The organism is Hallella seregens ATCC 51272 (assembly GCF_000518545.1).
Classification (GTDB): domain Bacteria; phylum Bacteroidota; class Bacteroidia; order Bacteroidales; family Bacteroidaceae; genus Prevotella; species Prevotella seregens.
Window position 1 is genome coordinate 1 of the sequence record NZ_JADU01000021.1, and the last position, 57,671, is coordinate 57,671.

31 protein-coding genes (1 of these 31 running past the window's edge) are annotated in these 57,671 nt (G+C 58.9%); 8 read left to right on the forward strand and 23 right to left on the reverse strand.

Annotated elements, in window-relative coordinates:
- Positions 1 to 272: 272 nt before the first annotated feature.
- Genes L888_RS14480 through L888_RS0108070 form a run of 4 tightly spaced genes read left to right on the forward strand, consistent with a single transcriptional unit; the run spans position 273 to position 2,215 of the window.
- Entirely contained in the window at positions 273 to 584 is a 312-nt protein-coding gene (locus L888_RS14480; RefSeq protein ID WP_052323293.1) for a hypothetical protein, read from the forward strand.
- Between the two features lie 7 nt (positions 585 to 591).
- Entirely contained in the window at positions 592 to 1,152 is a 561-nt protein-coding gene (locus L888_RS0108060) for an NAD(P)H-dependent oxidoreductase (RefSeq protein WP_027952523.1), read from the forward strand.
- 12 nt (positions 1,153 to 1,164) lie between these two features.
- The gene (locus L888_RS0108065; RefSeq protein ID WP_027952524.1) at positions 1,165 to 1,911 is read left to right on the forward strand and encodes an SDR family NAD(P)-dependent oxidoreductase; all 747 of its coding nucleotides are present in this window, start codon (positions 1,165 to 1,167) and stop codon (positions 1,909 to 1,911) included.
- Between the two features lie 25 nt (positions 1,912 to 1,936).
- Positions 1,937 to 2,215 carry a YciI family protein gene (locus L888_RS0108070; protein ID WP_005845593.1) on the forward strand — a complete coding sequence of 93 codons (279 nt, stop codon included), beginning with the start codon at positions 1,937 to 1,939 and terminating at the stop codon, positions 2,213 to 2,215.
- Between the two features lie 26 nt (positions 2,216 to 2,241).
- Here the strand turns inward: L888_RS0108070 and L888_RS0108075 are convergent, their stop codons facing one another.
- The 5 genes from L888_RS0108075 to topA form a co-directional block, all read right to left on the reverse strand.
- Positions 2,242 to 2,757, reverse strand: coding sequence for an RNA polymerase sigma factor (locus tag L888_RS0108075; protein WP_005845595.1), 516 nt, complete (start codon positions 2,755 to 2,757; stop codon positions 2,242 to 2,244).
- Positions 2,754 to 3,575, reverse strand: coding sequence for an acetylglutamate kinase (gene argB, locus L888_RS0108080; RefSeq protein ID WP_027952526.1), 822 nt, complete (start codon positions 3,573 to 3,575; stop codon positions 2,754 to 2,756). The genes L888_RS0108075 and argB overlap by 4 nt, the downstream gene beginning before the upstream one ends.
- A gap of 153 nt (positions 3,576 to 3,728) precedes the next feature.
- Positions 3,729 to 5,621 (reverse strand): biosynthetic arginine decarboxylase, encoded by a 1,893-nt coding sequence (gene speA, locus L888_RS0108085; protein WP_005845599.1) that lies wholly within the window; start codon positions 5,619 to 5,621, stop codon positions 3,729 to 3,731.
- 88 nt (positions 5,622 to 5,709) lie between these two features.
- Positions 5,710 to 6,318 (reverse strand): shikimate kinase, encoded by a 609-nt coding sequence (locus L888_RS0108090; protein ID WP_005845600.1) that lies wholly within the window; start codon positions 6,316 to 6,318, stop codon positions 5,710 to 5,712.
- Positions 6,319 to 6,408: 90 nt separating this feature from the next.
- Positions 6,409 to 8,748 (reverse strand): type I DNA topoisomerase, encoded by a 2,340-nt coding sequence (topA, locus tag L888_RS0108095; protein ID WP_027952528.1) that lies wholly within the window; start codon positions 8,746 to 8,748, stop codon positions 6,409 to 6,411.
- 906 nt (positions 8,749 to 9,654) lie between these two features.
- On the opposite strand from topA, the gene L888_RS0108100 reads away from it, so the two are divergent.
- The gene (locus L888_RS0108100) at positions 9,655 to 10,248 is read left to right on the forward strand and encodes a DUF417 family protein (protein ID WP_044248988.1); all 594 of its coding nucleotides are present in this window, start codon (positions 9,655 to 9,657) and stop codon (positions 10,246 to 10,248) included.
- An 18-nt stretch (positions 10,249 to 10,266) separates the two neighbouring features.
- Here L888_RS0108100 and L888_RS0108105 read toward each other — a convergent pair whose 3' ends face one another.
- Positions 10,267 to 10,821: an NUDIX hydrolase gene (locus tag L888_RS0108105; RefSeq protein WP_027952530.1), complete on the reverse strand. Its 555-nt coding sequence runs from the start codon at positions 10,819 to 10,821 to the stop codon at positions 10,267 to 10,269.
- Between the two features lie 12 nt (positions 10,822 to 10,833).
- Positions 10,834 to 12,003: a TlpA disulfide reductase family protein gene (locus L888_RS0108110; protein WP_015298313.1), complete on the reverse strand. Its 1,170-nt coding sequence runs from the start codon at positions 12,001 to 12,003 to the stop codon at positions 10,834 to 10,836.
- A gap of 192 nt (positions 12,004 to 12,195) precedes the next feature.
- On the opposite strand from L888_RS0108110, the gene pnp reads away from it, so the two are divergent.
- The gene (gene pnp / locus L888_RS0108115; protein WP_027952531.1) at positions 12,196 to 14,439 is read left to right on the forward strand and encodes a polyribonucleotide nucleotidyltransferase; all 2,244 of its coding nucleotides are present in this window, start codon (positions 12,196 to 12,198) and stop codon (positions 14,437 to 14,439) included.
- Positions 14,440 to 14,661: 222 nt separating this feature from the next.
- Here the strand turns inward: pnp and L888_RS0108120 are convergent, their stop codons facing one another.
- Positions 14,662 to 15,555, reverse strand: coding sequence for a DMT family transporter (locus L888_RS0108120; RefSeq protein WP_005845612.1), 894 nt, complete (start codon positions 15,553 to 15,555; stop codon positions 14,662 to 14,664).
- A 207-nt stretch (positions 15,556 to 15,762) separates the two neighbouring features.
- Here L888_RS0108120 and L888_RS0108125 point away from each other — a divergent pair, with 207 nt between their 5' ends.
- Both L888_RS0108125 and pncB read left to right on the forward strand, forming a co-directional pair.
- Positions 15,763 to 18,720 carry a carbohydrate binding domain-containing protein gene (locus L888_RS0108125; protein ID WP_027952532.1) on the forward strand — a complete coding sequence of 986 codons (2,958 nt, stop codon included), beginning with the start codon at positions 15,763 to 15,765 and terminating at the stop codon, positions 18,718 to 18,720.
- Between the two features lie 357 nt (positions 18,721 to 19,077).
- The gene (gene pncB / locus L888_RS0108130; RefSeq protein ID WP_027952533.1) at positions 19,078 to 20,289 is read left to right on the forward strand and encodes a nicotinate phosphoribosyltransferase; all 1,212 of its coding nucleotides are present in this window, start codon (positions 19,078 to 19,080) and stop codon (positions 20,287 to 20,289) included.
- Between the two features lie 241 nt (positions 20,290 to 20,530).
- Here pncB and L888_RS0108135 read toward each other — a convergent pair whose 3' ends face one another.
- From L888_RS0108135 to L888_RS0108215, 15 genes are all read right to left on the reverse strand, one after another.
- A complete protein-coding gene (locus L888_RS0108135; protein ID WP_027952534.1) occupies positions 20,531 to 22,600 on the reverse strand; it encodes a hypothetical protein in 2,070 nt (689 codons plus the stop codon).
- A gap of 556 nt (positions 22,601 to 23,156) precedes the next feature.
- Entirely contained in the window at positions 23,157 to 23,816 is a 660-nt protein-coding gene (locus L888_RS0108145; RefSeq protein ID WP_005845620.1) for an Ig-like domain-containing protein, read from the reverse strand.
- A 62-nt stretch (positions 23,817 to 23,878) separates the two neighbouring features.
- Positions 23,879 to 26,224 carry a fibronectin type III domain-containing protein gene (locus tag L888_RS0108150; RefSeq protein ID WP_027952536.1) on the reverse strand — a complete coding sequence of 782 codons (2,346 nt, stop codon included), beginning with the start codon at positions 26,222 to 26,224 and terminating at the stop codon, positions 23,879 to 23,881.
- 46 nt (positions 26,225 to 26,270) lie between these two features.
- Positions 26,271 to 34,505: a hypothetical protein gene (locus L888_RS0108155; RefSeq protein WP_156924991.1), complete on the reverse strand. Its 8,235-nt coding sequence runs from the start codon at positions 34,503 to 34,505 to the stop codon at positions 26,271 to 26,273.
- A 16-nt stretch (positions 34,506 to 34,521) separates the two neighbouring features.
- A complete protein-coding gene (locus tag L888_RS0108160; protein WP_027952538.1) occupies positions 34,522 to 36,246 on the reverse strand; it encodes a hypothetical protein in 1,725 nt (574 codons plus the stop codon).
- A gap of 109 nt (positions 36,247 to 36,355) precedes the next feature.
- The gene (locus tag L888_RS0108165; RefSeq protein WP_027952539.1) at positions 36,356 to 39,340 is read right to left on the reverse strand and encodes an Ig-like domain-containing protein; all 2,985 of its coding nucleotides are present in this window, start codon (positions 39,338 to 39,340) and stop codon (positions 36,356 to 36,358) included.
- Positions 39,341 to 39,954: 614 nt separating this feature from the next.
- Entirely contained in the window at positions 39,955 to 42,786 is a 2,832-nt protein-coding gene (locus L888_RS0108175; RefSeq protein ID WP_027952540.1) for an ATP-binding protein, read from the reverse strand.
- Positions 42,787 to 43,028: 242 nt separating this feature from the next.
- Positions 43,029 to 43,910: a carbohydrate kinase family protein gene (locus tag L888_RS0108180; protein WP_005845630.1), complete on the reverse strand. Its 882-nt coding sequence runs from the start codon at positions 43,908 to 43,910 to the stop codon at positions 43,029 to 43,031.
- 101 nt (positions 43,911 to 44,011) lie between these two features.
- Complete coding sequence (locus L888_RS0108185; RefSeq protein ID WP_005845632.1) at positions 44,012 to 45,205, reverse strand: MFS transporter; 1,194 nt, start codon at positions 45,203 to 45,205, stop codon at positions 44,012 to 44,014.
- A 10-nt stretch (positions 45,206 to 45,215) separates the two neighbouring features.
- Positions 45,216 to 46,988 carry a DUF4980 domain-containing protein gene (locus L888_RS0108190; RefSeq protein ID WP_027952541.1) on the reverse strand — a complete coding sequence of 591 codons (1,773 nt, stop codon included), beginning with the start codon at positions 46,986 to 46,988 and terminating at the stop codon, positions 45,216 to 45,218.
- Positions 46,989 to 47,123: 135 nt separating this feature from the next.
- The gene (locus L888_RS0108195; protein WP_027952542.1) at positions 47,124 to 48,656 is read right to left on the reverse strand and encodes a glycoside hydrolase family 32 protein; all 1,533 of its coding nucleotides are present in this window, start codon (positions 48,654 to 48,656) and stop codon (positions 47,124 to 47,126) included.
- A gap of 12 nt (positions 48,657 to 48,668) precedes the next feature.
- A complete protein-coding gene (locus L888_RS0108200) occupies positions 48,669 to 50,171 on the reverse strand; it encodes a DUF4960 domain-containing protein (protein ID WP_027952543.1) in 1,503 nt (500 codons plus the stop codon).
- A 33-nt stretch (positions 50,172 to 50,204) separates the two neighbouring features.
- Entirely contained in the window at positions 50,205 to 51,941 is a 1,737-nt protein-coding gene (locus L888_RS0108205) for a RagB/SusD family nutrient uptake outer membrane protein (RefSeq protein WP_027952544.1), read from the reverse strand.
- A 22-nt stretch (positions 51,942 to 51,963) separates the two neighbouring features.
- Positions 51,964 to 55,080, reverse strand: a complete 3,117-nt coding sequence (locus tag L888_RS0108210) for a SusC/RagA family TonB-linked outer membrane protein (RefSeq protein WP_027952545.1) — start codon at positions 55,078 to 55,080, stop codon at positions 51,964 to 51,966.
- A gap of 211 nt (positions 55,081 to 55,291) precedes the next feature.
- Positions 55,292 to 57,671, reverse strand: the 3' portion of a protein-coding gene (locus tag L888_RS0108215) for a substrate-binding domain-containing protein (RefSeq protein ID WP_084567354.1). It continues 437 nt past the right edge of the window; the window shows 2,380 of its 2,817 coding nt (coding positions 438-2,817); its start codon lies off the right edge, out of view — the gene reads right to left on this strand; the stop codon is at positions 55,292 to 55,294.

Genomic DNA, 57,671 nt, shown 5'->3' on the forward strand with positions numbered 1-57,671 from the left:
GTAGGTGTCTTGCTACTCTGACACCTTAAATTGAAGTTTACACTGATCTTCTTAGCACTCTGTTGATCACCAAAATTGTCCATAATTATTCACCTTTAAAGTGGTTCTTAAAAGTGGTGATTATTTCACATATTTCTTTACATACAGTTTTGCTAACTAATTGAATATCAGAATGTTTTAATATTTACAACTATTCCATAGAATTATATGGCGAAAGCATGCGTAAGTTAAGGGCTAAGAAAAGCCAGAGTATCTAAAAGGGTAAAATAAAATTGACCCCTGCACCAGAACTTTACAAGGGGCAATCATGTTGTGGCCAACAGGAGCAAATTCTACTTGGCCAAAGGGGGCAAAGCAGAGTGGCCTTTCCAACATACGAGGCCGATGGTTTTATCAACTTTTTCTGTACTATCAAAAATACATACATCGAAGAAAAACTGCTTGACGACAAAGAAAGAATAGACTACAATCGCCTGAAGCCTGTACTATTTGAAATGCCCACACACAAATACTTGGCAACAGGAAAAATCTTAGGAGACAACGTAAAGATGGGCAAGGCCTATCAGTCACAAATGGAAAAATAAATAGAATATGAATGTTTTAGTCATCTCAGGTCACAACGACTTAAAAAACTCAGTGGCAAATGCTGCCATCATCAAAGAAATCGAACGGCAACTGCCCGAAGTGGAAATGCGAAAGCTGGACGAGCTCTATCCTGACTATCGGATAGACGTACCTGCAGAGCAAGCGGCTCTTCTCAAAGCCGACCTCATTGTATGGCAATTTCCATTCTATTGGTACACCATGCCGGCACTGATGAAAAAATGGCTCGATGAGGTCTTCCTGCATGGTTTTTCCCACGGCTCCAAAGGGGTACTGGGAGGCAAGAAGTTTCTCGTGTCTTTCACTACAGGCGTACCAGCTGTGGCCTATACCGGAGAGGCTGATGCCATTGCTGACATCAATCGTCTGACAGAACTCTACTCGGCCACGGCCAAACTATGTCGGCTCGACTATCAAGGCGCTATGTGGATCAACGGTGTGAGCTACACCTCCCGGCAGACACCCGAGGGCATAGAGCAGCAGCGACAGGAGGCTGTGGCATACGCCGGCAGACTGGTAGAGAGAATCAAGGAAATAATGAACCAATAAAACATGAAGACTATGTATAATTTAGAGAACAAAGTGGCCATCGTGACTGGTGGCGGATCGGGTATCGGACAGACTATTGCCTTGCGTCTTGCCGACGAAGGTGCCCACGTGGTGATTATCGGCAGAACGGAAAAATCGTTGAAGGAGACGGCGGAGAAACATGAAAACATCAGCTATGTAGTGGCCGACATCACCAAGACTGCCGACCTTGAAAGGCTCTTCTCTGAGGTAAAAGTTAAGTTTGGCCGTCTGGACATACTTGTCAACAATGCCGGCGTGGCTCCCGTCACACCGCTTGAAAGCCTGAAAATGGAGGAATACGACAATACTTTCAACATCAATGTGCGCGGCATCGTAGATGCAGGCAGACAGGCTCTCCCCTTGTTGAAAGCAAGCCACGGAACAATCATCAACATATCCTCGTCGGTCAGTCTGCGTCCCATGGCCAACATGTCGGTCTACTCGGCAAGCAAGGCCGCTGTCTCAGTCATCACGAAAGCGTGGGCCCGTGAGTTTTCCAAAGAGGGTATTCGCGTCAATGCCATCAACGTAGGCCCCATTTGGACACCTATCTACGAGAAAACAGATTTGGATCCCGAAGCAGCCAAGAAGCACATCGAAACCGTACAGGCACTTATTCCGATGGGGCGTTTCGGCAAACCGGAGAAGATTGCCGCAGCCGTTGCATTTCTTGCATCCGATGAGGCCAGCTTCGTGAGCGGTTCTGAATTTGCCGTAGACGGCGGATTCACAGCCTGATGTTTAACCGTTAAACGAAGAAACAATGTTTATTGTAGATGCAAAAGTAACACCGGGTGAGCAGACGCGGTCGCTCATCAGCGTGCATGAAGAGTTTCTCAACAAGAAGTTTGATGAAGGAATATTCGTGATGTTCGGCTTGAACAAGACCTTGGAGTGGCATGGCACCATCATCGCCAAAGCCGAAAGTCTGGAAACGCTTCAGGAGCATCTCGCCGAAGACCCGTTATTGAAAGCTGGTTGCGTAGAATATTCCATACAGGAGTTTCATGCGGCAAGAATCGCAGAACACATTACGGAATAGCCCGGAGCACATGGGCGTTTCAAATATTATATGCCATATTGGTCCAAACCTTGAAACTTCTGCTTGATGGTTTGCCGTCCGCGGAAGATGTTCACTTTCACCTGCTCCTCGGTAATACCCAGAATGATGGCAATGTCTTTGTAGCTTTTTCCCTCGAAGTCGCGTAGCTGAATGCAGCTGCGCTGCTTCTCGGGCAGGGCGTCCACGAGTTGCCGCACAATGGCCAGCTGGTCGTGTTCTATGGTGTGTTCCGAGGGAGTGGGCATGTTGGAGGGCTGTTCGGCCTGCCCTTCGTCCAGCGTGGCGTTGCGGTTGCCGTGCCGTTTGATGCTGTCCAGCGAGAGATTGCGGCACACCGTGAAGCAAAACGCCTCCATGTTGTCTATCTTGTCCCAGCTTTCGCGTCGGTTCCACACCTTGATGAGCGTTTCCTGCACGATGTCTTCGGCCTCGGCACTGTTGAGCGTGATACGCAGCGCGAGGCGATAGAGCTGATTTTTCAGCGGCAGGATGTCGGTGTGGAAACGATTTTGATACATCATGGTTGTGGCATTCGGGTACGGATCACCGTGCCGTGCCGTCCGTCTATGGCTGTGGCGAGGGTGATGATGACACGCCCCACACCGGCCTCTACGGCCTGCAGCGCATTCTCTATCTTGGGAATCATGCCACCCGAAATGGTGCCGTCGGCCCGATAGCGTACAAAGTCGGTCCGGGTAATCACGGGGATAACGCTGCCGTCGTCCTCGGGATTGGCCAGCACGCCAGGCTTCTCGAAGCTGTATATCAGCGTCACGTCATACTGGCCAGCCAAGGCCTTGGCCGTCTCTGCGGCAATGGTGTCGGCGTTGGTGTTGAGCATGTGTCCTTGTCCGTCGTGTGTCAGCGGGGCCATCACGGGCGTCACCCCGCGCCCGATAAGGGTTGCAAGGGCAGGCCCGTCCACATGGTCTACGTCGCCTACGAAGCCATAGTCAACCACAATCGGTGTGCCACCATCAGTAGCAGGGGTGGAGACAGGTGCCCGCTTGTGGCTGCGTATCACACCCATGTCTGCCCCTGTGAGGCCCAGGGCGTTGATGCCGTTGGCCTGGAGTCTGGCCACGAGGTTCTTGTTCACCAGTCCGCCGTACACCATGGTTACCACCTCGAGCATTTGCCGGTCGGTGATGCGTCGGCCGCCCACCATCCGGCTCTCGATGCCCAGTGCGGCTGCAACCTTGGTGGCGCGTCTGCCCCCGCCGTGCACCAGCAGCTTGTTGCCGGATATGGCGGCGAAGTCCTGCAACAGTTGGTTCAGGCGTTCCTCATCTTCTACAATGGCTCCGCCCACTTTCACGATAGTCAGTTGTTCTTTCATTCTTTTCGTCAGGAGTTATGGAGTTAAGGAATTATGGCTTACCTTGCTCGCCGGAGTAAAGACAAATGCCTGTTGGAGTCACATTCTTTCTTCTTTACTGCTATATTCCAGGGTGGCGTTGTACCCCTCCTGTTGGGGTGGCGGGGGAGAACTCTATTCCAAATACGTATATCCGTACAGCCCCGAACGATAGTTGTTCAGGAACTCCTTGCCCTCTTCAAGCGAGATTTTGCCTTGCTTCACACTTTTCGTCACCCACTGCTCCAGCTGGCGCACCAGCTTCTTGGGATTGTACTGCACGTACTCCAGCACCTCCTCTACGGTCTCGCCGTCGAAAATCTGGTCTATGTTGTACTTGCCGTCTTTCACACTGATGTGGGCTGCCGTGGTGTCGCCGAAGAGATTGTGCATGTCGCCCAGAATCTCCTGATAGGCTCCCACGAGGAACACGCCCAGGTAATAGGGCTCATTTTTCTTGAGCGGGTGGAGCGGAAGCACGTGCGAAACATGGCCGTCCGACACGAAGTTGGCTATCTTGCCGTCCGAGTCGCAGGTGATGTCCTGCAGCGTAGCCTTGCGTGTGGGCCGTTCGCCCAACCGCTGTATCGGCATGATGGGGAAGAGCTGGTCTATGGCCCAAGAGTCGGGAAGGCTCTGGAAAAGCGAGAAGTTGCAGAAATATTTGTCGGCCAGCAGCTTATCAAGGCCGCGCAGCTCGTCGGGCACGTGCTTCATTCCCTTGGCCAGCGTGTTGATTTCGTGGCACACGCTCCAGTACATGGCCTCTATCTCGGCCCGTGTGCGCAGGTCCACAATGCCGTGCGAGAAAAGCTCCAGCGCCTCGTCGCGTATCTGTTCCGCGTCGTGCCAGTCCTCGAGCATGCTCTTGGGATTCAGGTTGTCCCATATCTCGTACAGGTCCTTGGCCAGCTGGTGGTCGGTGTCCTTGGCCTCAAACTCCTCTGGCATTTCGGGCAGCGAGGCCGTTTCCAGCACGTCGATGACCAGCACCGAGTGATGGGCTGCCAGCGAACGCCCGCTCTCTGTGATGATGTTGGGATGGCTGATGTCGTTCTTGTTGGCTGCATCGACAAAGGTATAGACGCAGTCGTTCACGTATTCCTGGATGGAATAGTTCACCGAACTCTCACTGTTCGACGACCGCGTGCCGTCGTAGTCCACGCCCAGGCCGCCGCCGCAGTCCACAAAATCCACGTCGTAACCCATCTTGTGCAGGTTGATGTAGTACTGCGCCGCCTCGCGCAGGGCCGTCTGTATGCGGCGTATCTTGGTGATTTGGCTGCCGATGTGGAAGTGAATGAGTTTCAGGCAGTCGTGCATTCCCATGCTGTCCAGCTTCTCCAAGGCCTTGAGCAGCTCTGACGAGTTCAGTCCGAACTTCGAGGCGTCGCCGCCGCTCTCCTCCCATTTGCCCGACCCCGACGAGGCCAGTTTGATGCGGATGCCCAGGTTGGGCTTCACCTTCAGGCTCTTGGCCACGCGGGCAATGATGTCCAGTTCGTTCAGTTTCTCCACCACGATGAAGATGCGTTTGCCCATCTTCTGGGCCAGCAGGGCCAGTTCGATGTAGCTCTGGTCCTTGTAGCCGTTGCAGATGATGAGCGAGTCGCTTTGGCACTGCACGGCAATCACGGCGTGCAGTTCGGGCTTGGATCCGGCCTCCAGCCCTAAATTGAACTTGCGGCCGTGCGAGATAATCTCTTCCACCACGGGTTGCATCTGGTTCACCTTGACGGGGTAGATGATGAAGTTCTCGCCCTGAAAGCCATATTCCTTCTTGGCTTTTTCAAAGCATGAGGAGGTCTTCTCGATGCGGTTGTCCAAAATGTCGGGGAAGCGCAGCAGCACGGGCGGCGTGACATCGCGTAGAGCCAGCTCGTCCATCACGTCGCGCAGGTCTATTTGAGTGTTGTCCTTGCAGGGCGTCACATAGACGTCGCCCTTGTCGTTGATGCCAAAGTAGGAAGTGCCCCAGCCATTAATGTTGTAGAGCTCCTTCGAATCTTCAATCGTCCACTTCTTCATTGTTGCGTGTAAAAGAGAATAAGCGTAAAAAAGTAAAAGGGTAAAAGAGAAACTGCGGGGGAAGCACTCGGGAAGACATAGGGGAGCATTAGCGCAGCCCCAGCGTCTCTTTCAGCTTGTCCACCGTGATTTTGATTTTGTCGTAGTTGTCCATCAGGGTCACGTCGAGGGTATGCCGGGCCTGTACATAGTAGGCTTCGCGTTGCCCGAGCTGCTCATGGATGAAAGTCTGCACCTCTTCGGGTGTCTTGTTGAGCAGCAGGGGGCGCACGGTCTTTCCCATTTTCAGATGGCGGTAAAGCACTTCCGGCGTACACTTCAGGTAGACCGACTCGCCCTGGCGGTTGATGTAGTCCATGTTGTCGAAGAAACACGGTGTGCCGCCCCCGCAGCTGATGACCACGTTCTCGAACTCGGCCACCTCGTGCAGCATGTTGTGTTCTATCTGTCGGAACCTTTCCTCGCCCTGCTCGTCAAAGATTTGCCTCACGCTCTTGCGCATGCGGCTCTCGATGTACCAGTCCAAGTCGTAGAAAGGCATGCGCAGGTCGGCGGCCAAGGCCTTGCCCACGGTGGTCTTTCCCGACCCCATGTAGCCGATGAGAATGATGCGAAAGCCTCTCTCCACCCCTCCGGGCGAGGGTGTTCCGGCACTGGTGGATGGCGGGTCGGCCGCGTCTTTCGTTAACTTTTCCATGGTTTAAAGCGGATGTGCAAGGCCTTTCGGCCGAGTTTGACGCTCCCGGGCGGGCTACCCGCCCCTCTTGAGGCGAGGCCTGGGGAGCGTCTACTTCCTTGTCCTCCTCGTCTTGGCCTTGGGCTCCGGGGCATTTTTCACGATGTCCATGCACTCCTCGAAGCTCAGGTCGGCGGCCAAGGCGCGTTCGTGCAGCTTCTTGTCTATGCGGTAGTTCTTGCCGTCGTAGGCGATGTAGGGGCCGAAGCGGCCTTTCAGCAGTTCCAGTTTCGGGTCTTCCTCATAGGTCTTGATGTGCCGTTCTTTCTCCTGTTTGCGCTTCTCCTCGATGAGGGCCACAGCCGTGTCGAGGGTGATGGTCATGGGGTCTTCGGTCTTGGGCAGCGACACATACTTCTTGTTGTGCAGCACGTAGGGGCCGAAGCGTCCGGCACCGATGGTCACGGCGCCCCCCTCGAACTCGCCAATCTTCCGGGGCAGCTTGAACAGTTCCAGGGCCTCGTCCAGCGAAATGGTCTCGATGCTCTTGTCTTTGGGCATCTGGGCAAAGAGGGGTTTCTCCTCGTCGTCGGCCGAACCTATCTGCACCACGGGGCCGAAGCGCCCTATCTTCACAAACACAGGCCTGCCCGTCTTGGGGTCCCGGCCCAGTTCGCGCTCGCCGGCCTTGTGCTCCGAACGGGCTTTCATCACCGAGTCTACCGTGGGCTCGAAGTCCCGATCGAACTTGCTCATCATCTTTCCCCACTCTTCCTTGCCCTCGGCAATGCGGTCAAACTGGCTCTCCACCTTGGCCGTGAAGTTGTAATCCATGATGTCGGGGAAGTTTTGCAGCAGGAAATCGTTCACCACGATACCGATGTCGGTGGGCAGCAACTTGCCTTTTTCCGAGCCGGCCATCTCTTTTCTCTTGCGTGGCGTTATGAGATTGCCCTGCAGGGTGTCGATGACATAGTAGCGTTCGGTGCCGCTCTTGTCGCCTTTCTGCACGTACTCGCGCTGCTGGATGGTAGAGATGGTGGGGGCGTAGGTCGACGGGCGGCCGATGCCCAGCTCCTCGAGCTTGCGCACGAGGCTGGCCTCCGTGTAGCGCAGCGGGCCCTGCGAGAAACGTTCGGTCGAGCTAATCTCCCGACGTTCCAGCCGGTCGTTGGTTTTCAAGGCCGGCAGCAGGTGGGTCTCCTCCTGGTTGTTGTCCTCGTCGTCGGTCGATTCGCGGTACACTTTCAGGAATCCATCGAAGACCACCACCTCACCGTTGGCCACGAATTTCTCGTCAGTGCCGTTCACGTCGATGGTCACCGTGGTCTTCTCTATCTGTGCATCGGCCATCTGCGAGGCGATGGTGCGCTTCCAGATGAGGTCGTAGAGCCGGCGTTCCTGGGCAGTCCACTCCTGCCCGGCCTCGTGCATGAAGGTGGGGCGGATGGCTTCGTGTGCCTCCTGTGCGCCTTTGGAGTGGGTCTGGTAGTTGCGGGGCTTGCTGTAGTTTTCGCCGTAGGTCTTCACAATCTCCTCCTTGCTGGCGTTGATGGCCAGCCCCGAGAGGTTCACACTGTCGGTACGCATGTAGGTGATGCGGCCGCTCTCGTACAGGCGCTGGGCAACCATCATGGTCTGGCTCACGGTGAAGCCCAACTTGCGGGCGGCCTCCTGCTGCAGGGTCGAGGTGGTGAAAGGGGGTGCGGGGGTGCGTTTCAGCGGCTTCTTCACGATGTTGCCCACCACGAAGGTGGCGTCCTTGCACTTCTCCAGAAAGGCCAGAGCCTCCTCGTGGGTGTTGAAGCGCTTGTCCAGTTCAGCCTTCACCTCGCTCTTGCTGCCGTCGGCATTGGTCACGGCGAAGATGCCGTTCACGCGGTAGTAGGGCTCGGTCTGGAAAGCTTGTATCTCGCGTTCGCGCTCCACGATGAGCCTCACGGCCACGCTCTGCACGCGTCCGGCCGAGAGGGCGGGCTTCACCTTGCGCCAGAGCACCGGCGAGAGCTTGAAGCCCACGAGCCGGTCGAGTACGCGGCGGGCCTGCTGGGCGTTCACCAGGTTCATGTCCAGGTGGCGCGGATGTTGTATGGCCTCCAGGATGGCAGGCTTGGTAATCTCGTGGAAGACGATGCGCGAGGTCTTGGTCTCGTCCAGTCCGAGCACCTCGCAAAGGTGCCAACTGATGGCCTCTCCCTCGCGGTCTTCATCGGATGCGAGCCAAATCTTGCTGGCAGCCTTGGCATTTTTCTTCAGTTCGCTGACGATTTTCTTCTTCTCTTCCGGAATCTCATAGTCGGGTTCCAGTGTGTTTTCATCTATGCTGAGCTCCTTCTTCTTCAAGTCGCGGATGTGTCCATACGAGGACATTACCTTGAAATCCTTGCCGAGAAACTTCTCAATGGTCTTGGCTTTTGCGGGGCTCTCTACGATCACCAGATTGTCTTGCATATCTCCTGTTTGTGATTTAACGGTTGGCAAAAGTAATTAAAACTTTCGCTTGCACCTTATTATATAGAGATTAATTTAGTTTTTTTAATAGATGGGGTGGCGGAGGCGGAGGACAGAACAACGGCTGGTTTTAGACATAACAACGGTTATTTTTAGACATAACAACATATTAAACATATGGCTGGCGCGGTGGGTTTAAAGACATAGTAACAAAATAACATGTGGCTGACGCGGTGAATTTTTAACCTAAAAACAGGGCAGCCGGAGGACCATGCCACGGGAAAGGATATTGGCATAGGGGGCGGCCGGTGCAGAGGCTGGCCCGTTTGGAATAAGCGTTTAGGGTGGCTGGAAACGCCGGCACGGGAGCATCGTCATGTCATGACACCGTTTTCGCGATGCGTTTACGGTGAAATCACGACGCGTTTACGCCGTTGCCGCAATGCGTTTGCGACGTAATCACAACGCATGTACACCGTGGTTGCGACGCATGTACATCGTATTCCAAACATGATTCGTGTTGAACGTTTGTTCCAAACGTAGGGGCCGGCGCAGAGGTCGGGCCCTATGTCAAACCCCTTTCCTGCGGCATGGTCCTCCGGCTGCCCTGTTTTTAGGTTAAAATTCACCGCGTCAGCCACATGTTATTTTGTTACTATGTCTTTAAACCCACCGCGCCAGCCATATGTTTAATATGTTGTTATGTCTAAAAATAACCGTTGTTCTGTCTAAAGCCAGCCGGTGTTCCGTCCGTCACGGGTAGTATGTCTACCACGAACGGGGTATATTTTGAAATAATTACAGGGAAGCTTTGTCGTTGAAAGAAAAACTGTTTACCTTTGCATCCGCAAGACCTGGCGAGTGGATGCCGGGTTCTGTCAAGTTTCATTTCTTTAAACTCAAACGATGATTAAGCAAATAACAGCACTGGTGGATGGGCTGTTGCACCTCTCCGCCTCTTTGAAAGGTTTCGGCGTTCACCTGATTCGTGTCGCCATTTTCATTATTTTCGTATGGATTGGAGGCCTCAAGTTCTTCAACTACGAGGCCGAGGGCATCGTGCCTTTTGTGGCCAACAGCCCTTTCATGAGCTTCTTTTATGCCAAGGAGGCGCCCGAATACAAGGACTACAAGCTCAAGGAGGGCGAGTTTGACGCCCGTAAACACCAGTGGCATGAGGAGAACAACACCTACGTCTTTTCCAAGGGCCTCGGCATTCTTATCATGACTTTCGGTGTGCTTACGCTGTTGGGCATCGTGTGGCCCAAGGTGGGCTTCGTGGGAGCAGGGCTTGTCTTTCTCATGACCATCGGCACCCTCTCGTTCCTGGTCACTACGCCCGAGGTCTGGGTGCCCGATTTAGGCAGTGGCGAGCACGGCTTCCCCCTGCTCACCGGAGCCGGCCGTCTGGTCATCAAAGACGTGTGCATCCTGGCGGGTGCCGTGGTAGTGGCTGCCGATTGCGCCCAGCGCATCCTGGCCCGCCGCCGTGAAGACTGATTCAGAGAAGACTTTTGGTTACCGCCCCTTGCCGTTTCCGCTCTGCCAAGTGGCTGGGTACGACTCGATGAAGTCGCGTAGCCCTTGGCGCACGGAGCGCAGTCCGAACAGCTCCGTGCGGATGTCGGCCAGCGGAATCCACTGGCAGTCGGCCGCGTCGTCACGGGCTTCCGGCCGGCTGCAGTCGTCCACTTGGCAGAGAAAGAAGCTGTCAAGTGTCTTCACTTCAAAGTTGGAGTAGAGGTAAACGTTGGGATAACTGAAGAGATAGCGCAGGCGCGATACCGTGAGTCCTGTCTCTTCCAGCACCTCGCGCCGCACGCCTTGCTCGGCCGTTTCGCCGATGTCGGCAAAGCCGCCGGGCAGGTCGAGTGTGCCTTTGGCCGGTTCTTTCTTGCGCGTGATGACGAGCAGCTCGTCGCGTTCGTTCAGGATGAACGCCACGTTGGCCGCGCTGGGATTCAGGTAATACTCGAATCCGCAGTGGCGGCAACGCTTGCTTTTCTCGTCCTGCTCCTCAAAGTGGCTGCTTCCGCACGCAGGACAGTAGATGAATTTGCTGAGTGGATGCATCGGCGGTTTCCTTTACAGCATGGCTTTGATTTCGGCGTCGAGGTCCTTAATCTGGACGTCGCGCTTTTGCAGCACGTTGTTCTTGTCGATGAGGAAGTAGGTGGGCACGCTCTGCACATTGTATTGGGCGGCGGCCGGCGAAGCCGTTCCGGCCTCGTCGTGCACGCTGATCCAGGGCAGGGCGGCCACGCTCTCTTTCCAGAAATGCTCGTCGGGGTCGAGGCTCACCTGGTAAATCTCCAGGCCTTGGGCGTGGTATTTGTTGTAAAGGTCGCGCAGGTGCATGATGCGGGCCGTGCTCGTCTTGGTGGCAAAGACGTGGAAATCGAGCAGCACCACCTTGCCCCGCAGGCCGGTGAGCCGCCGGATATGCCCCCGGTTGTCGGGGAGGGCAATCTCAATGACCCCGCTGGCCGACACCTTGCTGGCGTCGATGGTCTGGCTCTGCTCGGCCTGAATGATGCGCACGTTCTTCATTCCCTCGATGGCAATGTTGTGCAAATTCTTGCCGCGCTCGGTGTTGGGGTAGTAGGTGTCCCAGCTGGTGGCCACGGCGGCAAACACTTGCACGTCTTCTTTCTTGCTGCGCGGGTCGAAGATGAGGGCCGTCTGCCCGCCCACGTTCACCGTCTGGAACAGGGCAAAATAGGCGTAGGCCTTCATCGGCTCCTTGAAGATGTAGTTGCGTTTCACCCGGTCTTTGTAGGCCGCCACAATCTGGCGGATGCTGTCGGCCTCGCTGTCGTAGGACACATTGGGGTTTTGGGTGATGGCGTTGATCTGTGCCTGGAGACTCATTTGCATCACGGCCAGCTCCTTGATTTTGGAGCATTCTTCCGAGCCTTTCACGTCGTACTGCCCCGACATGGTGGGGTAGGAGGCTTTCACGGCGATGTTTTCCGTGGAGTCCACGGCTATGTTGATGATCTGTCGGGCTATGCGCAGCCGGTAAAATTCGGGGTGGTCGGCTGCCGTGCCGTCGAAGCTGAACGAGCCGTCTTCGCCCAGTTTCACCGAGTCTACGGTGACGGCGCCGTTGAGACTCATGTTTTCAAAATAGAGAAGAGAGTCGCGGGCTTCGGTGATGGTGCCTGAAATGTGGAATTTCTTGCCCGTGCATGAGGTGGCAGCCAGCGCGGCCAGCACGATGGCGGCGGCTGCCAGACGATGGAATATCTTCATAATCAGCGGTTGATGTGTTCGTTGCGACCTGTCCGTGATGGTTTGTGGAATAGTCGTTTGCAAAGTTAATGCAAATCGACAAAAAAACAAAAAATAATGCTCTTTTCTTCTTCTTTCTCGCTTTTAATGGGTATCTTTGCCCCCGTTATATTTTTAGATGTAAGTCAAAACAATAAAGTTTTTTAGATTTTAATGAACGTAATTACGAAAACCGTTCAGTTGCCAGATGGCAGAACCATCTCAATTGAAACCGGAAAGGTTGCGAAACAGGCCGACGGCGCCGCTGTCCTTCGTTTGGGGAACACCGTATTGCTGGCCACTGTTTGTGCAGCCAAAGAGGCAGTTCCGGGTACAGATTTCATGCCTTTGCAGGTAGATTATCGTGAGCAGTACAGTGCTGCAGGCCGCTTCCCCGGCGGATTCACCAAGCGCGAAGGCAAACCCAGCGACGAAGAGATTCTTACTTCACGTCTCGTAGACCGTGCCCTTCGTCCGCTTTTCCCATCAGACTACCATTGTGAAGTTTATGTGCAGGTGATGTTGCTCTCTGCCGACGGCGTGGATCAACCCGACGCCCTGGCCGGTTTTGCAGCATCTGCCGCTATGGCTTGCTCCGATATTCCATTCGACTATACGATTTCCGAGGTTCGCGTGGCCCGTGTCAACGGTGAGTACGTGGTGAATCCCACTTTCCAGCAGATGGCCGAGGCCGACATGGACCTCATGGTTGGCGCCACCAAAGACAACATCATGATGGTGGAAGGCGAGATGAAGGAGGTGACCGAGCAGGATCTCATCGCAGCCCTCAAGGTGGCCCACGAGGCCATCAAGCCGATGTGTGAGCTGCAGGACGAGCTGGCCCGCGAGCTTGGAACCGACAAGAAGCGCGAGTACGACGACGAGGTGAACGACGAGGAACTGCGCACACAGGTGAAAGGCCTCTACCAACAGGTCTACGATGTGAACCGTCAAGCCCTCGAAAAGCACGCCCGTCACGATGCTTTCGACAAGATTCTGGCCGATTTCCTCGAGGCCTATGATGCCGCCCATGCCGATCTCGCCGCCGAAGAGCTGGACGAGAAACACGCTGAGGCCGCCCGTTATTACGACGACGTGATGCGCGATGCCATGCGCCGCTGCATCCTCGACGAGGGTTTGCGCCTTGACGGCCGCGCCACGACCGAGATTCGCCCCATCTGGTGCGAGGTGTCGCCGCTGCCCATGCCCCACGGAAGCGCCCTCTTCCAGCGCGGCGAGACGATGAGTCTCTCCACTTGCACGCTGGGCACCAAGCTCGACGAGAAGCTCGTCGACGGCGTGCTCAACCGCAGTTACCAGCGTTTCCTGCTCCACTACAACTTCCCCCCGTTCTCCACGGGCGAGGCCAAGGCCCAGCGTGGCGTAGGCCGTCGTGAGGTGGGCCACGGCCATCTGGCCTGGCGTGGACTGAAAGATCAGATTCCTGCCGACTTCCCTTACACTGTGCGTCTGGTGAGCCAGATCCTCGAGAGCAACGGCTCTTCGTCGATGGCGACCGTTTGTGCCGGTACGTTGGCCCTGATGGATGCCGGTGTGCCCATGAAGAAACCGGTGGCCGGCATCGCCATGGGACTCATCAAGAATCCCGGCGAGGACAAGTATGCCATCCTGAGCGACATCCTCGGTGACGAGGACCACTTGGGCGACATGGACTTCAAGACCACCGGCACCAAGGACGGTCTCACCGCCACGCAGATGGACATCAAGTGCGACGGACTGTCGTTCGAGATTCTGGAAAAGGCTCTCATGCAGGCGAAGGCCGGCCGCGAGCACATCATGGGCGAGATGATGAAGACCATGAGCGAGCCGCGTGCCGAGATGAAGCCGCAGGTGCCGCGCATCGTGGCCATCGAGATTCCCAAGGAGTTCATCGGTGCCGTGATTGGCCCGGGCGGAAAAATCATCCAGCAGATGCAGGAAGACAGCGGTGCCACCATCACCATCGACGAGGTCGACGGCGTGGGCAAGGTACAGGTTTCCGCACCCAACAAGGACAGTATCGATATTGCCCTGGGCAAGATCAAGGCCATCGTGGCCATGCCCGAGGTCGGCGAGGTGTACGATGGCACCGTCAAGAGCGTGATGCCCTACGGCTGCTTCGTCGAGATTCTGCCGGGCAAGGAGGGACTGCTCCACATCTCCGAGATTGAGTGGAAACGCCTGGAGTCGGTCGAGGAGGCCGGCATCAAGGAGGGCGACAAGATCAAGGTGAAGCTCCTGGAGGTCGATCCCAAGACGGGCAAGTACAAGCTCTCCCACCGTGTGCTCATCGAGAAGCCCGAAGGCTATGTGGAACGTGAGCGTCGTCCGCGTGGCGACCGTCGTCCGCGCCGCGACGGCGACCATCGTCCCCACCGTTTCGAGCACCGCGACAACGATTTTTCGGGCGAGGAGTAACCGCTCCTTGCGCTTCAGGGCTGCCGGCGGGCTCTGAATATCAATCATCAAAGGGATGGGAACAAGAGGCTTGGCCTCGTTCCCATCCCTTTTTCTTTTTCCTGCACCCGGCGTTTGCCGGGCCGCGTCGCAAGCCTCTTTCTCCTCCTTTCCTCTGCGTTTCTGCGTGAAAGGAATTCCCCTCTCGCGTGAGCAGGAAACGCCTCCTCCCGGGGCTGGCTCCTATTTGGAGGCAGTCGTGACGATGTATGCGCTCAGCAATACAAGGGCCAAGGCCACTGGTTTGTCCCAGGTAAGCACGTCCTGCTCCAGCCCGATGGCCACCAGCGAGGCCACGATGGGTTGCAGGTTGGTATAGATGCTCACCGTGGTGGCACGCAGATGGCGCATGGCAAAGGGGATGGCGAAAAAGCCGGCCACCGTGGCAAACACCACGATGAACGCCATTTCCAGCACCCCGCTCCACTGCCAGCCGCCGCTGTAGAGCGTGGCCCCCTGCAGGTCGCCCCACGAGAAAGGCAGCACCGCCACCGTGGAGACCAGAAACACCCACTTCATTTGCGTCACGGCACTGTACTTGGCCGAGACCGACCGCGTGACGATGAGGTACAGGGCCCACGTGAGCAGGCTCAGCAAGGCCAGTCCGATGCCCATCAAATCGTTGCTGCCGCTGCCGCCTTGCCAGCCCGTCAGCACCATGAGCAGCGCGCCGCCCACGCCAATCGCCACGCCTGTCACGCCGCGGCCCGTCAGTCGTTCGCCGATGAGTAGCGCGGCACACACCATCGTCGCCACCGGTGTGAGCGTGGCGATGAGGCTGAAATACACGGGACTGGTGAAGTTGAGCGCCCAGGCGGTGAGCGTCTGCGAGACGACGAAGCCCAGCAGCCCGCCTCCCATGATGACCATGAGGTCGCGCCGTTCCACCCGCTCGCGCGGCATGAACAGCGAGATGAGCCAGAAAATCACGGCCGCCCCGATGCACCGTGTGGCCATGTAGGCCATGGGTGACACCCAGTCGTCGAGCAGCAGTTTGGTCACGGGCACGCCGAGCCCGAAGATTGTATTGGCCAGCAGCACGGCGGCGTGGCCCTCGAGTTTCTTTTTTTCCATCATGCGGGCAAAGGTAGTGATAATTCCGCATTCCCGTTGCCTTTCGATTTTGTCAATCGTCTTTGATTTTTGACAGAAAGGCCCTTTTCGGCGTTTTTGGCCGGATTTTCCTTTGCAAGAGATACAATTAATGTGTATTTTTGCCACTGGCTTAAAGACAAAGAACCTATCCAAGCGTATAGTTTTACATCATTAAATAACAAAACATCTATGAACAAACGATTACTTCTATCGTTGGCTGCGGGTGTGATGGCCGTCTCTGCGTTGGCCTACAACGTGAACGACTACATCTTTACCTCCGATGCCAAGTACAAGGTTGTGGGAGAGAACCTGATTGCCAACGGCAATTTTGCCGGCAATTACAGCTCCTGGACCAATCTGGCCGGTGCCGCTGTGGCCCCCGACTTCTGGTCGGTGGAGACCGGTGCTGGCCCCAACGGGCAAAATGCACTCCAGAGTCTGAACAACGCCGACGGGGCAGAGGGTGCCTATATCTTCCAGTCGGTGCCTTTCGAGGCCAGCAAAACCTACGTGGTTTCCATGAAGGTTTACATGCCGGCGGCCGTCACCACCAGCGTGACGAGCACTGCACAGAACTATATCGACGTGTTTGCCAATGCCGACTTCTCGTCGAGCAAGACCGCTGCACGCTTCCAGCAGGTGGCCACCACGACGGGTATCCCCGCCAATCAGTGGACAGACGTGTCGTTTGCTTTCACCGACACCGTGACCGGCGGCTCTGTAGGCGGCATCCAGATTGCCATCGGACGGCTCGACGTCGGGGCGCAGGTCACCGACATTGAGGTTCACGAGGTGGCCCAGGTCTACGACACGCGCATCCTCGAGCGCAAGCTGGCCTACGACAAGAAGCTCCTCGCCCTGGCCGAACTGCCCGAGGGCAAGGAGGAGTTGCAGGGACTCGTCGAGGGGCTTGAGGCCTGTCTGGCTGCCAACAGCGGCGACCCGCTGGGCATCAACTTCGACGACATGCAGGTCATGACCGACTTTGTGGCTTCCATGGTGGGCGCGGAGCAGAACTATCTCGACGCCAACTCCTATGACTTGGTGGCTGGCGGCGACATCTCCTCGCGCGCCTTGTGGGGCACCAAGATTCAGAAAGGCGGCGGCAACTACGGCGACTGGTACGTGGGCGGCTCGGGCCGCTGGTTCCATCAGCCCGAGGATGCCGACTACATCAACTCCTCCTTCCCCGGCAACTATGCGCTGCCCGCAGGCTATGCCGGCATTCACAAGACACTGCCCGCCGGCAAATACCTCTTCCAGATCGACGCCCAGGGCTATGCTTACTTCAAGACCAAGGTCAACAATTCCTACTACACCGTCAACTACGACCAGCCCGTGACCAGCCGCATCTTTGCCGGCACCGACACGCTGGCCGCCGAGACGCTGAGCGCCCGCGACTACCAGACCTACTTTATCGTCAAGGACTTCGACGCGCCCGTCACGCCCAACGAGCTGAATGTCAACGTGGGCGTCATCCATCAGGCCATGGACAACGGCGGTCAGTTCAACTACAAGAACCCCGTGCTCCGTCTCATCAGTCCCACGGCCAAGGCCGACATCGCCAAGTTCGTGCAGGACAATGCCAAGGCCATCCAGCTGGAGGCCGCCAAGCGCATGATTGATTCTGCCCGTGTGGTGGTTTCCCTGTCCGACTATCCTTGGGGCAAGGCAGCCCTGCGGGCGGGCATCGAGGCTTGTGCTGCCGACTACACCACGCTGGAGGGCACCGAGTCCACCACCGAGCTGCCGTCGGCCGCGGGCGACGGCACCATGGTGACCGTGGCCGACTCGCTGCTGGAGGTGATGCGCAACATGCGTGGTTTCATCGACGGTTACCATGCCGCAAACAAGGCCTACACCACCCTCGTCTCTGCCACGGCCGTGGCTCAGGCCAGCTTCGACGACCCCAAGAATGCCAAGGCATCGGCCGCCACGCGCGCTGCCCTGAAGAATGAGCTCGCCGAGGCCAACGCTCTCATCGCCGTCTTCGCCGCACAGGCCGACTCTTTGGAGGGCGACCCCGCCAAGTCGGCCGCCCAAGTGGCTGCGCTCAACACCGCCGTGTCCAACTTTGAGGCCACTACGGCCAGCTATGCCAACCCCTCTGAGGTGACCGTTAAGAACGCCAGCTTCGAGTCGGGCAACGCTTCCGGCTGGGACACTTCCGGCTCGCAGACCGACAACGGCCGCTGGAAGTTCGGCAAGAACGACCACTTCGACGCCGTGCGCAACATTCAGATGTGGCGTGGTTACACGGCTTACAGCAAGAACAAGGTGGTGCAGAACGTCACTTTGACCCATGCCGGTGCCTATGTCTTCGCTTGTCAGTGGTTCGGCTACAACGAAAATGGCAGCCGCGACGGCGACGAGACCACCGATTCACGCGCATACTATTTCGTGAAGGCTGCCGAGTCGGCCGACTCCATCGCCGTCATCTCCCTGCACACCAACCGTAACTTCGTCGACTCGCTGGGCTATGGCGGCAACACGCCGCAGTATTTCACGGTGGTGTACAACAAGATCGACGACACGCCCACCGACGTACAGTTTGGTTTCGACGGTCTGCAGAACGCCTCTGCGGTCGGCGGTCTCAACACCTATCAGTTTGGCAGCAACAGCATCCGCTACTGCGGCGATTTCGCTGTCTACGCTGCCGACCTGGAGACGGCCTTGAAAGACGAGATGGCTACCGCCAAGGCCTCGCTCGATGCCCACGCCGCACTGACCAGCGACACGGTGAAGGCCCTGCGCAATGCCGTGCTGGCCGCACAGAGCGCCGTGGACGGCCAGACGCCGGCCTACGCCCTGAGCTCCACGGTGAAGGCTCCGTTCCTCCAGACCTACGTGGGCTATCAGCCCGCCGACGAGACGGCCGGCACCGCCGAGCACCGCTACATCACCAACAAGGATGCCGCTGCCGAGAAAGCCGCCTTGCAGGTCAAGGCCCTGCTCACGCTGAAGCGCGCCGAGTCCTGCTTCGACGGTCTTGTGACGGCTGTCCGGGGCGTGTCGGTGAACGAGGCCGCGAAGCCCGCCGTGCAGGGTGTCTACAACCTCGCCGGCCAGCGGGTTTCCGACCGCGCCGAGGGCCTGCCCCGTGGCATCTACATCATCAACGGCAAGAAAGTGATTGTGAACAAGTAGCCGCCCGAGGGCGGGCAAGCTGTTGCCTGACGGTGGACAAGCAGCCATTCTGCAGGGGGATATGTCTCCCGGAAAGCAGGATGAAGCCGAAAAAAGAGCCCCACACCCAAACGGTGTGGGGCTTTTTTCGTACCTTTGCACGGAGGGGGAGGCAGTGATAGGCCTTGATAGGCACCGATAGGCCTTGATAGGAGAGGAGGGGATAGGCTCTTATAAGTGCCTATTAAAGCCTATCACTGGCCTATAAGAGCCTATCAAAGCCTATAAGAACCCATCCAGGCCTATGCCTGTCCCTGGTCATCAGGCCCTGCCAAGAGCCTCTCACCCCCTCTTTCCCCGCTAATCATCAAAGAAGATATGAGACAGATTATCAATCATTTCACGGACGACGACCTCTACAAGTTCTCGATGTGCTGCGCCGTCATCGACAATTACCCGCGGGCGCAGGTGCGTTACACCTTTGTGGACCGCAACAACACCGTCTATCCCCCGGGCTTTGCCGAGCTCGTGAGGGAGCAGGTCAGGATGCTGGAGCAGGTGGTGATGACCGATGAGGAGATTGCTTTCATGCGCAGCAAGTGCTACTACATTCCCAATTGGTTCTACACCTACATGAAAGGATTCCGTTATCGCTCCGAGTGGGTCGACGTGAGGCAGGACGACGAGGGACACCTGCACATCGGTTTCGAGGGCAATTGGTCCGACACCATCCTGCTCGAGGTGAAGGTGCTGGCCATCGTCTCCGAGCTCTACTACATCGTGACCGGGCAGGACCGGCAGTTCGACTACGCCGACTACTACCGCCGGGCCTACCGTAAGGCCGAGCGGTTGCTCGACGCCGGCTGCGTGTTCTCCGACTTCGGCACACGCCGCCGCGCCTCGTTCGAGGCCGAGGACACCGTGGTGCGCGCCCTGCGCGACTGCGCCGCCGCCCGCGGACACAAGGGCAAGCTGGTGGGCACGAGCAACGTCTACTTGGCCATGAAGCACAACATCATGCCCGTGGGCACCATGGCCCATGAGTTCGTGTGCGCCATCGGCGGCATGTTCGGCCCCCAGATGGCCAACCACCTGGCCATGAACGCCTGGCGCAACACTTTCCGCGGGGCCCTCGGCACCTATCTTTACGACAGTTTCGGCTGGGACATCTTTGCCCTGAACTTCTCCGAGGACTTTGCCAACCTCTTCAAGGGACTCCGCATCGACAGCGGCGACAACCGCCAGCAGCTGCAAAAAATCGCAGACAAATACCGCTCGCTGGGCATTGATCCCCTCACCAAGCAGGTCATCTTCTCCAACGCCCTCACCACCGACGATGCCATCGCCATCCAGCAATATGCCAGCCGGCTGTGCCAGCCCTCCTACGGCATAGGCACCCATTTCACCAACGACTTCCCGGGCGTTGTCCCGATGAACACCGTCATCAAGCTCGTGGCCGTGAAGATTACCGAGGCGTGGCCTTTCTACAACGACACCTGCAAGCTCTCCGAGGACGACGGCAAGCACACCGGCCGCCCCGAGGTGATACGCCGTTTCATGGACGCGCTGCACTGGGACGCCGGCCGCTGACGCCGGCCGCTGCGGCCCATACCCGCACAAGCCCCAAAAGAAGACGGCGTAACGGCCCCGCGTTTGCGCCGTCATCACCGCGCGATGACGGCATAAACGCCTTGCGATTGCGCCGCGACGGCCGCGCGATGGCGCCGCCATCGTCACACGAAAAGGCCGCAACAGATTCCCCATGGGTCTGTTGCGGCCTTTGCCGTGCCTTGTCGCGGCCCGCGGCCCACGGCCCGGAGCGGCGCCGAGGCTACTCTGCGCCCAGCGTCACGTCGGCGTCCTTGCCCTCGCCCAGGCGGTTCTCGGCCGGGTTGTCAAGGGTGAATTCGTATTCGCAGAACCGCAGCTCCTTGTCGTCCGTGGTCTTGGCGTAGGGCTGCAGGCGCACCGTGCACGTGGGGTCGGCGCTGGCAAAGAGCGTGAAGCGCACGGTGTACGTGCCCGAACTGTTCTTGCTCACGTCGTAGTCCTTCGTGCCGATGGTCTTGCCCTTGCGGTTGAGCATCTTCACGGCGATGCCCCAGCTGGCCAGCTTCGCCCCGCCCAGCACCTTGGCGTCGATGTTGAAGATGTATTCATGGGCAAAGCTGTTGTCCGTCGTCAGGTTCTTGTCGCCGTAGAGCTGCGTGTAGTTCATCAGCGCGATGCCCACGTCTGCCGCCGACACCGGCTGGGCAAACTCCTTGCGGCTGTAGAGATATTTGCGATCGGCATAGATGAGTCCCGGCACCGCCTCGAAGCTCGCGTCCTTGTCCCGGTCGGCAATGGCGAAAGCGAAACGGTTGCTGCCGTCGCCCGTCACCGTCTGGGGCGAGGTCTCGGTGGGCAGGAAGTCGGCATACTTGTCGCCGTTGTAGAGGCGCAGGAAGGGGCGGATGTCGGCCCCCAGCTTGGCCATCAGGCCGCTGTTCACGGTCACCTGCCCGTCATACGACACCTTGCTCTCCGAGGCGTCGCGCGGCGACACCGTGAGGTCAATCAGGCGGGGGAAGAGCGGCCACTTCTTGCTGAACAGCTCTTTCTCCGCCAGGTGCTTGGTGTACGAGGGCAGCGAGATGCCCTTGAACTTCAGTTTCGCCTCGGCGTCGAGCCCTGCGGCCACGAAGAGGCGCACGTAGTTCTTGTCGTTCAGCTGCAGCGTGTCACTGCCAAACTGCGCGTGCGTCAGTGCCGTCTCCAGTCCCGTGGTCACCGTGCCCTTGACCGAGCCCGTCACGTAGCCGCCTATGTCGAGCCCCACCGTGGCCAGGGCCTTGACCGATGTGGTCGAGGAGCCCGTCACATCCAGCTTCTTGAACACATCCTGGTCGGGCGTGAGGTTCTCGTTGATGAAGTCGAACTTCTTGTTCACATACTCGAAGCCCAGCTTGCGGTGCGATTCCACGCCGCTCTCCATCGTAACTTTCGACGAGAGATCCAGGTTGAGCGCCGAGCCCACGCCGTAGATCAGGTCGATGGCCACGGGCGAGTCGAGCAGCCGCAGCCGCTTGCCCTCGGGATATTTCTCCAGCACCACGAGGCTGTCCTTCTTGTAGTCCTTGCCCACGTGGGCCTTGACCGCGATGGAAGACTTCTCTTCGATGTAGCACTTCACCGAGGGACTGTTGATGTCTACCGACACGTTCACCGTCTCTTCCGTCTGTGCCCCCACCTCGAAGTTGAAGTCGGCCTTGCCCATCAGGCTGCTCAGGTTGGCGGGAATGCTCACGTCGGTGGTCTTGCCGTTGTGCGCATACTTGGCCGACGCCTTGCCCTTCGAGTCTGATTCGATGTTGAATTTCCAGTCCATCTTGTACAGGCTCTTGTTGAAGTCATTGGCCCTCGTGCCCTTGGCCGGGGCCACAGGGTTGCCCTGCTCGTCCACGAGGTCGGCCTCCTGCCACTGCGCCTTGCCGTGCATTTCCACTTTCAGTGTCTTGAAGATTTCGTTCAGCGGCACCCTTGTCACGGTGCATCGCAGCATGCCGTTGGCCCGTTGCACCTGCTCCACGCGTCCGTTCACCCCCTTGGGCAGTTTCTCCGTGCGTCCGCAGCTCACGAGGTTGCCCTCACGCAGCTGCATGTCCTCGGGGGTGGAGTCCATGAAGTAGAGCACCGTGTCGGCCTCCACCATCACCAGATACGCCCCGCGGGCCGTGGTGAGCTTCACCACGCCGGGCTGGTATTCGTAGTCCACCTGGGTGGTGCTGTCGTTCCTGTGGGCCTCCTGACCCACACCCTGCTGCTCCTCCGGCAAGCTCTGCTCGTCGAAGTAGAGGCTGCACGCCGACAGGCAGAATACGAGCAGCGGAGCCATCAATAAGAGAATGTTCTTGCGCATAGTCGTTGTCTTTCTTCGTTCATTCTTTCTTTTTTCACGCGGTGCTTTCTTTTTCTTTTCACGCGGTGTCTTTTCTTTCCTCACGCAGAGCCGCAGAGTCTTTGGAGTTTCCTTTTTTCTTTCCTCACGCAGAGCCGCAGAGTCTTTGGAGTTTCCTTTTTCTTTTCTTTCCGCAGAGTCTTGGAGGGGAGGGAGTTTTTGGAGAAACCTCTCAAACTCTGCGCCTCTGCGTGCGGCAAGGAAAGTCCCTGCGTGTGGCAAGGAAAGTCCCTGCGTGTGGCAAGTAAAGTCTCTTGGTGGGCAAGGTAGGGCTCTATAGGCTCTTTTATGCTCTTGTTTCTCCACCCCGGAGGCGCAGAGTCTTTTGAGTTTCCTTTTTCTTTCCTCACGCAGAGCCGCAGAGTCTTTGGAGTTTCCTTTTTCTTTTCTTTCCGCAGAGTCTTGGAGGGGAGGGAGTTTTTGGAGAAACCTCTCAAACTCTGCGCCTCTGCGTGCGGCAAGAAAAGGGCTCTGCGTGCGGCGAAGAAGCTGCCCTGCGTGGGCAAGCACAGCGTTCTCAACTTCCGAGAGCCACGAGATTCCCCAGACTCCCGTGGGCCTCCCCGTCGAAGCTCATACTCCCGGGGAGCGGGCCCACGATGCCCGTGCTGCGGTCGTAGACCCTGAACGAGATGGTTTCGCCCTCGGGCCGGTTGCTGTAGATGCGCAGTTCCTCGTAGCCCACGCCCTGCTGCTCGCGGTGCACGGCCACGCCGCGCAGCTCCTCCCCGCAGAAGGCCGCCACCATGTAGCGGTCGCCCAGGGGCTGGCCGCCCACGGTGATGCGTGCGTAGACCACCATGTCGTAGCGGTAGCCCACGGGGTTGAACGCCCAGCGGTGCTGCACGTTCACCACGCACTGGTCGGTAAGCCGGCGCTGCACCGAGAGGGCCGTCACCGTGCAGCGGCCCGGCATGAGGGCCACGAGCGTGTCGTTGCGCAGCTTCACGATGTGTTCGGCGTCCGACGACCAGTATATCTCCTCGTTCGACACCGAGTCGGGCACGAATTTGGGCCGCAGCACGTAGCTGTCGCCCATCATGAGCGTCAGCTCGTGCCGGTCGAGCGTCATGGTGGCCGTGTCCACGGTGCCGTTGTCTTCAAAGTCGAACAGCTGCCCGCACGAGTTCAGTGCGGTGACGGCCAGCAGGCTGTATATCCAAGTCTTTGTCTTCATATCGCTGTCTTCTTGCGGGTGGGTGATGGTGGTGGCGGGTGGGTGGTGCCGGGGCGCGGGGGTCACAGCGCAGCCTTCACCCTCACCACGTTGGAGGGCTGGCTGGTGCGCCCGTCGGCAAATTTCACGATGACGTAGTATTCGGCCTCCTGGCCCCGCCGCGTGTTGTAGTCGATCAGCGACGGGTCGTCGGCCTTGGTCGAGATAAGGAAGCGGAAGATGTCGTCGTCCTGGGCGCGGCGGTACACGCAGTAGTAGTAGTCGCCCTCGTCCTGCGGCGGCTTGGCGTCCCAGGCCAGGCGCGTCTCGCCGCCCTTGGACTCGTAGGTGCCCATGAGTTTCACCGGCACGTCGATCACGTCGGGGCCCTTGTACAGGGTGGAGAAGGCCAGGCTCATGCCGCTGCTGATGCCCGTGTTGTTGAACGACTCCACGGCATACTCGTACCTGCGCCGGCGGTTGTAGCCCGGGTTGTCGCACAGTGCCATCACCGTGTCGCCCGTGGCCAGGATGTCGGCCTGGTAGATGATGTCGAGCAGGTGCCATTCAGGCTCGCCCGCCAGCCGCCGGTAGATGTTGTGGAAGTCGAGCGCGGCGTCGCGGCCGATGGCCCAGTTCATGTGTATGCCCTGCTCGTCGTTCCACGCCGAGTCCAGATGGCACACCGAGGGCGGCACCAGCGAGGGGCGTTCCACCTGGAGCCACGGCGTGAACTGCCCGATGTTCGACGAGTAGTCCACGGCCCGCACCTTATAGTAGATGTAGCGTTGGTTCACGTCGAGGGCCAGCGTGTCCTGATAGAAGTTGTCGGTCAGCGTGCCGTTGTTGCGCTGCGTGGCCTGGTGCGTGGTGTCGTTGGCAAAGTAGAGGTCGTAGTGGGCCACGTCGTCAGACGCGGGCTGGTCCCAGGTGAGGGTGGCCACGCCCATGCGGCTCACGGTGGCCGTGAAGTTGACGGGCGGCTCGGGCGCCTTCATGTCGGTGATGCGGATTTGGTAGGGGATGGTGGCCGTCACGTTGTCGGCCTCGTCGTAGGCCGCGATGACCAGCATGCCCGTGGGCAGTCCCGTCACGTCCACCGTGCAGCTGGTGTCGGTGGGGGCGAGCAGCTTCTCGCACAGCGGCTTCCACTCCGTGCCGTTCACGCGCTCGTTGTAGTAGAGCGGCATGAAGCCCACGAAGTCGCTCTCCAGCGTGTCCTTGCTCCAGCGGATGTGGGCCAGCACGCGCGCCGAGGGGTCGTTGTCGGGACGCTCGATGAAGATGTCCCGCAGCACCGGCGGCGCCGGCGGCACGTTGTCGCCCACGTGCACCTCGTGCACCGGGCTGGGCAGCGTCAGGTCGCCGAAGACATCGTGTCCCAGCACCCGGTACTCGTAGGTGCCGGGCTCCAGCGGGCCGTCGTTGTAGAGGCACGCCGACTCCTGAAGGTCGGCCTCGGGCATGGGCATGTAGGGGCGTTCGGTAATCCGTGTCCACGCCCCTGCGCCCTTGCGCCGCCGCTCCACCTCGAAGCACGAGTAAAGGTCGTTCTTCCAACGCAGGTGCACCGTGTTGTTCTCCACCACAGAGTCCTCGAGGGTCACCTCGAGAGGCTGCGCCTTGTAGGGGAAGGTCTCCACGCCCTCGATGTAGGCCGACTTGAAGTACATGCCCATCACCGTGTCGTTTTCCACGGCCTGCACAATGTAGTTGTACTTGCGTCCTTTCTTCACCTGGCGGTCCACCAGCCGCAGGGCCATGTCCTCGGCCAGGTCGCGCCGCCACTCGCTCAGCAGCACGGCAAAGCCGAAGGTGGTCTGCTGGTCGTCGTGCAGGGCCAGCAGCGAGCCCATGGAGCCCGGCTCGTACTTGATGTCGGACACTTTCAGCCCGCCCACGCCGTACATCAGGCCCATCACCATCATGGCCAGCGAGTCTTCCTCGGCATACTTGGCCTGCATTTGGTCCTGTGTCAGCGGCTTCAGGGCCAGGGCCAGCGTGTCGAAGTGCAGCTCGTTGCCCTCACGCCACTCACGGAACACGTTGTAGCCCACGCGGTTCAGGTGTTTCCACGACACGTAGTCCTCGGGGGCCCAGCGCAGCACCACGCTGTCGGGGTAGCTGCGGATGAACATGTTGATCGTGGACAGGCTCGTGCCGTCTACCCGTTGGGCCAGCGAGTCGCGCACCTGCCGGCGTATCTCTTCCATGAGGCGCAGCGAGGCCGAGTCGGGCTCGATGTCGGCCATGTCGAGCGTGTCGTCCACGAGGCTGTCGGCGGCCATGCCGCCCGCGGCGGGGCTGCCGGCGGGTGTCTGGCCACTGTGGCGGGGGCCGCCGGCCGATGGTCCGGCCGGGGCCAGTGCCCAGGCCGTGACGGCCATCAGCCCGAGCACCATTGCGATGATATGTCTGGTTGTCTTCATAAGTCTTTCCTTTGAGGTTGCATGAGTGGAGGGGGAGGACCGCCGGCTAATAGACGATGCCCTTCATGGGGTCGTCGATGGTTATTTCCTGGATGTCATAGAGGGGGAATAGTGTGAAGTTTTGGGTGTTGTAGGCCCCGACGCGATAGATGGTGAACGTGGCGCGCTTCATGTACCGTGCGCTCTGGGTCATCTGTTTATGGGTGAACTCCCACTTATTGAGCCTGTCCCATATCGTTTGCGACACCTCCCTGTGCACCCGCCAATCGGAGTGGCCGAGCGGTGTGGTGTTGTGCAGGGTCACCTTCTTCTTGCTGTCGGAGTTGTCCTCTGTCCCGCCCCAGGCGATGGCAAACTGATACCACGGTATCTCGACGGCCGACCAGCCCAGTTGGGTAGACCAGTTGCCCCTGTTTTCATCAGAGTGGATTTGGTTTTCCCCGGGGTCATAGATGCTCTTGAAGTAGACACCGTCGTGTATATCCACCCAATCTCCTACCCCATTTGCCCGTCCTGTGAAATCTTTGCCCTTGCCTGCTTCGGTACTGACGTCATCCGCTTGAGACGAGATGGTCCTCGACAAGTCACGCGCCAACCAATAGGGCGCAGCCATCAATCGCAGAGCATGACTCACCTTGATGCGGTCATTGGGGTCCGGGGTGTACTTCAACTCGTAGGCGTCGTCTGCTTTCTGCACGTTCACTTCTCCCCAGCGGTGCAGCGGATAGAGCGAGTACTGCGGGTGGTTGCCTCGTGCGTCACGGTCGTAGAGCCCCATGCGCTGCAAGATGGGGTAGGCATCGCTCACGGTGCTGAAGTTATCGGTGTTCGGACGCGGAAAACACTTTTCGTAATATTCTCCCATTTCCTTGGCATTGTAGGGTTTGTTCTTTTTCTTGCCGGAGGTATGGAGGATGGGCCCGGTGCTTTTCACCCACTTGTTTTTAGCCTCTTCGTACTCTTCTTTTGCTGCCTGGAACAACCTGTACATGCCTTCCCATTTGCCTATGGGCGTGGTGTAGATGAGCGATTGGCTGGTTGTGACATTATTGATATTGAGGCGTGTGCACTTAATCTTCATGCCGCCAAGGAAAGCCACGTTGCCCAGATAGGCGAAGTAAGCATAGGGATCGTGCAGGTAGGCCCTTACTCCGTCCCATAGGTACAGATTTTCATCCTTCGTGACATTCTTCAGCCTCGTGCCGCCAATGGTGATGTTCTTGTCGGTGTAGTCTCGCGACATGGCAGAACCCTTCCACCAAACGTTGTCGAGACAGTAGCTGACGAAAGGCTTGGAGTATTCCAGGTTACCCGTCTTCCAGTCCCCGTCGACGGTATGCACCTGCATGGAGAAGACTTCTCGGGTTGTGACGATGGTGGTGTCCCTGTAGCTCACCTTCACCGTGCCCGGCTTGCTGTTTTTGTTCTGCGGGGTCATGGGGCCGCGTTCTTCGTCGACCAGCGGGCGGATGAGGTGGCGCATCTCGCTGCCCTTGGGCATGCTGGCCTTCATGTGGCTTTCCATGCCGCTGCCCTTGCCCATCATGTTCATGCCGCTCTTGTTGCCCAAGTCGAGCTTGTTGCCGCCGGCACCGGAGAGCACCGGGCTGGTGGTTGTCGAGAAGATGGCACCTTGCGTCAGGTTGCCCGTCGAGCCGTAGTTGTGGCTGAGCGAGGGCGAGGTCACGGTTCCAATCTTGCCGCCGCCGGTGTTGCCACCGAGCGGGCCACGGCCTCCGCCCAAGGTACCGCCCTTGCCGCCTCGGCCTCCACCCAAGCTGCCGCCTCCGATTCCGCCAAGAGTACCACCCTTGCCGCCTCCGATTCCGCCAAAAGCACCGCCCTTGCCGCCTCCGATTCCGTCAAGAGCACCGCCCTTGCCGCCTCCGATTCCGCCAAAAGCGCCTTCCTTGATGTCTCTGATGTTGGCTTGGTCTTTAATCTGGTCTCTGATGGCATCGCGTCCGATGTCTTTTTCCAGCTTGCCGTCCAGTATGGAGCCGGTAAATTTGTCCCCGATTTTCTCCAAGTCGCCCTTGGAGAGAGAGAATTCATCGGCGGTGCCTTGCTTCAGTCGGAAGTCTTCTTTCTTGGCCATCACGGCAGCGCGGATGTTCTGCTTGTCGGCATTGCTCAGCTTCACGCCCGTCTGTTCGGTGATGTCTTTCGCCTGTTCGGCCAGCTCCTGCTGGGAGTAGGTGTCTTCGAGGAAGTCCACTTCGGTGTCGCGTTCGGTGGTCACCGTGCGTATTTGCTCGGTTCGTTTCGTGACATACGCCAGCCGGATGGTGTAGTTTCTGCCGGCCGTCACATTCTTGAACGGGATTGAGGGCATCATGTTGAGGCTGTTGTTGCCCGTCTGGTAAAGGTTCTCCACCTCTTCGAGTACCCTGCCATTGTCGTCGAGCAGCTGCCACATCAGTGTGCCATGCTTGTAGCACTGGTCTTTGAAGCGGGTGTCGGTCAGGGCGATGTTGGGCCGCCTCACGTCGTCGACGTAGGCATTGACACGCCTGGTGGGCAGGTGTTGGCCGTCTTCCGAGGGGAACACAATCCTGGTTATACTCTGGATGGGTTGCATCTCGGGCAGGGGAGTATTGGGCCCGGTGCAGAAAAAGAACTCCTTGCTGTTGGTCCACGGCTTGTTCACATACTTCTTGAGCTGCTTGTCGTAGGTCTCCGGGTCGTGTAGGCTGCCGTTGCGGGCCTCCTTGGCCTCGCCGGTGAGCACGAGCTTGTAGTATTTGTTCGGCTGCAGGGCAAGCTGCATGTCGAACCTGTAGCCCGATTTATTGTTGTTGTACACGGTGATGACTGTTCTTTCACCACCGCTTTCATTGGGGGTTTTGTACTCGTAGAGCACGGCGTACTCCTTTGCCTGGTTGTTGCCCGTCCCCCAGAACTTGAAGTAGAACGTGCGGGAAGCCTGGGCGGCAATGGTGGCGGAGTCTTTCTTTTCATCCTGCAGCGCGGCGGCGTCGGTGATATCCAACACGCGGATGGGCGCGTTGAGCAGGGCCTGTGTCTCTATAGAGGTGAAGCTCTGGAGACGCGGACTAATCTTGTTTTTGCTGTCCCAGCCCTCCTTCTTGTTGTCGTAGCCGATGCTGCAACCGCCGAAGAGCTCGAAGTTGTCGAGGGCGTTGCCGTAGAACACCTTGCAGACCTTGCCGCACTCGAAAGTGTATTTCTTGTTGATGTTCACCAGACCGCCGAACATGCGCAGCTTGCAGCGCGCCTCACCCTCGGCCCACGACGGGTGGGGCAGGCCGCACTTGAGCACGCCGCCCAAGCCGGCATCGATGATGTCGAACCTCTTTTCCCAGAAGCCCAGGTCGATGTGCAGACCCATCTTGGCATAGAGGTAGGCGTAGAGCTGGCCGGTGGCGTACCATCCCTTGTAGCCAATCTCGCCCTCAATATTGGTGCAATAGGCTCCATTGACGCGCTGTAGGCACACGTCGAAGCCGGCAATGGCGCCCATGTTGGCATAGAGAATGCCGAGGTCCACGTCGATGTAGCCCCAGATGCTGGCACCCAGCATCACGCCGGCACCGTCTTTGACCTCATTTATGGCCTTGTTGAATTTGTCCATGGAAGAGCTGCGTGCTTGGTTGGCCTCTCCCTCTGATGCTGACTGCACGCCGGCTCCGCGCGAGCCGCCGGTGAGGAAATCTCGGATGATTTTGGGTATTTCCGGCAACCCTTCGCCGGGCAATCCATGGTTGCTGATGCAAAGATAGCCGTCGGCTCCGATGTTGACCGACACGATTTTGCTCTTGAAGTCGATCCATTGGTACTTGCAACGCTTGCTCGGGTCGGGCTCTCCGAGGTAGAAGTGCCAGTAGGGCTTTTTCGGTTTGACGCCGTTTTCCTTGAAAATGACGGCAAACTCGATGGAAATCGTGGCTCCGGCCGAGGCTTTGAAGCCTTTATCTTTGGCATTCTCCTTGGCTTTTTCTGACTGGGTGTTGTCTTTCTCCCCGCCGGTGTCGCCGCTCTTATCGCCGATAGCGTTCTCAAGTCCGCCCTCGGCTCCGCTGAATATCTTCACGGCACTGCCGTGCAGCTTCGTCTGAACGGCCTGCAGATTGTCTGACACCTTGCTCATCTTCTCCAAGTCCACGCCTGTAGCGTTCTTGGCCATCTCGGTAGCATCGGCCATGGCGTCCGCCGTGATGTTGATGCGCAGGTATTGGTCTTGGTCGTCGTTCTGGTAATGCAGCGTGACCTCGGCCTCCACCATGCCGGCCAGAGCCTTGGCATTGCCCGTGAAGAGGAAGGTGGTGAGGCGGTTGCGCTCTTTGTCGTAGACCACGGTAAGCGTAAACTTGCCCTCCACGATGCTCGCTTTTTCGGGGCCGGCCGAGAGGCCGGTGCCCAAATCAATGCCGATGATGCCGTATTGGGGCGTAGGCTTGTTGTTGAGGCTGTTCTTGGGGTCGGCCGGATCCATCGGACGGACGCAGTTGAAATAGAAGCCGCCCATGATGTTGGTGAGGAAGACACCGCTGGTTCCAAGCGGGGTGCTGCCTTCAACGTACAGGCTGAAGTAGCCCCAAGTATAGTTGCGGTCGTTCTCTCCGGTGCTGGTATGCTCGAAGTATCCGCCATTGGCAGTGGCTGTGAAGAGCCCCTTGATGCCCACTTTGATTTCTCCACTGTAACCCTTGTCGGGCCGATCGGAGACAGCGAGCTTGCCATGAAGGGTGACCATGCCGCCGAAATTGCAGTCGATGGAGGCGCTGTTGAACTTGGTCTCGTCGTAGGACAGGTTCATCTTGGCCACGTCCGCTTCGGCAAAGATGGTGACGCTGGCCTTGGCGGAGACGATGGTGTCGCAGAGATTGATGCGGCCCGTGATGCCGAGGCCCACGCGCTTGTCCTCCTGCTTGGCAGAGAAGTCGTCGAGGGCAAAGGTGAAAGGCCCTATCTTCTTCTCGGCCGAGGCCAGCGACCACGCGCCACGCTCGAAGTAGAGCGATGCTACGCTATCGCCGAAAGTGTATTCCTCGTTATCGAGCAGACCGAAGCCCTTGGCCTTGGCCGCTGCTTCGGCCGCCTTCTGCAATTCTGCAACGTATGTCGACTTCCAGCGCGCGCAGTTGGCCACGCGCATGTTGACAAAGTGGATGCCCGGCAGGCTGATTTCTATGGGCAGATGAATCTTCTTGCCCAATTTGTTGAGCAGTTTCTCGAGGTAGTCCTTGCCGCCGATGTCGATGTCGCCGCCGGCGCAGAGCTCCACACGCGTCTTGGTTTCGCCCGAAGGCTGGTCCTCGGCCTCGACGAGCAGGTAGGTCTGCTTCTGGTCGACGCTGGCTTTGGCCAGGAAGAAGTCCATGTTGAGCTTCTCGATGGCCTGCACCTTAAAGATATAGGCATAGCCGCTGCGGCTCTTGTCGATGGTCTTCTGGTTGTAGATGTCGCACTGGTAGCCGATGGTTCCGTCGAGCAGGGGCACATCGAACGTGCCGTCGAAGCCGAACTTGGTGAAGGTGTTCTGCGTGACGTTCAGCGTAATGTTGTCGATGGTGAAGGCCCAACCGCCCACAGTGGCCCCGTTGTCGCCCTTGCCGTTGTTGATCGGATCCTTGACGGCGAGCTGGAGGGATATGCCCGAGCGGTCGATGAACAGCGAATTGACGTTGAGCGCCAGCCGCTTGTCGCTGTTCTTGGTGATTTGGAATGTCTTGGGGAACTTGAGACTGAGGTTGCCCATGTAGAGGCCCTGCCACTCATTGTCGGATGCAATTCCTGCCTTACCTTTGTCGTAGCCGGCCGGGAACGCGCCCATGCCGGAGGCGTTGCTCTTCTGGGAGTGGTCGTAGAGCAAGACGCCGGGCTGGAACGAGAAGCCGGGCATGTCTTCCGACTGGAACGTTTCCATGGTGCACTGTGCCGTCCAGTCCTCCCAGTCGCGGATGAAGGAGCGGATGTTGAGCGTGGGCAGCTGGTCGGTGACCTTGCCGCCCTCTTCCTTCTTCAGGTTGGGAATCTTCATGTCGAGGTCGAGCGACAACCCGCCGAGGGTGTCGTTGCCCCAGGTGATGTAGCAGCCGTTGGTGGGACTGAGCACGTCCTCGGGTGCCTTGAAGCACATCTCGTAGTCCGACTTGGGGTCGCGGATGTTGAAATCGGCCAGCAGGCTCATGGCTCCGGTCCGTGGCAGCACGTGGTCGGGCTCCATGCAGACGCGCGGCGAGCCTACGATGAGGATGTTGTCGTTGAGAACCTCGCTCTCGGGCAGCATGAACAGGCCCAGCAAATTCATCGTGGCGTAGCCGGGTGCAAAGGTCATGCTGACAATCTGCACGTCGATGGGGCCCTTGTTGACGAGCTTGCGCGGCATCTGCAACGGCAGGTAGAGATCGCGAATCTCGCCCTTCATGAAGTTGTCGTAGATGGCCTTGCCCTTGGCATAGTAGTTATAGTATTTGCCAATGTGCACTTTCTCGCCGAGGTTCTTGGCGGCGCCGAGGCCCTTGGCGCCGACGAGGTTGTCGAGTCCGGTGTCTGAGAATATCTTCTGCACGGCCTCGTCATCGGCCACCTTGTCCTCGGGCCGCTGATAGGTCACGGCCTTTCCGTCGATGACAATGTTGTCGGTGTTGATCTTGAGCGAGTCGAACTTCACGCAGATCATGGTGCGGACGCCTCCGGGCTTCCACTCCACGTGTCCCTTTCCCTTGAAGAGCTGCTTGCCCTTGACCTGCTCCACCTCGTCGAGGAGCATCTGGAACTGTCCGATGCCCACGGTCTTGCCTTTCAGGTCGGCGGCCGAACTGCCGGTGGGGGTGAAGTTGGTGATGGAGATGTCGTTGTTGCAAATCTCTATTTTCTGGGACAGCCGTGTGGAGAGCGCGAAGTCTTTCACGTTCACGCTGTCGTCCATGAACTCGATGGATGGCGTGTTGGGGCTTGTGGGCACCACGCGCAGCACGATGACCTGGCCGGGCTCCACGGAGTCTTTGATGGCATCCCAGTGCACGGTGTGCACCAGTTGTTCGGTCTTCTCGGTGTAGAATGGCTTCTCGGCAAACACGGCTTCGCGCTCCTGTCCGTTCTGCGACTTGAAGAGCTGCACCTCGTACTTGAACTGTACGGTGTCGGCGCGCGTGCCCTCGCCGCCGAGGTGCCAGGCCTTTCGCCAGTTCACCTGGATGTCGTTGTCGACGAATACCTTGCGCGACGACTCGTCGTAGAACGTGGGCGCCAGCAGCGTGGGGTTGCGGAAGGCATAGAGCGAGTCGGTCATCTTCTTGCCCTTGCCGGTGGTTCCGGCGATGAGTGCCGAGTCGTTGTCGGTGGAGTCGGGCGGCGTGACGGCCATGTCGGGCTTCTTGTCCGGGCTGATGTTGAAGAACTTGAGGTTGCTTCGGCCCTCGTTCTCAATCATCACGTAGTCGAGCATGGTGGCCGCGAGGCTGCTCTGCCGGGCTTCCACACGTGCGATGTAGGTGCGCGTGGCATCCATCTTGGTCTTGATGACGTTCATCGGGATGATGCACGTGGGTGCCATGAGGCCGTTGACCTGATAGACGGTGGGGTTCTTGTCGATGGCGTCGTCGGGCTGCTGTCCGGGCATGAGCTCGACCACGCGGAACGAGTAGCGGAACTGCTGCATGCCGGCACAGTTCACCGTGGGTTGTTTCCAGGTGAACTGCGCGTTGAGGGGACTAAGCCGCGCCACGCTCAATTCGTCGCCGAACGTGGAGAGCGGGGTGAGGAACTCGGGCGCCTGCGCCTTGTAGCACACGGTGAAGAGGCACACGCCGCCGTTGGGATTGCTCACCACGACGGGCGTGGAGAGCGTGGGATCCCATTTGTAGGCCGTGAGATGGGCCTGGTACTGCCCCTCGGGCAGCAGGGCGAAGCCGCCATTCTGATAGTCGGTGAAGAGTCCGGGGGTGGTGGCTATCTCCGAAGCGGGCAGGTAGTTGAACATCGTCTTCAGCTCGATGGGCGATATTTGCCGCATGGAGCCCGCGGGCACGATGATGGGGTGCTCGGGCTGCCGCTTGGGCGGCGTGGAGACGGAGAGGCCGCTGGAGGGGTTCACCTGTTCCACCTGGAGGCCCAGATAGACCTTCTGCGCCTCCTGCGTGTTGTTGGTGATCTGCACATTGAAGTAGCGTCCCGGGTTTGAAACATACAGGGCTGCCTGCGGAGGCAGTATCTGCTGGACGGGGGTTACCACGACGGTCACCTCCTGTGCCATGAGGTTCAGGAGGCTCAGCAAGAGCGCGGTCAGTGTTGTTATGGTGCGTAGTGCTTTCATATGGCGTGGGTGTGCTTTAGTTCTTTTGCTTGTTGGCCTTGCGCTTCATCTCGAGGAGCGTGAAGGTGTAGGCATAGCTGAAGGAAACCGAGACGTCGGTGTCGTCGAGGTGGGATCGGGTCTGTGAGATGTTTACGTCACCGTATTTGTTGACACCGCCCGAGATGGAGAAGACATGCACCTTGCTGAGCGTGTAGCTCACGGCGGCGTCGAAGCCCATGGAGAGGCTCTTGGAGGCGTGGCGCACCTCGTTGTAGCAGAGCGAGCCGGTGGCCGAGACGCTGAGGTTCTTCTCCTTGAGGAACGAGCGGCTGGCACTGAGCGAGGCTATGTCGCTGGTGTAGCGCGATATGGTGCTCTTGGACAGCTGGTGGCTGAGGGCGGCGGAGAAGTCCATCTCCCACGGTTCCACCTCGAGGCCGTAGCTGAGTCCCAGCGCGAGGGTCTGGATGTCGGTGTCGCCCTTGGCGAATTTGTTCAGGTCTTTGTTCTTCACGAGGCTTGCCGTGAGCGAGACGCTGTGGCTGAGCGACGGCGTGGAGAAGTTGAACGAGGGCATAAAATTGAACGAGTGCATGATGCGGTGCACGCGCGTGGTGTCGTTCACGCGGGCTGTGCCGTCGCCTTGGTTCTGCAAATAGCCGTTGTAGCCCAGGCTGAGGTTCATGAATCCGCCGATGGAGGTGGAGGCATTGGCCGAGTAGACGAAGCCGCGCGTGGTGTAGAGCTGCTTGTTGGTGAGGTTGTCTTCCTGCCCGGAGAACGTTCCCGAGAGCGACACCTTATTAAATAAGGAGGTGCTCATGTTGACGCCGAGGCTGTGGTAGTTGTTGGTCATGTAGTAAGTGCCCAGCGAAGTGTAGTCGGGCTGCACCATGCGGTAGAACACGGAGGTGGAGAATCGGGGCAGGGTAAGGTTGAGATTGACGTCGCCGGCAAAGCGCATGAGCGAGCTGTAGCGCACGTCGAATATCTTGTCGAAGCGTGTGGCTTCGGAGCTTTCGAGTCGTTTGGCCTCGGTGTCGGTTGAGAAGGCCGAGGCGGCGGCATTGGCCGTGAGGGAGAGCCAATGGCCGAAGCTGGCGCATCCCTTGAGGCCCACGACGAGATTTTCCTGCGGGCTGACGCTCTGCCTCCAGCGTTCGTCGATGGAGCTGGGGCGGTCGTTCACGCGCAGCAGGTAGAGGTCGAGATAGTTGCGGGCTGTGCCGTAGCCCACTTTCATGCCCCAACCCACGCGTTTGTATTGCGGGCGGCGGGCGGCGGGCAGCGTGGGGTCGTCGTTGACGGCCGAGCGCAGCGTGCCGTAGAAGGCTCCGGCGCGGAAACGGTCGCTGTTGTATTCGAGGCCCACGCCGTTGAACGACATGTTCATCACGTAGGGGCTGTAGGCCATGCTGGAGCGTCCGATGTGGGCTGTCCAGTTCTTGTAGGACGGGCTCATGTTGAACGACAGGTGCGGATAGTTGAAATCCAGGTTGTCGTTGGAGTAGTAGAGAGAGAAAGGCATGCTGAACCCGTAGATGCTGATGTTGAGATTGGCATACACCGTGTTGCTGAGGGGCGACGTGTAGCTGTTGCCCGCAGAGGAATGGTAGTAGGTGTTGCGCGTCCCCACCGAGCCGGTGATGATGAGCGGGTCGCTCTTGGCAATTTGCGCAATGTCCTGCGCCTGCGCGGCTGTCGGCAAGAGGCCCAAGGTGAGGGCCAGCAGACAGGTATGGGATAGGGTGGCTTTCATCTCGTCGGGGATTTATAAGGTTCTTTTGGATAGACAGATGATGTAGGTAGGATGGGCCTACGGAGCTCGCTGCTCCGTAGGCCTCATCGCCAAAGAGAGAGTATGTAACTTATCTGACAACCTTCTTGGTCAGCGTATGGCCGTCTGTCGTCACGACAGTCACCAAGTATACGCCTGAAGGCAGTTTCGTTAAGTCGGTGTCGTTGTGGAGCACCACGGTGCCGTTGGGCATGCACACGCGGAAGCTCTTCACGCTGAGGCCCTCGATGCTGAGCTTGCCGTCGATGACGGCGATGCCCGAGCGGGCCACGTTGAGTGCGTCGATGGCCGTGGCCTCTCCGAGCTCCATCTTCACCGGGCTGGCGATGGAGCCGGCCATGTCGCTGAAGCTGAGCGTGCGGGTGAGGCGGCGGCACTCGGCCGTGCGGTTGTTGTAGAGCTTGAAGCTGACGGGCTCTCCTGCCTCGCCGTGCACGGTGATGAAGAACTTGCCGTCTACGGCCGTTCCTTGTCCGCGGCACTCGTCACCCACGAAAGCGCCGATGGTGCAGGCCTCCTTGAGGGCGAGCTCGGGCACGTCGGCCACGATGGTCATGTTGTTGGCAAACTGGCCGCTGTTGTAAACCCACACGCTGGGTTCCATGCGCTTGGCCGGAGTGGTGCCGGGGGCTGGCTGGGCAAAGTTGTGTTCGCCAACCATGGTCAGGGCGTTGACTTCAGAACCGGCGTTGTAGAACATGTAGCCCTCGCCGCTCTTGAGCATGGTGAGCGTACCGGTCCACTTGGTTCCGTCGTATTCGGCAAAGGCATCGAGCGAGGCCAGACGGTCGCCCTTGGTAAAGGTCATGCCGTTTTGTCCCATCACTTCGGCCAGCGGGTGGCTGTACTGGTAGGGATAACCCATCCACGACCAGCGCGGCAGGAGCTTGAACGCATGGTCTGACGTGGGGCTGTAGAGCCTTGTGGGAATGGTGAACGTGATGTCTCCCGCACCATCCTTGAGGCGCATCTTGAAGCAATCGTCCTCGGGCAGGTAGTTGAGCGTGCCGAAGTAGCCATACTGGTCGTCGTTGTAGAGCAGGTCGTATTGGGTGCGAATCTCCTGCAACTCGTCCCACTTGTAGTCAGGATTGCTCTGAAGGTCTCTCATCGAACCGGCAAAAATGGTCTTCCACTGCCATCCGGCGTGGGCCGTAACGGTCTGTCCCACGTTGATGGGGATGCTGGAGAGGAACTGCTGGTCGTAGTACACGCCTATCGTGCCCTGGGAAATCACGCTGCGTGGCGTGATGGTCCATTTGAGGCCTGTGGCGTCGGCAGCCTTGAATTCTATCATCGTCCAGCCCTGTGGAGTGTTTATATCCGCGGGTCCGAGGGTGATGAGGGAGGGCGTGAACGTGGCGTCGGCGGGCATGGGGGTGAGCTGGAGCTCGTAGGTGCCCGTGTTGCCCATCCGGATTTCACTGGCGGTGAAGCCGGTGAGACCTGATACGATGTTCACCGTGAAACTGCCGGTGACGGTCTGGTCGTTGTTGACGAGCTTGCCGTTGACGGCCTTTGTCTGCTTGTACGTGCGGGTGAGGGTGAGCTTGGACGAGCCTTTCTTCAGGGCGTTCACTTGGTAGCCCGTGTCCTGCGGCAGCACTTCGAGCACGGTGGCGTCGGCCGCCGCCATCTTGTAGAAGGTGGAGTGGTAGTCGCCTGAGGGCAGCATGGTGAAGTTGCCACGCACTTGGGCCGTGATGTTCATCATGTTGGCGGCGGCGCCGGGCTGCCAGAGGACGGAGATGGCGGGCTGTTTCACCCTGAAAGAGGTGACCTTCGTCTGCACGTGGATGGTGTAGATCACGGGGGCGTTGGGAATGTCTGGGTTGCTGGCCACCACATTCTGCGTGCCGGGCTGCGTGGCGGTGATGGTGCCGTCGTTGTTCTTAACGAGGATGCTGGCCGGTACCACGGTGGAGCCTAAGTCGTAGTTGACGACGGGATTGGTAGCATTGGCGGGCTGCACCTTGGTGTCCACCTTGAGCAATGCGGTCACTTCGTCGCCCACATTGACGTAGATGTCGGTCAGAGTGGCGGTGAGGCCAGTCACTGGCTGTGTGATGTGCACGGGTACGGTGAGCGTGGCCTTGGCAGACTTGAGCGTCATGTTGTAGGTGCCCGGTTTCTTGGGCGTCCAGTAGCCTTGGGCATCTGCCGAGATGGCCTCGGTGTTGGCCGACGACCATACGGGCTGCTCCGTGGCGTTGGCAGGGGTCACGGTGTAGCAGTTGTAGAGGTCGATGTTGAGCTTTTTGTCGTCGCCCACGGCCACGGTGATGCCGTCCTTGTAGTCAGGATTCAGGACAAGGGCCGTGATGGGCTGGTGCACGATGACCTGGGCCACGTCATACTGGATTTCGTTCGGCGTTTCGACGGCGAGCGTCATCCTGTCGCCCGTGCCTGCATTGGGCGAAACACCCTTGAGAATGTGGCCGTCGGTCACCGTAAAATAAGGTAACCAGTTGCCGGCCGAGAACGAGATGTCCTCGGGCATGGTGGCGTTGGCGGGCGTCAGCTTGATGTGAGGTTTAAGATCGATGGTCGCGCCCACGTTGATGTTGAACGTGGCCTGGTCGAGGCCGATGGCGGTGGGGGAGATGAAGCGCAGGTGGTAGAGGTTGCTGGGTGTGCCGCCCACAGTGCTCTCAGCCTGGAACTTCACGGGCGTGGTCCCGGCCACCTTGTAGGTGTTGATATAGCGCAGCGACTCGTCGCGTTCCACGAGACGGAACTCGATGGGCTTGCCGTTGTCGGCAATTTCGCCCTTGATGCGGAAGGGGAAGTAGCCCACTTGATGGGTTGCGGCGGCATCATACCGGCCGTCGGCCACGCCACGGAGCTCGCCGCCGATGAAAGCGCCCACGGTAAACCGGTTGATGTGGGCGGGCACTACTCCGTTGGCGTCGGTCAGGTCGGCGTAGACCACGCACTCTTTACTAAACTTGCTGCCGTCGAAATTTTGTACCTCTGCCCAGTCGGGCGGGCCGGCGGCGTAGCCCCCGATGCACAGCATCAGGAGCGACACGAGGGTAAACAGTTTTCTTTTCATAATTCTTAGGTGTCCGCCTGTCGTGGCCAGACTCTTGTTAATGGTTAAACAATGGTTGGATAGTCGTTTGGATACCGGCAAAGTTAGGAGAAAGCGGGGATGGGGATATGGACTATTGCGCCAAGTTTTGGTAATATTCGGACAATCTTTGCCTGAAGTATGGTACCAGACGGACATGAAGACAGGTTAACAGGTTGGCATACAGAGGGATGGTTAGTCCAAAACGGGTGTTGCGGTCTCTTTGTGTTTTTGGACAGAACTCCCCGGATTTTTTGTGGCTGCGCGGGAGTTTTTAGACATAACTACATATTTGACAGATGGCTGCGCGCCGGTGTTTTCTCATAGATTCCACGCGCAGCCATCTGTGAAATCTGTGGAATCTGTGAGAAAAGACCGGCGCGCAGCCATCTGTCAAATATGTAGTTATGTCTAAAAATCCCCTGCGCAGCCACACTAAAAACATGTTGCTCTGTCTGAAAAGTCCCGCGGACGCGTCACGAAGACGGCGTTATCGTGTCGGGATAACGCCGTAAACGCGGGACGAAAAACGGGGAATCGAACGGCGAATGCACCGTGAAGAAAAGGCGGACACGCCGTGGCGTGTACTGGGGCAGCTATTCGAGGTTGCGGCGGTACTGGGCCGGGGTGACGCCAAACGACTGTTTGAACATGCGGTCGAAGTAGCTGCGGTCGGAGAATCCACAGGCTTGGGCCACCTCGCTCACCGGCATTTCCGGCCGGCGGCGGATGAGTTGGCGGGCGTAGTCGGTGCGTATCTTGGTGATGTAGGCCGTGAGCGACATGCCGGCCAGGTCGTTCACCTTGCGCTGCAGCGTGCGGCGGCTCATGCAAAGATGGTCGGCCAGCGCGTCAAGGTCTATCTCGGTGCTGTGCAATTGGTTGTAGATGGTGTTGGTGAAGTGGGACACAAATTCCTTGTCCTCCTGTGAGAGCACGGTCTTGGCATCGTTCACCTGCTGGGCGGCGAGCTGGTATTTGTCGTGCAGCATGCGGCGTTCGGCCAGTATCCACTCCACTCGGATGCGCAGCTCCGAGGCGCTGAAGGGCTTGAAGAGATAGGCGCTGGCACCGGCGCGGAGCCCTGCTTCGAGGTCGTCCTGCGTGGTCTTGGCCGTGATGACAATGACCGGCGTGGTGCCGATGGTGCGGTCGGCGCGGATACGCCGGCACATTTCCAGGCCGTCCATGCCGGGCATCATGAGGTCGGTGATGACCAGGTCGGGCTGCAGGCAGAGGGCCTTCTGCAGGCCGTCGGTCCCGTTGGTGGCATAGGTCAGGCTGTAGGCGGAGGGCATCTGCGAGCCGATGTACCGGGCTACGTCCACATTGTCTTCGACGATGAGCACGCGGGTGCGTGGGTCGTGGTCGTGGTCGGGCAGACTGTTGCAGCCCGTCGGCTGCCCGGTGCCGGCCTCCGGCTCCTTGTCGAAACTGATTTCGGTGATGGTCTCCTCGTTGAAAGGCTTCCAGTTGCCCTTGCCGTGTTTCAGGGGCAGCAGGATGGAGAAGGTGGCTCCCTCGCCCAGTCGGCTCTGCACGCTCACCTCGCCCTGCATGGCTTTGACCAGTTGTCGCACGAGGGAGAGGCCCACGCCGGTGCCCAGATTGGCGCTCTCCGACTCGGCTTGATAGAACGGCTCGAAGAGGTGCTTGAGGCTTTCCTCGGAAATACCTATGCCGTCGTCGACCACCTGGATGCACAGACGGTTGTCCCTGCGCTCGCAGGAGACGGTGATGTTGCCGTTTTGCGGGGTGAACTTCGTGGCGTTTCCGATGAGGTTGCGCATGATTTTGCGCAGGTAGTCGGGCACGACGTCCATCACGATCTCCGTCTCCTTGGGCATGAAGAGCATGGTGATGCCCTTGGTCTTGGCCAGTTGCTGTCCGCCCTCGACAATCATGTGGAGGTAGGGTACGACGTTGCCCGTGTGCCAGTCGGGGTTGCCCACTTCGGACTTCACCTTGGAGATGTCGAGCAACTGGTTGACGAGCGAGAGTAGCTGGCGGCCCTGCCGCACAATCATGGACCCCGCCGTGTGCTGCTGCTCCAGGCTGGCGGCGGTGGCTTTTTGCAGTTCTTCGGCCTTGCCGAGGATGACGGTGAGGGGCGTTCGGAACTCATGGGTGATGTTGGTAAAGAAGCGATTGCGCGCCTGCATGAAGTTGCGCTGCATCCGATTGGACTGCTTGCGCATGCGTGCTACGTACCAGAGCATGAGTGCCACGGCGATGGCTCCGAGCAGTCCCACGGCAAAAAGGCGCTTGGCCGTGCGCTCCACAGAGAGCTGGTGGTGGGCCTGGGCCATGCGCTCGTTGGCCTTGCGCTGGTTGATGTCGCTTTGCAACTCGTCTATTTCAAAGAGGTGGTTGGCGCTCATGAGGCTGTCGGCAGAGGTCGACGCCCGCTCGTAGGTCTCCAAGGCACGGCGGTAATCGCCCAAGTTGCGGTAGTAGTCGGAGTAGAGGCGGTAGATCTGCGGGTAGTATTCGCGGGCACCCACCTGGCGGGCGGTGGTGAGGGCGGTGGAGAGATAGCGGTTGGCCTCGGCATGGTTCTGCATCTTCACCAGCACGCCGGCCATGGCAATGCAGGGCTGGAGCCAGAGCCAGAGGTCGCGTTCGCGCGACACCACACGCATGGCCAGGCTGAACTCGGCCACGGCGCGGTCGTATTGGCCGGCACGTTGGTAGAGTCGGCCGAAGTTCATGTGGCTGTAGGCCAGCCCGGTGGAGGAGTTGGCCTGCTGGCTGTGGATGTGTGCCTTGCGGAAATAATGCCATGCCGAGTCGATGAGTCCGCGCCGCTCGAACACCATGCCGAGGTTGGAGTTGTCCACGTTCATGCCCAGATGGCTGCCCAGCCGCGTCTCGATGGCGAGGGCCTTGCGCAGCATGCTGTCGGCGGAAAGGTAGTGGCCGATGGTGAGGTGCACGTTGCCGATGCCGTTGTAGCCGATGGCTTGGCACTTGAGGAACTTGTCGCGCTGTTCCCCCCGGCCGCCGCCGCTTAGCTCGACGGCTTGTGCGTGGTGGTCGAGGCCGTCGTAGTAGAGTCCCATGCGGCGGTAGTTGACGCCGAGGTCGTTGAGGGCAGTGGCCATCATGAGGGTGTCGTTGAGCTGTTGGGCCAGGGTGAGCTGCTTGCGGTGGGTCTTGATGGCATCAGTGTATCGGCTGGCCGACTGGTAGCAATGGCCCAGTTCGGCGAGGTATGCCATCTCCCGATGTCGGTCGCCTACCCGTCGAAACCGCTCCACAAAGGCAAGCAGGGAGTCGGTGTTCTTGGTGTGGTTGTCGGTGGTGTCGAGCATCAGTCGCTGCCGATCCGTGTAGGCGAGCGGCGCTGGCTGCTGTCCACATCCTGACATGAACATACCAACGATAAACAATATTACTACGGCCACATGGCCTCTCTCCTTGGTCATATAGAGCGTAAGCTTGATTTACCGTTTAAAGTTAATATTTTTTGTATAAGTTTATATGGTTTATCGCAGTTTTTTAAGATATGTTAACTATCCGAAGACAGAGATGATCGCCGGTTTTTTAGACATAACTACATATTGAACATATGGCTGGCGCGATGTTATTTTGTTACTATGTCTTTTACCCCAACGCGCTAGCCATATGTTCAATATGTAGTTATGTCTAAAATTTCACCGCGCAGCCGCTACTGGATGCGGCTGGCGAGGTCGGGAGGCAGGACGGGCATGGCACCTTTTTGCGTGCATACAAAGGCGCTTACCTCGACGGCCAGCTTGTGTGCCTCGGCGATGGGCATGCCCGAGAGAATGGCTGTGGTAAAGGTGGCGGTGAAAGAATCGCCGGCCCCCACGGTGTCGGCCACTTCGACACGCGGCGTGGACTGGAAGCTCTTGGTGCCGGGGGCGAAGACGTAGCTGCCGTTGGTGCCGCAGGTGAGCACCAGCATGTCGAGGTCGTACTTGCCGAGGATGAGCCAGCACTTGTTCTCGATGTCGAGCCCCGGATAGCCGAACATGCGGCCGATGGCGATGAGTTCCTCGTCGTTGATCTTGAGAATGTTGCAGCGGCGCAGGGAGTCGCAGATGACCTCGCGGGAGTAGAAGTTCTGCCGCAGGTTGATGTCGAAGATCTTGAGACAGTTCATCGGCGTGGTGTCGAGAAACTGCATGATGGTGTTGCGCGAGGTCTCGTTGCGCTGGGCCAGTGAGCCGAAGCACACGGCGCGGCAGGTCTTGGCCGCCTCTTCAACCTCTGGCGTGAAGGGAATGTTGTCCCAGGCCACGTCAGTTTTGATGTCGTAGGTGGGCACTCCTTGGTCGTCGAGCTCCACGGCTACGGTGCCCGTGGGGAACGGCACGCGGGGCATGATGTAGCGGAGCCCGCGCTGGTCGAACTCCTTGAGCGTCTGGTCGCCGAGGGCATCGTTGCCCAAGGCACTGATGGCTACGGCTTCGTAGCCGAACTGACTGGTGTGATAGGCAAAGTTGGCGGGGGCACCACCAAGCTTGGCTCCCTCGGGGAGCACATCCCACAGGGCCTCTCCGAGGCCGACGATAATCTGTTTCATATTGCGTGTTTTGGGGAGCGGGGAGTTCTAGCGAACTCAGACACTCCGGGTTTTTACCAATGGATAGGGTCGGGGGGAGGGAATTTTGTCCCTCCGGAGCCTCAGAGACCGGCCGTTTTGCCGGCTGTGAAAGTTCTGATATAGGTGAAGAGGTAGGCCACGCCCACGGTCATGACCACAGCTGCACCCGACTGCCCCATGGCATCGCTGGCCACACCCATGAGCAAGGGGAAGACCGTGCCGCCGAAGAGGCCCATAATCATGAGGCCGCTCACCTCGTTCTTCTTCTCGGGCACGGAGAGCAGGGCCTGGGAGAAGACCATGGAGAAGACGTTGGAGTTGCCATAACCCACGAGGGCGATGGCGGTATAGAGCATCGTGCGGCTGGTGCCCACGAGCATGCCAGCCATGCTGAGTGCCATGAGCACGACGCTGATGATGAAGAATGTGCGCGTCTTGAGCACGCGAAGGAAGAAGCTGCCCGTGAGACAACCGATGGTGCGGAAGATGAAGTAGAGGCTCGTGGCAAAGGCTGCATCGTTGAGCGTCATGCCGAGCCGCTCCTGCAACAGCTTGGGTGCGGTGGTGTTGGTGCCTACGTCGATGCCCACATGGCACATGATGCCCAGAAAGCTGAGCAGCACGATGGGCTTGCCGAGCAGGCGGAAAGCACCGGCAAACTGACTGCCCATGGACTGTTCCCGGCTGTCGACGGCATCGGCGGGCTCCTCCTCGATGGGTGTGGACGCGAGCAGCAGCGTGGCAATGATGCCGATGACCATGTAGATGGGGAAGAGCACGCGCCAGGAAAGGCCGAAGCTGGGGATGGAGGCCGTGGCACCCCACATGGCAATGTAGGGGGCCATGAACGAGGCAATGGCCTTGACAAACTGGCCGAAGGTGAGCGTGGAAGCCAGGTTGCCCTGGATGACGCTGGACACAAGCGGGTTGAGCGAGGTCTGCATGAGTGCGTTGCCGATGCCCAGCAGCGAGAAAGAAACGAGCATCACGTAGAAGTCTTCTGAGAAGATGGGGAGCAGCAGCGACACGATGGTGACCACAAGCGAGAGGAGCACGGTGCGCTTGCGCCCGATTTTGTTCATCAGCACACCCGTTGGAACGGAGAAGATGAGGAACCAGAAGAAGACGAGCGAGGGCAGAATGTTGGCCACGGAGTCGCTCAGACCAAGGTCGGCCTTGACGTAATTGGAAGCGATGCCCACGAGATCCACGAAGCCCATGGCGAAGAAACAGAGCATCACGGGGATGAGAGAGAGAGGGGTTGTCTTGCGCATTGTTGTAGGTTTAAAGGGTTGGATATATCTTGGCCTTGCCTCCCTTGACCGTGATTTTGTCGTAGGGCAGACTGGGGAATACCAGGTTTGACATGGCCATCTTGCCTTCTGCGTCGAAGGCTTCGAGGCTGCTGTGGTCTACGAAGAGCAGCAACGTCTTGACCTTGCCCCGTGTGGGGGCGGTGGTGACGGCGGCAAACTCATTGCTGAAGTCGGTTGCACCGCTGCGGGTGCGGTCCATGGCAAAGGTCTCGGCCTTGGCATCGTAGGTCATGGTGACGTGTTCGCCCTTGCCGTTGGACAGTGTAATCACGGCGTCGCCCCGGAGCTGCACGTCGATGCGGCAGGCGGCGGTGAGGCGGCCGGAGGCTTGGGGCTGGAAATGGCGGAACACTTCGGGGCTGGGCTTCACGCTGCAATAGGTCTTGCCTTGGTAGATGAAGAGGCCGAGGTCGCGCGGGAGTCCGTTGGCCGACCGGAATTGCCGGGTCGGAACTTGGTTGGCATACTGCCAGTTGCTCATCCAGGGCAGGGCCACATGGCGGCCGTCGGGAGCGTTGTCAAAGGTGACTGTGGCATAGTGATCCTTGCCATAGTCCATCCATTTGGTCTCGGCGGGGTCGTCCTCGCACACAAACCGGTGTCCGTCGAACGTGCCGGTGAAGTATTGTGTGGCCGAGCCGCCGAAAGGACCGCCGGGGTTGATGTTGCAGATGAGGAGCCACTTGGAGTCCGCCGTCGGGGCGGCATTGGCGCCGCTGGCGGTACGGGAGCCGGCGGCCACGGGCAGCTGCATGAGGTCGGGGCACTCCCACACGCCCTCGTGGCAGCCGTAGCCCTCGCCGAAATCGCTCTCAAAAGCCCAGTCCTTCAGGTTCTTGGAGGAGAAAATTTTCATGTGCTGCTTCTCGGAAACGATGAGAATCCATGACTTTGTGGGCTCGTGCCAGATGATGTGCGGGTCGCGGAAGTCGGGAATGTCGGATGTAAGTACGGGGTTGGCGGCGTACTTGGTGAACGTGTGGCCGTTGTCGGTGGAGTAAGCCATGCTTTGCGTCTGCGCCTCGCCGGCCGAAGTGTAGTAGGCCACGACGGCATTCTTGCCGAATCCGGCCGTTCCCTCCTTGTCGACCACGGCCGATCCGCTGAAGATGGTGCCGAGCGCATCGGGCTCAATGGCCTTTCCCTCGAACGTCCAGTGCATGAGGTCGCGGGAGGTGGAGTGGGCCCACGTCATGTTTTCCCATTGTGATCCGTAGGGGTTGTACTGGAAATAGAGGTGCCACACGCCGTCTTTATAGAACATGCCGTTGGGGTCGTTCATCCATCCCCAGGCCGGCGTGTGATGGTAAGCGGGGCGGAAACGCTCGCGGTTGATCGTGTCGAAGCTGTCGGCATATTGCATGCCTTTCCAGCATGCAAAGTCGCGAAGGGCAATCTGTCCGCCCGACGGGGCCGAGGAGTTGGCGCGGTTGACGTGGATGTCGAGCAGGGCTTCGCCTTTGTCGAGCTCGTCGAGGAAGAGCGGTACGCAGTAGTCGGTGCGGCTGACAGCCAGCCGGCAGTTGAACTCCTTGACCACCTGGTTGTGCTGAATGACGCGCAACCGGCAGTTTTCCTGGCTCTCCTCAACGGGCAACAGGAGCACTTTGCGGGCCGTCGAGAGGCGCTGCATCACGTGTGTGTCGCTGAGAAAGGTGGGCTTGGGCGTCTGCGCGCCGGCGGTGAGGCAGGTGCAGGAGAGCAGGGAGGCGGCCAGCCACGCTCTGAGTGAGGTCTTCATTGTTCGGTTGTATTTATAGTTTTGTTGTCGATGGCTTCGTGACAGGATGTTGCAAAGATAGCAATATGCCCGCCATCAGCCTTGTTCAAATCGTTCAAAAGCTCGTAAATATGTTGCAAGTCTTGCCGGTATGCACTATGGCCATACGCGTTTCAGGTCGCGAACCCTCACCAGCGAGGGTGTGACGGTTGTGGACAGCCGGTGATAGACGGCCTTGGGATAGACCACATTGGTCATGGCAGCCGAGCCCGTCGACGTGAGAAGCTCCACGGACGAACGGTCGATGTAGAGATCCAGAGTGACTTCGTTGCCCTCGGTATTGATGGGCATGTTGACCGAAGGAATGGCAAAATTGGCAGCAAAGGAGCTGGCGCCTGTGCGTGTTCCGCGGTCTGCAATGATGCGACGGCTGGGTGCATCGTAGGTGATGGCATACTGATCGTTCTGTGCATTTTGCAGCGTGAGTATCCAATTCTGCGTGGTTGGCATGGTCACTTGCAGTTGGCAGGCATCTGTATTGCGCAGCATCCCATCCGTTGCTTCGCGCCACTCTCCGCCCAACGTTTCCGTTTCGCTGACCATCGTACTGGCCAACAAGGGCTTTCCTTGGTATTCAATGAGCTTCAGGTCGCGCGGAAGGGTGAATGCCGACCGCCATGGCGTGGCGGGAACACTGCCGGCATAGTTCCAGTTGTTCATCCAGCCGATGTACGTGCGCCGTCCGGAGGTGTTGTTCCAGGTAACTCCTGCGTAGTTGTCAGAGCCATAGTCGAGCCACAGGGGGTAGTCGAAATCTTGGTCGGCAATGAAGCGTGTGCCGTCGAAGCTGCCGATAAAGTACATGGTGCCCGAACCCGACACGGGGCCGCCAGGGTTGGTGCTGACCAACTGCACCCACTTCTCGTTGCCCTTGTAGTCGAGCGGGAAGAGGTCGGGACACTCCCATTGACCCTTGTTGCAGCGGTCTGTGCTGGAGGTGAATTCGCTCATCTTGGTCCAGTTTTTCAGGTCGGGCGATGACCAAAGCTCGATGGAATGGTTGTTTCCTGTGGCCAATTCCATCACCCATTTGCTGCCGGCCTCATACCAGAACACCTTGGGATCGCGGAAATCGGCGGATGTAGAGGCGATGACGGGGTTGCCGTCGTACTTGGCAAAGCTGTTCCCGCCGTCGGTGCTGTAGGCGATGGACTGCTGTTGCGCGCTGCCGGCCGAGGTGTAGATGGCCACGATGGCATTCTTGCCGAAGCCGGCCGTGTTGTCCTTGTCTACCACAGCCGACCCGGAGAAGATGTCTCCCAGGGCGTCGCGGGTCAGTGCTACGCTTTGCTCGGTCCAGTGCAACAGGTCCGAACTCGTGGCGTGCCCCCAGCTCATGTTGCCCCAACCATTGCCCTGGGGATTGTACTGATAGAACAAATGGTAGGTGCCATTGGCATAAACAAGCCCATTGGGGTCGTTAATCCAGTTGCGCTTCGGGGTGTAATGCACTTGCGGGCGATACTGTTCGTCGTAGTTGGACGGCGCGATGGGCGTGGTGCCGCCGCCATTTGTGGTGTCGCTGGATGCGTAAGGTCCCAGGTTTGGGTCTACTTCGCGGTCGGAACAGGCCTGCAGCATGCTAGTGCATGCTGCGGCCAGAAAGAGGAATGATAGTATCTGTCTCATGGAATTTGTCGTTTATCTTGTCTTTAAGTATTCCAGTGCGTTCTTTGCCATCTTGAGGATGGTGCCTTGATAGATGTTGTTCTTGGGGTAAGCGTTCTTGTCGGCGCTGCCGTCTGCATTCTTCATGGAGAACTCGCATCCTCCATTGCCCACGCAGATGGCGGTGCCTTTGTAGTCAGTGTTGCCTTGCCGGGCTTCCCACACGTTGAGCTGCGAAATCCAGCTCACCTGCGAATCCCATACGCCAAGCGGATAGATGCCATAGGTTCTCGTGACCTCGTTGTAGCAGGAGAGCTCTTGATTGCCCTTTCCTGTCAGCACGGCGGGCAGGTTGAAGTACAGGCAGTTGTGGTCTTCGGTCCATCCTGGGCCTTTGATGGTCAGCATTTGCACGCCGTTGCCGCCCGTGTAGACGGGAAGATTCTTGTACAGAGGATGCGAGGAAAAGTCGATGGCGTTGCCGCCGGCGTTCAGTCCCAGGGCCATGGACCATGCGTCGCCGTTGTAGCCACCCGCACCGATGCCGATGGCATGGTCGTTGCTCTGCATCATGCTTTGGTCGAGACGACCCAGCGTGGCGATGTAGGCCGTGGCGTGTTGCCAGAGTAACAAGTTGCCGCCATCCTTATACCAGGCCTTGACAATGTCGGTGGCAGCCGTAACGACGGCGGGCATGTTCCACACGTCGGCTTCGGAACCACTCTCCAAATCGCGCAGCCAGAACACCACTCGGTAGGGGTCTATGTCGTCGCGGCTCTTGACATTGCCGAAATAAAGGAACTTGGCGGCCGGGTATTCGCTGTGCATCCACAGCCATGCCGAGGCTTCATCGTCGTCTCCTTGGGCTATGAGTTCTTCGGGCGTGGGGTAGGTGCTGAGGAAAGCCATGGCTGTCTTTCCGATTTTCAGTTGCGACGTGGAGGCCAGCGAAGTGCCCTTGTCATTGACTGCACGCAGCGTGACGTCCCATGTGTCGCCGTAGGCCACGTCGCTGATGGTGTAGCTGGTGGCCGATGCCGGCAAGGTCTCCGTGATGTTGCGGCTGCCGTTCGAGGCCGTGAACTGGATGCCCGAAGCATCTGTAGCCGCGTTCCATGCCACGTGGGCGTCATAGCCTCCCGCCTTTTCCACCTGGGCCATTTGCAGTCCTGTAATCTGCGAGGCCCCCTCGCGGGTGTAGGTCTTCACCGTTCCTCGTGAGAGGTTGGTGCCGTCGCTTACCTTGAATACATAGGTGTAGTTCACGTTGGTGGCCACGGCCGGCTGTGTGTACTGGTTGCCGGCCACTGTGTCGCTCGACGTGATGGTGCCGTCGGTATAGAGCGAGACCAGCATCTTGTGCCCGTTGTCGAGTGTGGGCCACGTCCAAGTGTAGTCGTCTCCATTCAGGCTACCCGTTATCTGAGTGCCGTCAATGGCATTGAGGGCCATGGGCGCGGTGTCGTAATCTTTGTCCTGACAGGAGCCCACGAGCAGGGCGAGCAGGAGCCATAGACCGTATGATAAGTGTTTCATTGTGTGCTGTGATTTGAATGGTTGTGGCAATGTTTAGTATCCCTTGTTCTGTGTATAGAGTCCGGGGATGTAGTAGAGCTGGTTGTAGGGAACGGGGAAATACTCGTTCTTGCCCGTTGTGAAGTGCGCGTCCTTATAGTATTGGGCATAGCCTTGCCCGTCGTAGGAGTCGGCAGCCTCGCGCTTGAAGTAGGCGTTCAGCGTGGAAGAGAGCAAGCCCCAGCGGCGCAGGTCGAAGAATCGCTCGTGTTCCATGGCTGTCTCGAGCCGCCGCTCCCAGCGTAGGCAGGTGCGGGCCATGGCCTGTGTGTCGAAGTAAGACTCGGGATATAGCGCGATTTCGCACTGGCTGGAGGCGTAGCCGATGTGCTTGTCGACGGAGTTGGCCGCACGTTGCCGTATCTGATTGATGATGGTGCGGGCCTCGGCGAGGCGGCCAAGTTCGACGAGAGCCTCGGCGCGGTCGAGCATCACGTCAGTGTATCGTATCACATAATCGTTCATGGCAAAGGCTTGCCACGGCCCGTTGTAGGTCTCGCCCTTGCTGCGCTGCGGCACTTCTTTCAGCGAAGTATAGTAGCCATACGTGTTGGGCGTGCGCGAGTTGGCCGTGCTCTGCATGTGGGCCGACTCATATTTATAGGGGAAAGTCGGCATGCCCACGGTGTGGAACAGGCGCGGGTCCCACTTCTGGGCCGTCGGTGCACCGTTGACCGGATGGTCGTTGGAGGCTGCATAGCTGTCGAATTCGGGCAGCCCGTCCTTGGTCTTGAACGCGTTGACCAAGTCTTGCGAGGGCTTGTGGAAGTCCCAACCACACGACCACATGCCCCACATTCCGTTCAGCATGTTCGACCAGTTGGCGCGGCCGTAGGTGGTATTGTCGTCTTTATAGTCGGAGTGCTGCACGGCAAACACCGACTCCTTGCTGTTCTTATGGTCGGGAAGAAAGAGGTCTCCGTAGTCCTCCAGATAGCCATATCCGGAGTTGGCCACGATGTCGGTGTAGTCCACCACCTTTTGCATGTATGCCTTGTTGATGAAATTCACGCCCGTGCTGTCCTCGTAGCCGTTGCCCCAGGCCAGATTCAGGTAGCACTTGGCCAGGTAGGCGGCAGCCGCCACCTTGTTGGCGCGTCCGCCATCGGTCTGCGAAGCGGGCAGCACCGTGTAGGCTTCCTCAAAGTCTGCTATGACCTTGCCCCACAGTTGCTGGTGCGTCAGCGCGTCGTTGCGTGTCTGCTCCTGCGTGTTGTTGCGGTACACTTCCTCGTCAATCCAAGGCACTTTGTTGAACACCAAGAGGAGTTTGTAGTACAGATGGGCCCGCAGGAATTTCACTTCGGCCGCGCGGCGCGCGGCCGTCTCTGCGCCGAGCTTGGCCGTTCCGTTGGCTTTCAGCGAGAGCAGGGCGCGGTTGCAGCGGCTGATGCCGATGTACAGGTGATACCACAGCTCGTCCAGATGCCCCAGTGTGGGGGTCAGCGTGGAGAACACCTCCACGGCATGGTACTCCGTGTCGGTGGTTCCCGAGCCGCCTTTCAGGCAGTCGTCCGAGGCCAGGTCGCCGTAGGGCCAGAGGTTGAAGGGGTAGGTGTACCAGTCGTCGCCCAGCGAGGCGTAGGCCGAAGTGACCATACCCTCGGGGTCTGCGAACGCCTGGTCTTCGTCAATGACGGCACTGGGCTTGTAGTCGAGGAAGTCGTTGCAGCTGGTCAGCGGCATGCCGAGGCCAATTGCCAGTATGATTGCGAATGATAGCTTTTTCATTTTGCGTGTGGATAAGTGATTGTTAGAAACCAATTTGAATACCGAAAGACACGGAAGTAGCCAGTGGATAGTTCCAGTTGGGGTTCTCGGGATCCGAGCAGGTCAGGCTGCTGCTCTTCAGAGTCAGCAGGTTTTGCCCGGCAATGTAGGCGCGGAAGCTCGACATGCGCAGCTTGGAGATGAGCTTTGCAGGCAGACTGTAGCCCAGTTGGAGTGTGCGCAGCTTCAGGTAGGAGCCGTTCTCCACATAGTAGCTGGAGGCTCGTCCCTCGTCGGCCGTGTTGTTGGTGGTCAGGGCCGGGATGGTCGAGGCGGTGTTGTCCGTGGTCCATGCACCGAGCAGACGGCTGCCCTTGTTGGAGCCTGCGTCGGTGATGCTCCAGAAATCGGTCTGGAATTTCTGGTTGTTGTACACGTCCTGGTCGGCGACGCCCTGCCAGAACATGTTCAGGTCAAAGCCTTTATAGGTCGCGGCCACGTTCAAACCGTAGGCAAAGGCGGGCACAGGGTTGTAAATCCAGGTCTGGTCTGCCTCGGTAATCTTGCCGTTGCCGTCGAGGTCGGCATACTTCAGGCCACCCAGACGGGCGTTGGGCTGTCCGGAGGCCAGCACCTCTTCTCGGCTCTGGAACAGGCCGTCGGCTACGTAGCCCACGATGGAACCATAGGGTTTCCGGGCCTCCACGAGGTTCTGTTTGGTCGTGTGGGCGTAGGAACCGGTGGTCGAAGTGGGCAGCTCGGTCACGCGGTTGCGGAAGAAGTCCACGTTTCCGTTGAGGTCTATGCCCAGTCCGTTGGCCCACGTCTTGCGGTAGCCCACGGTGAATTCCATACCCCAGTCTCGGAGCGAGGGGCCGTTGGACCACCTGTTTCCGCCCTCGCCCATGACGGCCAGGTAGGCCGGATTGATGAGCATGTCGGTGATGTTCTTGATGTAGGCATCCACCGTGCCGTAGAGGGTGTTGCCGAAGAGCGTGTAGTCCACACCGATGTTGTACTGCGTGGTGGTCTCCCACTTCAGGTCATTGTTGCCTGTCTGCGTGGCGCGGTAGCCCGAGGGGAAGGTGCCGCTGCCGGCCAGGTGCAGGTCGTAGGCCGTCGACGTGGTGCGGTCCAGTCCGTAGTCGGCCACGTAGAGTCCGTAGTGGGCGTTGTTGTCAATGCCTTGGTTGCCCGTCTTACCCCAGGAGAGGCGCAGCTTCAGGTCGTCCATCCATTTCTCGTGCAGCAGTTGCGAGATGCGGAAACCCAGCGTGGCGGCGGGGAAGTTGCCCCAGCGGTGCTTCTCGCCGAAGCGCGAACTGCCGTCGTGGCGTAGGGTGAACGAGGCCAGCAGCAGGTCGTTGTAGTTGTAATCCACCTTTCCAAATAACGAGGCCAGGCGGTAGCCCACCTTGGCGCCCGTGTTGTGGGTGGTGCCGGTAGCGGCATTGGGCCACATGTAGTCCTTGGTCTCCAGCGTGTATCCCTCGGAGAGCGCATGGAAGTCCACGAAGCTCTGCTTGTTGATTTCCGAGCCGAGCAGCACGTTGAAGTGGTGCGCGCTCTTCACGTCAAACAGATAATTCAGCGTGTTGGACCAGGTGTAGTTGCTGTTGTTGGTCTGTCCCAGGTCGGTTTTGGCTATGTTGTTGTTCACAATGTCCGAGGCAAAGGTGTGCGTCAGGGCGTTGATGAACGAGGTGGTATAGTCTATACCGAAGTTGGAACGGAACGTAAGGCCCTTCGTCGGCGTGATGTCCACGTAGGCATTGCCGAAGAGTTTCCAGTAATCCAGGTGGTTGTCCTTGTTGTGGTAGAGCTCGCGCATGGGGTTCTGACGGTCGCTCATGCCGCCCACGGGGCCGGCAAAGGTGGTGCCGTCCACCTCGTAGACAGGCACGGTAGGCGACATTTTCAGTGCGTTTTCCATGGGCGCGCTGTCCACCTGCTTGTTATACGACAGCGTAAAGTTCTCTCCCAGCCTTACGATTTTGTTGATTTGGTAGGAGTTGTTCAGGCGGGCCGAGAAGCTCTGGAAGTCGGTATGTTTCAGTATGCCGTCGTTCTTCTTGTAGCCCAGCGAGAACATCGAGGTTGCTTTCTCCGTGGCGTTTGACACGGATACGTTGTAATTGCGCGAGAATCCCGTGCGCGAAATCTCGTCCACCCAGTCGGTATCCGAGCATCCCATCGTGCGTTTGCTGTTGATGTAGCCGTCGTAGAGCCCATTCACCGTATAATTCACATACTGCTTTGTGGCCGGATTCCACACCCTGATGCCCACGCCCTGCGTGGCGTTCAGGCTCAGTCCGTAGTTGCTGGCATAGGCCACGGGGTCTATGCCGTCGTTCAGGGCGGCCTGTGCCATGGCCGTAGCGTAGCCCTTGGTGTCGAGGAGCTTCATCTTCGACTGGCCGGTGTAGAACTGTGCAGTGAGGTTGGCCGTGAAGTCCACCCGTATCTTTTCGCCCTTCTTGCCCTGCTTGGTAGTGATGATGACCACGCCATTGGCAGCGCGGCTGCCGTAGATGGAGGCCGATGCGGCGTCTTTCAGCACCTGCATGCTCTCAATGTCGTTGGCGTTGAGCGTGTTCAGGGCGGTGGTCATGGGCACGCCATCCACGATGTAGAGCGGGTCTTGCGAGGAGTTGAACGAGCCGATGCCGCGCACGCGCACCGTCGACGTGCCGCTGGGCGAGCCCGTACTGGTGATGGTCACACCGGCCACGCGGCCCTGCAGGGCTTTCATCGGATCGGCATCGGGCGAGGTTTTCACGGCGTCGGTCTTGACCACCGACACGGCTCCCGTCAGGTCGGCCTTGCGTTGCACCTGGTAACCCGTCACCACCACCTCGTTCAGGTCGCTGGCCGTCTCTTTCAACACCACCCGAAGACCGGCTCCGGCGGGCAATATTTGTGGCTCGTAGCCAATGTAGGTGACCTCGATCGAACTGCCTCGGGGGGCTTTGAACGAGAAGTTGCCGTCCAGGTCGGTCACGGTTCCGTTGGACGTTCCTTGCTGCATCACGGTGGCGCCGATGACCGGTTCACCCTGCGCGTCGAGAACTGTTCCGCTGACAGAGATGTCCTGTGCCCACGTGGCGGCGCAGACCAACATGAGCATCAGGCTCAATAGAAATCTTCTTAGGTTTTCCATCTGATTGTTTTGAAATTGTTAGTACTTGGTGTTTCAGATGCGGCAAAGGTAGGCGATGGCTGTGGCAGACGGGTTAAAAAAGCGTTCATCCCTGCTAAAAAATGTTTCATGTATCATTTGTGGCATGCAATGAAACAAACGAGCCTCCCGTTGGGGAGGCTCGTCGATGGCTTGTTGTGGCGGTATGACAGGGCGCAGGGCTCGGTCGCGGTCAGCTGCGCAGCTCGTTGGGGTTCTGCCCGAACTCGTCCTTGAAGCACTTGGTAAAGTATGACGGCGAGGTGAAGCCCACGTCGTAGGCCACCTCCGACACCGTCATGTCGGTGGTCTCTATCAGGTGGCGGCCCCGCTGCAGCCGTGCGCTGCGCAGCAGTTCCACGGGCGACTGCCCCGTGAGGGCCTTCACCTTGCGGTAGAGCTGCACGCGGCTCAGCCCTATTTCCTCGCCGATGCGCTCCACGTTGAAGTCGGCGTCGGCCAAGTGCGTCTGCACAATCTTGCGCAGCCGCCCCACAAACCGCCGGTCCTTGTCGCCCGTCGCGGGGGCCGCGGTCGGCGTTGTGCCGGCCTCGTCCGTGTCGTCTTCCGATCCGTCCTTGCGGGCCGTGGAGAACAGGGCATAGAGCCGTGCACGGTTTTGCAGCAGGTTGTCGATGCGGGCCAGTAGCACGTTGGCCTGGAAAGGCTTGGTGAGATAGGAGTCGGCCCCGAGGCTGTAGCCCTCGGCTTTCTGGTCGTCGAGGCTGCGGGCGGTGAGCAGAATCACGGGGATGTGGCTGGTGGCGGTGTCGTCTTTCAGGGCGCGGGTGAAAGCCATGCCGTCCATCACGGGCATCATCACGTCGCACACCACCACGTCGGGCACCGTCCTGCGGGCCAGGGCCAGCCCTTGCCGCCCGTCGGCGGCCTCGGTGATGTGGTACTTTTCTTTCAGAATGGTGCGCAGGTAGGCCCGCATGTCGCCGTTGTCGTCAATGACGAGCACCTCGGGTTGGGCGTTCTGCTCGGTGGCCACCACGTCGTCGAAGTACTGCCTGGCGTTCACCGTGTCGTTGGCATAGGGCGAAGCCTGCAGTCGGGCGGCCGTGTGCGGGGCATTGCTTGCCTCGCCCACGGGGCCCTGTTGCACCTTGGGCAGGGTCACGGTGAAGCAGGTGCCGCTGCCCGTCTGGCTCTCCACCGTCACCGTGCCGTGGTGCAGCGTGGCGTAGGCCTGCACGATGGCGAGCCCGATGCCCGTGCCGCCCGCCGCCCCCTGGGCCTGGTAAAACCGCTTGAAGATGTTGGGCAGGTCGGCCGTGCCGATGCCCATGCCGGTGTCTTTCACACTGAAAGCGTAGCTGTCGCCCTCGTCGGTCACGCTGGTGGTGATGGTACCGCCGGCCGGAGTGTACTTCAGGGCGTTGGTCATCAGGTTGAAATAGATGTGCGCCAGCTTGTCCTTGTCGGCCACGATAACCCCTCCGTCGGTCAGTTCGTCGGCCATTTGCAGGTTGATATGCCGGCGCCCGGCCGCCACCCGGAAGTCCCGGCACCAGTCGGCCAGCGAGTCGCCGAGGCTGAAGCGCGACAGCGTGAGCTCCATTTTGCCGTTCTGCACCTTGCGGAAGTCGAGTATCTCGTCCACCAGCTGTTGCAGGATGTTGGCGTTGCGCTGTGCGGTCTGCAGCAGCTGCCGGCGTTCGTCGGGCTGTGGCAGCTCTTCCAGCAGCCGCTCTATGGGCCCCTGGATGAGCGTGAGCGGCGTGCGCAGCTCGTGGCTTACGTTGGTGAAGAAGGCCAGTTGCCCGCGTGTCATGTCTTCCACCTCGCGGGAGAGCCGCTGCAGTTCGTCGTTGCGCTGCCGCAGTTGTCGGTTGAGTCGTTTCTTGGTGATGTTGGCCCGGTACATGTTGACCACGACAATCACCATGAGAACAATGAGTCCTACAAAGAGCAGGATGATGATTTTCTGGTTGTTGTACTGCGTGAAGTAGCGGTCTACCTGCCGGTGCAGCATATCCAGGTTGTCGTTCTGGCGGGCCAGTTCGCGGGCCTCGCGCAGCATCATTTCAGCGTTGTCGCGGGTGATGACAGTGGTCTCCAGTAGGTTGTCGCGGCTGTAGGGCTGGCCGCGCAGTATCTTCATGGCCAGTGCAATCACCGCCTCGCCCTGCGTGGGATAGAACGATGTGGCCTCGAACACGCCATCGCGCACCAGCTCCAGCCCGCCGCCCTCGGTGGCCAGGCCGTCCACACCCGTGAACTTCACCGGCCGGCGTATGCCGTGCTGCCGCAGGGCCACGTAGGCTCCCCAGGCCATGCGGTCGTTCTGTCCGTACACATAGTCGAAGTCGCGCGTCTTCTTCAGGATGCGGCCCATGGCCCGAATGGCGCTCTCTTCTTTCCAATTGCCCGCCTCAGAGGCCACCAGCTGCACGCCGGGCCAGGCCTTGATGGCGTCCACAAAGCCCTTGTGCCGCTCTGCGGCGGGCGAGGAGCCCTCGAGTCCGCGTATCTCCACCACGCGGCCGCGGCCTTTGAGCTGCCGGGCAATGAACTGTCCCATGGCCTTTCCTATGCCATAGTTGTCGGCTCCGATAAAGGCAGTG

Coding starts and splice junctions, on each gene's coding strand:
- L888_RS0108060 (WP_027952523.1), top strand. CDS start 592: ATGAATGTTTTAGTCATCTCAGGTCACAACGACTTAAAAAACTCAGTG.
- L888_RS0108065 (WP_027952524.1), top strand. CDS start 1,165: ATGTATAATTTAGAGAACAAAGTGGCCATCGTGACTGGTGGCGGATCG.
- L888_RS0108070 (WP_005845593.1), top strand. CDS start 1,937: ATGTTTATTGTAGATGCAAAAGTAACACCGGGTGAGCAGACGCGGTCG.
- L888_RS0108075 (WP_005845595.1), bottom strand. CDS start 2,757: ATGATGTATCAAAATCGTTTCCACACCGACATCCTGCCGCTGAAAAAT.
- argB (WP_027952526.1), bottom strand. CDS start 3,575: ATGAAAGAACAACTGACTATCGTGAAAGTGGGCGGAGCCATTGTAGAA.
- speA (WP_005845599.1), bottom strand. CDS start 5,621: ATGAAGAAGTGGACGATTGAAGATTCGAAGGAGCTCTACAACATTAAT.
- L888_RS0108090 (WP_005845600.1), bottom strand. CDS start 6,318: ATGGAAAAGTTAACGAAAGACGCGGCCGACCCGCCATCCACCAGTGCC.
- topA (WP_027952528.1), bottom strand. CDS start 8,748: ATGCAAGACAATCTGGTGATCGTAGAGAGCCCCGCAAAAGCCAAGACC.
- L888_RS0108100 (WP_044248988.1), top strand. CDS start 9,655: ATGATTAAGCAAATAACAGCACTGGTGGATGGGCTGTTGCACCTCTCC.
- L888_RS0108105 (WP_027952530.1), bottom strand. CDS start 10,821: ATGCATCCACTCAGCAAATTCATCTACTGTCCTGCGTGCGGAAGCAGC.
- L888_RS0108110 (WP_015298313.1), bottom strand. CDS start 12,003: ATGAAGATATTCCATCGTCTGGCAGCCGCCGCCATCGTGCTGGCCGCG.
- pnp (WP_027952531.1), top strand. CDS start 12,196: ATGAACGTAATTACGAAAACCGTTCAGTTGCCAGATGGCAGAACCATC.
- L888_RS0108120 (WP_005845612.1), bottom strand. CDS start 15,555: ATGATGGAAAAAAAGAAACTCGAGGGCCACGCCGCCGTGCTGCTGGCC.
- L888_RS0108125 (WP_027952532.1), top strand. CDS start 15,763: ATGAACAAACGATTACTTCTATCGTTGGCTGCGGGTGTGATGGCCGTC.
- pncB (WP_027952533.1), top strand. CDS start 19,078: ATGAGACAGATTATCAATCATTTCACGGACGACGACCTCTACAAGTTC.
- L888_RS0108135 (WP_027952534.1), bottom strand. CDS start 22,600: ATGCGCAAGAACATTCTCTTATTGATGGCTCCGCTGCTCGTATTCTGC.
- L888_RS0108145 (WP_005845620.1), bottom strand. CDS start 23,816: ATGAAGACAAAGACTTGGATATACAGCCTGCTGGCCGTCACCGCACTG.
- L888_RS0108150 (WP_027952536.1), bottom strand. CDS start 26,224: ATGAAGACAACCAGACATATCATCGCAATGGTGCTCGGGCTGATGGCC.
- L888_RS0108155 (WP_156924991.1), bottom strand. CDS start 34,505: ATGAAAGCACTACGCACCATAACAACACTGACCGCGCTCTTGCTGAGC.
- L888_RS0108160 (WP_027952538.1), bottom strand. CDS start 36,246: ATGAAAGCCACCCTATCCCATACCTGTCTGCTGGCCCTCACCTTGGGC.
- L888_RS0108165 (WP_027952539.1), bottom strand. CDS start 39,340: ATGAAAAGAAAACTGTTTACCCTCGTGTCGCTCCTGATGCTGTGCATC.
- L888_RS0108175 (WP_027952540.1), bottom strand. CDS start 42,786: ATGACCAAGGAGAGAGGCCATGTGGCCGTAGTAATATTGTTTATCGTT.
- L888_RS0108180 (WP_005845630.1), bottom strand. CDS start 43,910: ATGAAACAGATTATCGTCGGCCTCGGAGAGGCCCTGTGGGATGTGCTC.
- L888_RS0108185 (WP_005845632.1), bottom strand. CDS start 45,205: ATGCGCAAGACAACCCCTCTCTCTCTCATCCCCGTGATGCTCTGTTTC.
- L888_RS0108190 (WP_027952541.1), bottom strand. CDS start 46,988: ATGAAGACCTCACTCAGAGCGTGGCTGGCCGCCTCCCTGCTCTCCTGC.
- L888_RS0108195 (WP_027952542.1), bottom strand. CDS start 48,656: ATGAGACAGATACTATCATTCCTCTTTCTGGCCGCAGCATGCACTAGC.
- L888_RS0108200 (WP_027952543.1), bottom strand. CDS start 50,171: ATGAAACACTTATCATACGGTCTATGGCTCCTGCTCGCCCTGCTCGTG.
- L888_RS0108205 (WP_027952544.1), bottom strand. CDS start 51,941: ATGAAAAAGCTATCATTCGCAATCATACTGGCAATTGGCCTCGGCATG.
- L888_RS0108210 (WP_027952545.1), bottom strand. CDS start 55,080: ATGGAAAACCTAAGAAGATTTCTATTGAGCCTGATGCTCATGTTGGTC.